The sequence below is a fragment of the Halomonas sp. TP35 genome (assembly GCF_052375975.1).
Taxonomy (GTDB): Bacteria; Pseudomonadota; Gammaproteobacteria; order Pseudomonadales; family Halomonadaceae; genus Vreelandella; species Vreelandella citrativorans.
This window is the reverse complement of record NZ_JBQSUZ010000002.1, coordinates 1-56879: the sequence shown is the minus strand read 5'-3', so window position 1 is coordinate 56879 and position 56879 is coordinate 1. Positions and strand designations below refer to the sequence as shown.

Annotated in this window: 55 protein-coding genes (1 of these 55 running past the window's edge); 33 read left to right on the top strand and 22 right to left on the bottom strand. The window is 51.6% G+C overall.

Translation table 11 applies throughout. The features are described 5' to 3' along the window. The 4 genes from gorA to ACT3RU_RS02960 form a co-directional block, all read left to right on the top strand. Positions 1–237 carry the 3' end of a glutathione-disulfide reductase gene (gene gorA, locus ACT3RU_RS02975; RefSeq protein ID WP_192526969.1) on the top strand. Its footprint begins 1146 nt before the window's first position, so 237 of the gene's 1383 nt are visible here — the last part of the coding sequence; its start codon lies off the left edge, out of view; the stop codon is at positions 235–237. A 247-nt stretch (positions 238–484) separates the two neighbouring features. After that, positions 485–1063, top strand: coding sequence for a diaminobutyrate acetyltransferase (ectA, locus tag ACT3RU_RS02970; RefSeq protein WP_192526970.1), 579 nt, complete (start codon positions 485–487; stop codon positions 1061–1063). Between the two features lie 75 nt (positions 1064–1138). Then, positions 1139–2407 carry a diaminobutyrate--2-oxoglutarate transaminase gene (gene ectB, locus ACT3RU_RS02965; protein WP_192526971.1) on the top strand — a complete coding sequence of 423 codons (1269 nt, stop codon included), beginning with the start codon at positions 1139–1141 and terminating at the stop codon, positions 2405–2407. 84 nt (positions 2408–2491) lie between these two features. Continuing rightward, on the top strand, positions 2492–2887 hold the full coding sequence (locus tag ACT3RU_RS02960) for an ectoine synthase (RefSeq protein ID WP_087105445.1): 396 nt from the start codon (positions 2492–2494) through the stop codon (positions 2885–2887). Between the two features lie 100 nt (positions 2888–2987). Here ACT3RU_RS02960 and ACT3RU_RS02955 read toward each other — a convergent pair whose 3' ends face one another. Next, complete coding sequence (locus ACT3RU_RS02955; RefSeq protein WP_192526972.1) at positions 2988–5018, bottom strand: oxidoreductase; 2031 nt, start codon at positions 5016–5018, stop codon at positions 2988–2990. A gap of 143 nt (positions 5019–5161) precedes the next feature. Here ACT3RU_RS02955 and ACT3RU_RS02950 point away from each other — a divergent pair, with 143 nt between their 5' ends. From ACT3RU_RS02950 to yidD, 7 genes are all read left to right on the top strand, one after another. Further along, positions 5162–5863, top strand: a complete 702-nt coding sequence (locus ACT3RU_RS02950; protein ID WP_087105443.1) for a TetR/AcrR family transcriptional regulator — start codon at positions 5162–5164, stop codon at positions 5861–5863. Between the two features lie 335 nt (positions 5864–6198). After that, positions 6199–7035, top strand: a complete 837-nt coding sequence (locus tag ACT3RU_RS02945; RefSeq protein ID WP_192526973.1) for an ATP-dependent zinc protease family protein — start codon at positions 6199–6201, stop codon at positions 7033–7035. Positions 7036–7071: 36 nt separating this feature from the next. Further along, the gene (locus tag ACT3RU_RS02940; RefSeq protein WP_192526974.1) at positions 7072–8595 is read left to right on the top strand and encodes an inactive transglutaminase family protein; all 1524 of its coding nucleotides are present in this window, start codon (positions 7072–7074) and stop codon (positions 8593–8595) included. Continuing rightward, entirely contained in the window at positions 8592–9590 is a 999-nt protein-coding gene (locus ACT3RU_RS02935) for an alpha-L-glutamate ligase-like protein (protein WP_192526975.1), read from the top strand. Before ACT3RU_RS02940 ends, ACT3RU_RS02935 begins: the two co-directional genes overlap by 4 nt. A gap of 31 nt (positions 9591–9621) precedes the next feature. Next, a complete protein-coding gene (locus ACT3RU_RS02930) occupies positions 9622–10068 on the top strand; it encodes a Fur family transcriptional regulator (RefSeq protein WP_087105439.1) in 447 nt (148 codons plus the stop codon). A gap of 5 nt (positions 10069–10073) precedes the next feature. Further along, positions 10074–10541: a phosphoribosyl-AMP cyclohydrolase gene (hisI, locus tag ACT3RU_RS02925; protein WP_192526976.1), complete on the top strand. Its 468-nt coding sequence runs from the start codon at positions 10074–10076 to the stop codon at positions 10539–10541. 56 nt (positions 10542–10597) lie between these two features. Beyond that, positions 10598–10873, top strand: a complete 276-nt coding sequence (gene yidD / locus ACT3RU_RS02920; protein ID WP_412767826.1) for a membrane protein insertion efficiency factor YidD — start codon at positions 10598–10600, stop codon at positions 10871–10873. A 7-nt stretch (positions 10874–10880) separates the two neighbouring features. Here the strand turns inward: yidD and ACT3RU_RS02915 are convergent, their stop codons facing one another. Continuing rightward, the gene (locus ACT3RU_RS02915) at positions 10881–11297 is read right to left on the bottom strand and encodes a SufE family protein (protein ID WP_087105436.1); all 417 of its coding nucleotides are present in this window, start codon (positions 11295–11297) and stop codon (positions 10881–10883) included. Positions 11298–11387: 90 nt separating this feature from the next. Beyond that, positions 11388–12488 (bottom strand): tyrosine-type recombinase/integrase, encoded by a 1101-nt coding sequence (locus ACT3RU_RS02910; protein ID WP_225733751.1) that lies wholly within the window; start codon positions 12486–12488, stop codon positions 11388–11390. A gap of 285 nt (positions 12489–12773) precedes the next feature. Between ACT3RU_RS02910 and ACT3RU_RS02905 the strand changes: the two genes are divergently transcribed. The 3 genes from ACT3RU_RS02905 (at position 12774) to msrQ (ending at position 15573) form a co-directional block, all read left to right on the top strand. Then, positions 12774–13805 (top strand): DNA-binding protein, encoded by a 1032-nt coding sequence (locus ACT3RU_RS02905; protein ID WP_192526979.1) that lies wholly within the window; start codon positions 12774–12776, stop codon positions 13803–13805. Between the two features lie 122 nt (positions 13806–13927). Further along, positions 13928–14953: a protein-methionine-sulfoxide reductase catalytic subunit MsrP gene (gene msrP / locus ACT3RU_RS02900; RefSeq protein ID WP_192526980.1), complete on the top strand. Its 1026-nt coding sequence runs from the start codon at positions 13928–13930 to the stop codon at positions 14951–14953. Next, positions 14953–15573: a protein-methionine-sulfoxide reductase heme-binding subunit MsrQ gene (msrQ, locus tag ACT3RU_RS02895; RefSeq protein ID WP_192526981.1), complete on the top strand. Its 621-nt coding sequence runs from the start codon at positions 14953–14955 to the stop codon at positions 15571–15573. Before msrP ends, msrQ begins: the two co-directional genes overlap by 1 nt. Before the next feature lie 104 nt (positions 15574–15677). Here msrQ and nfuA read toward each other — a convergent pair whose 3' ends face one another. Next, positions 15678–16283 carry a Fe-S biogenesis protein NfuA gene (nfuA, locus tag ACT3RU_RS02890; RefSeq protein ID WP_192526982.1) on the bottom strand — a complete coding sequence of 202 codons (606 nt, stop codon included), beginning with the start codon at positions 16281–16283 and terminating at the stop codon, positions 15678–15680. Between the two features lie 294 nt (positions 16284–16577). Here nfuA and metH point away from each other — a divergent pair, with 294 nt between their 5' ends. The 4 genes from metH (at position 16578) to ACT3RU_RS02870 (ending at position 23914) form a co-directional block, all read left to right on the top strand. Further along, a complete protein-coding gene (metH, locus tag ACT3RU_RS02885; protein ID WP_192526983.1) occupies positions 16578–20273 on the top strand; it encodes a methionine synthase in 3696 nt (1231 codons plus the stop codon). Position 20274: 1 nt separating this feature from the next. Continuing rightward, complete coding sequence (locus ACT3RU_RS02880) at positions 20275–21612, top strand: MATE family efflux transporter (RefSeq protein ID WP_225733737.1); 1338 nt, start codon at positions 20275–20277, stop codon at positions 21610–21612. A gap of 114 nt (positions 21613–21726) precedes the next feature. After that, positions 21727–23382: a nitrite/sulfite reductase gene (locus ACT3RU_RS02875; RefSeq protein WP_192526984.1), complete on the top strand. Its 1656-nt coding sequence runs from the start codon at positions 21727–21729 to the stop codon at positions 23380–23382. After that, positions 23372–23914 carry a DUF934 domain-containing protein gene (locus tag ACT3RU_RS02870; RefSeq protein WP_192526985.1) on the top strand — a complete coding sequence of 181 codons (543 nt, stop codon included), beginning with the start codon at positions 23372–23374 and terminating at the stop codon, positions 23912–23914. Before ACT3RU_RS02875 ends, ACT3RU_RS02870 begins: the two co-directional genes overlap by 11 nt. An 87-nt stretch (positions 23915–24001) precedes the next feature. On the opposite strand, the gene ACT3RU_RS02865 is transcribed toward ACT3RU_RS02870, so the two are convergent. The 3 genes from ACT3RU_RS02865 to smrA form a co-directional block, all read right to left on the bottom strand. After that, complete coding sequence (locus tag ACT3RU_RS02865; protein ID WP_192526986.1) at positions 24002–25318, bottom strand: type II toxin-antitoxin system HipA family toxin; 1317 nt, start codon at positions 25316–25318, stop codon at positions 24002–24004. Then, on the bottom strand, positions 25312–25686 hold the full coding sequence (locus ACT3RU_RS02860; RefSeq protein ID WP_192526987.1) for a helix-turn-helix transcriptional regulator: 375 nt from the start codon (positions 25684–25686) through the stop codon (positions 25312–25314). The genes ACT3RU_RS02865 and ACT3RU_RS02860 overlap by 7 nt, the downstream gene beginning before the upstream one ends. Positions 25687–25882: 196 nt before the next feature. Continuing rightward, positions 25883–26473: a DNA endonuclease SmrA gene (gene smrA, locus ACT3RU_RS02855; protein WP_192526988.1), complete on the bottom strand. Its 591-nt coding sequence runs from the start codon at positions 26471–26473 to the stop codon at positions 25883–25885. 133 nt (positions 26474–26606) lie between these two features. On the opposite strand from smrA, the gene ACT3RU_RS02850 reads away from it, so the two are divergent. Genes ACT3RU_RS02850 through pdxH form a run of 4 tightly spaced genes read left to right on the top strand, consistent with a single transcriptional unit; the run spans position 26607 to position 28854 of the window. Next, complete coding sequence (locus tag ACT3RU_RS02850; RefSeq protein WP_192526989.1) at positions 26607–27080, top strand: gamma-glutamylcyclotransferase family protein; 474 nt, start codon at positions 26607–26609, stop codon at positions 27078–27080. 50 nt (positions 27081–27130) lie between these two features. Continuing rightward, positions 27131–27754 (top strand): NAD(P)H:quinone oxidoreductase, encoded by a 624-nt coding sequence (gene wrbA / locus ACT3RU_RS02845; RefSeq protein WP_192526990.1) that lies wholly within the window; start codon positions 27131–27133, stop codon positions 27752–27754. Continuing rightward, positions 27751–28149 (top strand): DUF2069 domain-containing protein, encoded by a 399-nt coding sequence (locus ACT3RU_RS02840; protein ID WP_192526991.1) that lies wholly within the window; start codon positions 27751–27753, stop codon positions 28147–28149. The genes wrbA and ACT3RU_RS02840 overlap by 4 nt, the downstream gene beginning before the upstream one ends. Positions 28150–28209: 60 nt before the next feature. Then, positions 28210–28854, top strand: a complete 645-nt coding sequence (pdxH, locus tag ACT3RU_RS02835) for a pyridoxamine 5'-phosphate oxidase (RefSeq protein ID WP_192526992.1) — start codon at positions 28210–28212, stop codon at positions 28852–28854. A 96-nt stretch (positions 28855–28950) separates the two neighbouring features. On the opposite strand, the gene ACT3RU_RS02830 is transcribed toward pdxH, so the two are convergent. Beyond that, entirely contained in the window at positions 28951–31698 is a 2748-nt protein-coding gene (locus ACT3RU_RS02830; RefSeq protein WP_192526993.1) for a bifunctional acetate--CoA ligase family protein/GNAT family N-acetyltransferase, read from the bottom strand. Between the two features lie 105 nt (positions 31699–31803). Here ACT3RU_RS02830 and ACT3RU_RS02825 point away from each other — a divergent pair, with 105 nt between their 5' ends. Further along, entirely contained in the window at positions 31804–32745 is a 942-nt protein-coding gene (locus ACT3RU_RS02825) for a histone deacetylase family protein (RefSeq protein ID WP_192526994.1), read from the top strand. A gap of 81 nt (positions 32746–32826) precedes the next feature. Continuing rightward, positions 32827–33459, top strand: a complete 633-nt coding sequence (locus ACT3RU_RS02820) for a helix-turn-helix domain-containing protein (RefSeq protein WP_172116650.1) — start codon at positions 32827–32829, stop codon at positions 33457–33459. 28 nt (positions 33460–33487) lie between these two features. Here the strand turns inward: ACT3RU_RS02820 and ACT3RU_RS02815 are convergent, their stop codons facing one another. The 7 genes from ACT3RU_RS02815 to ACT3RU_RS02785 form a co-directional block, all read right to left on the bottom strand. Continuing rightward, positions 33488–33838, bottom strand: a complete 351-nt coding sequence (locus ACT3RU_RS02815; RefSeq protein WP_192526995.1) for a TusE/DsrC/DsvC family sulfur relay protein — start codon at positions 33836–33838, stop codon at positions 33488–33490. Between the two features lies 1 nt (position 33839). Further along, positions 33840–34127: a sulfurtransferase complex subunit TusB gene (tusB, locus tag ACT3RU_RS02810; RefSeq protein WP_192526996.1), complete on the bottom strand. Its 288-nt coding sequence runs from the start codon at positions 34125–34127 to the stop codon at positions 33840–33842. A gap of 13 nt (positions 34128–34140) precedes the next feature. Further along, positions 34141–34506 carry a sulfurtransferase complex subunit TusC gene (tusC, locus tag ACT3RU_RS02805; protein WP_087105416.1) on the bottom strand — a complete coding sequence of 122 codons (366 nt, stop codon included), beginning with the start codon at positions 34504–34506 and terminating at the stop codon, positions 34141–34143. A gap of 11 nt (positions 34507–34517) precedes the next feature. Next, on the bottom strand, positions 34518–34907 hold the full coding sequence (tusD, locus tag ACT3RU_RS02800) for a sulfurtransferase complex subunit TusD (RefSeq protein WP_192526997.1): 390 nt from the start codon (positions 34905–34907) through the stop codon (positions 34518–34520). An 83-nt stretch (positions 34908–34990) separates the two neighbouring features. After that, entirely contained in the window at positions 34991–35671 is a 681-nt protein-coding gene (locus tag ACT3RU_RS02795) for a Bax inhibitor-1/YccA family protein (RefSeq protein ID WP_172116655.1), read from the bottom strand. Positions 35672–35898: 227 nt separating this feature from the next. Beyond that, positions 35899–36054 (bottom strand): hypothetical protein, encoded by a 156-nt coding sequence (locus tag ACT3RU_RS02790; RefSeq protein ID WP_192526998.1) that lies wholly within the window; start codon positions 36052–36054, stop codon positions 35899–35901. A gap of 125 nt (positions 36055–36179) precedes the next feature. Further along, positions 36180–37184, bottom strand: coding sequence for an aldo/keto reductase (locus ACT3RU_RS02785; RefSeq protein WP_192526999.1), 1005 nt, complete (start codon positions 37182–37184; stop codon positions 36180–36182). A gap of 738 nt (positions 37185–37922) precedes the next feature. On the opposite strand from ACT3RU_RS02785, the gene ACT3RU_RS02780 reads away from it, so the two are divergent. Then, positions 37923–38117, top strand: a complete 195-nt coding sequence (locus ACT3RU_RS02780; RefSeq protein WP_192527000.1) for a hypothetical protein — start codon at positions 37923–37925, stop codon at positions 38115–38117. A 90-nt stretch (positions 38118–38207) separates the two neighbouring features. Here ACT3RU_RS02780 and ACT3RU_RS02775 read toward each other — a convergent pair whose 3' ends face one another. The 6 genes from ACT3RU_RS02775 to ACT3RU_RS02750 form a co-directional block, all read right to left on the bottom strand. Further along, positions 38208–38432, bottom strand: coding sequence for a hypothetical protein (locus ACT3RU_RS02775; protein WP_192527001.1), 225 nt, complete (start codon positions 38430–38432; stop codon positions 38208–38210). 92 nt (positions 38433–38524) lie between these two features. Then, on the bottom strand, positions 38525–39337 hold the full coding sequence (locus ACT3RU_RS02770) for a peptidylprolyl isomerase (protein ID WP_192527002.1): 813 nt from the start codon (positions 39335–39337) through the stop codon (positions 38525–38527). A 25-nt stretch (positions 39338–39362) separates the two neighbouring features. Then, positions 39363–40052 (bottom strand): respiratory nitrate reductase subunit gamma, encoded by a 690-nt coding sequence (gene narI / locus ACT3RU_RS02765; protein ID WP_087105405.1) that lies wholly within the window; start codon positions 40050–40052, stop codon positions 39363–39365. A gap of 13 nt (positions 40053–40065) precedes the next feature. Then, positions 40066–40848, bottom strand: a complete 783-nt coding sequence (gene narJ, locus ACT3RU_RS02760; RefSeq protein ID WP_192527003.1) for a nitrate reductase molybdenum cofactor assembly chaperone — start codon at positions 40846–40848, stop codon at positions 40066–40068. Then, a complete protein-coding gene (gene narH / locus ACT3RU_RS02755) occupies positions 40841–42403 on the bottom strand; it encodes a nitrate reductase subunit beta (protein ID WP_087105403.1) in 1563 nt (520 codons plus the stop codon). The genes narJ and narH overlap by 8 nt, the downstream gene beginning before the upstream one ends. Continuing rightward, complete coding sequence (locus ACT3RU_RS02750) at positions 42400–46170, bottom strand: nitrate reductase subunit alpha (protein ID WP_192527004.1); 3771 nt, start codon at positions 46168–46170, stop codon at positions 42400–42402. Before ACT3RU_RS02750 ends, narH begins: the two co-directional genes overlap by 4 nt. 269 nt (positions 46171–46439) lie before the next feature. Between ACT3RU_RS02750 and ACT3RU_RS02745 the strand changes: the two genes are divergently transcribed. Further along, positions 46440–46826, top strand: coding sequence for a SirB2 family protein (locus tag ACT3RU_RS02745; RefSeq protein WP_192527005.1), 387 nt, complete (start codon positions 46440–46442; stop codon positions 46824–46826). A gap of 37 nt (positions 46827–46863) precedes the next feature. Here ACT3RU_RS02745 and ACT3RU_RS02740 read toward each other — a convergent pair whose 3' ends face one another. Continuing rightward, a complete protein-coding gene (locus ACT3RU_RS02740; RefSeq protein ID WP_192527006.1) occupies positions 46864–47286 on the bottom strand; it encodes a MarR family transcriptional regulator in 423 nt (140 codons plus the stop codon). Between the two features lie 81 nt (positions 47287–47367). Here ACT3RU_RS02740 and ACT3RU_RS02735 point away from each other — a divergent pair, with 81 nt between their 5' ends. From ACT3RU_RS02735 to ACT3RU_RS02705, 7 genes are all read left to right on the top strand, one after another. Continuing rightward, positions 47368–47979, top strand: coding sequence for a Yip1 family protein (locus ACT3RU_RS02735; RefSeq protein ID WP_483392496.1), 612 nt, complete (start codon positions 47368–47370; stop codon positions 47977–47979). A 329-nt stretch (positions 47980–48308) separates the two neighbouring features. After that, positions 48309–50156: a histidine kinase gene (locus ACT3RU_RS02730; RefSeq protein WP_192527007.1), complete on the top strand. Its 1848-nt coding sequence runs from the start codon at positions 48309–48311 to the stop codon at positions 50154–50156. Positions 50157–50158: 2 nt separating this feature from the next. After that, positions 50159–50824: a two-component system response regulator NarL gene (narL, locus tag ACT3RU_RS02725; RefSeq protein WP_192527008.1), complete on the top strand. Its 666-nt coding sequence runs from the start codon at positions 50159–50161 to the stop codon at positions 50822–50824. Between the two features lie 242 nt (positions 50825–51066). Next, complete coding sequence (locus ACT3RU_RS02720; protein WP_192527103.1) at positions 51067–52662, top strand: MFS transporter; 1596 nt, start codon at positions 51067–51069, stop codon at positions 52660–52662. Between the two features lie 78 nt (positions 52663–52740). Beyond that, positions 52741–53988, top strand: coding sequence for an MFS transporter (locus ACT3RU_RS02715; RefSeq protein WP_192527009.1), 1248 nt, complete (start codon positions 52741–52743; stop codon positions 53986–53988). Between the two features lie 209 nt (positions 53989–54197). After that, a complete protein-coding gene (locus tag ACT3RU_RS02710; RefSeq protein ID WP_192527010.1) occupies positions 54198–54980 on the top strand; it encodes a 3-hydroxybutyrate dehydrogenase in 783 nt (260 codons plus the stop codon). A 418-nt stretch (positions 54981–55398) separates the two neighbouring features. Continuing rightward, the gene (locus ACT3RU_RS02705) at positions 55399–55587 is read left to right on the top strand and encodes a hypothetical protein (RefSeq protein WP_192527011.1); all 189 of its coding nucleotides are present in this window, start codon (positions 55399–55401) and stop codon (positions 55585–55587) included. The last annotated feature ends 1292 nt before the right edge of the window (positions 55588–56879 follow it).

Sequence of the window (56879 nt, the reverse complement as noted above, 5' to 3'; positions counted from 1 at the left end):
ATGAAGCACACCTTGTCGGGAAGCCAGGAGCGCACGTTGATGAAGCTTATTGTTGATGATGCAACGGATATTGTCGTCGGAGCGCACATGGTAGGCGAAGAGGCCGGGGAAATTATTCAAGGCATTGCCATCGCCGTTAGAGCTGGTCTTACCAAACAGGATTTTGATCTCACCGTTGGTATTCATCCAACCGGTGCTGAAGAGTTTGTCACCATGCGGACCGTTACTCGGCATTAACCTGCCAGCAGCTTCCTAACGTGCAGTACATCAAGCGAGCCAGTGGCTCGCTTTTTTAATATCAACGTTTTTTAAAAGTTGGACTAAACTCATATTTTTATTTAGCCAGTGGCGGTGTCAGTATTAAAAAACCAAGCTTAGTATAACCATAGGTTATGGAAAACGTGGTGGTGGATAATATGGCTTTTGAATTGCTAATAATCAGCTGTTATAATGATGATCAAATTCGCTACAGCGAAGCATAACCATGAATACGCCAATACAACCTTTTACCCCTTCATCTGAGCTCGCACGACCCACGGTTGCCGACGCGGTCGTTGGGTTTTCAGAAGCGCCTCTCTATATCCGAAAGCCAAATGCAGAGGACGGCTGGGGGATATACGAGCTGATAAAAGCGTGTCCTCCACTGGACGTTAACTCTGCTTACGCTTACTTGCTGTTAGCCACCCAATTTCGTGATACCTGCGCTGTTGCCACCAACGAAGAGAGCGAAATAGTTGGATTTGTATCTGGCTATGTAAAAGATAATGCCCCCGATACCTATTTCTTATGGCAAGTAGCCGTAGGTGAAAAAGCACGCGGCACAGGGCTTGCCCGCCGCCTTGTTGAAGCCATCCTTTCTCGTCCTGAACTCGCCGATGTTCACCACCTGGAAACCACTATTACACCTGACAACCTGGCTTCCTGGGGACTGTTTCGGCGTTTAGCCACTCGCTGGCATGCGCCGTTAAATAGCCGTGAATATTTCTCTACCGAACAGCTTGGTGGGGAGCATGACCCAGAGAACCTGGTTCGCATCGGCCCATTCCAAACTGATCACATCTGATTTTTCTTTTTCTATTCGTATTGCCACGATGTTCTCGACATCTCTCGGCTTAACGATGACACAAGGAGGTCGCCAATGAAGACCCAATCGCTTGAACGTATGGAATCTAATGTTCGTACCTATTCACGTTCATTTCCCGTTGTGTTTACTAAAGCGCAAAATGCTCGTTTAACCGACGAAACCGGTCGCGAATATATCGACTTTTTGGCGGGCGCCGGAACGCTCAATTACGGCCATAACAACCCGCATCTCAAGCAAGCCATGATTGACTACCTGTCTAGCGATGGTATTGTCCACGGTCTGGATATGTGGACGGCAGCTAAACGGGAATATCTCGAAACACTCGAAGAACTCATCTTTAAACCGCGTGGGCTGGATTATAAAGTTCATCTGCCTGGCCCGACCGGGACGAATGCAGTTGAAGCGGCTATTCGTTTGGCACGCGTAGCCAAAGGTCGCCACAATATTGTGACGTTCACTAACGGTTTCCACGGTGTGACCATGGGGGCGTTGGCCACCACCGGTAACCGTAAATTCCGTGAAGCAACCGGCGGCATTCCGACGCAAGGGGCAAGCTTTTTACCCTATGATGGCTATATGGGAGAGCATGCCGATACGCTTGATTACTTTGAAAAATTACTGGGCGACCAGTCAGGCGGCTTGGATATTCCCGCAGGGGTTATTGTTGAAACCGTGCAAGGCGAGGGCGGTATCAACGTAGCAGGCTTGGACTGGTTAAAACGGCTTGAAAGCATTTGCCGTGAACACGATATTTTACTCATCGTGGACGATATCCAGGCAGGCTGTGGCCGTACCGGTAAGTTTTTCAGTTTTGAGCATGCCGGCATCAAGCCGGATATCGTCACTAACTCGAAGTCACTGTCTGGCTTTGGTTTGCCCTTCGCTCATGTATTGATTCGTCCAGAGCTGGACATGTGGAAGCCTGGCCAATATAACGGCACCTTCCGTGGCTTTAACCTTGCCATGGTAACGGCGACTGCCGCGCTTAAAAAATACTGGGCAAACGATACGTTTGAGCGCGACGTACAACGCAAAGCCCGTATTGTTGAAGAGCGTTTCCAGAAGCTGGCGGCGCTGTTGACTGAAAATGGTATACCGGCTACCGAGCGCGGCCGCGGCCTGATGCGTGGTATTGACGTTGTTTCGGGTGACATCGCCGACAAGATTACCAGCGAAGCGTTTGCAAACGGCTTGATTATTGAGACAAGCGGCCAAGGCGGTGAAGTTGTTAAATGTCTCTGTCCATTAACGATTAGCGACGAAGATCTGCTTGAAGCGCTGGATATTTTGGAAGCGGCCGTCAACACGGTTATCAACGGATAACCTGACGTTACTTTGGGTAGTTAATGTACCTTAACGATAAACTCAACGGCTGGTATCGCCAGCCGTTCAGGCATGGAGCATATTATGATCGTCCGCAATCTTGAAGAAGCGCGTAAAACAGACCGACTGGTAACTGCTGAAAATGGTAACTGGGACAGTACCCGTTTGGTGCTTGCCGAGGATAATGCTGGTTTCTCTTTTCACATCACACGTATCTTCCCGGGTACAGAGACTCACATTCAGTATAAGCATCATTACGAAGCCGTTTTTTGCTATGAAGGCGAAGGTGAAGTCGAAACCCTAGCGGATGGCAAAATCTGGCCAATCAAAGCAGGCGATATCTATCTACTGGACAAGCATGACGAGCACCTGCTGCGCGGCAAAGAAAAAGGCATGACCGTGGCCTGTGTCTTTACACCGGCACTCAGTGGTAAGGAAGTGCATCGTGAAGATGGTTCTTATGCGCCGGCTGATGAGTAAGCCTTAGTTCTCCCGCGCTTATAAAAGCAGCCTTGCTAACGCAGGCTGCTTTTTAGTGCCTGTAGGATTAGACGACCAGGCAAAGCGCTAAGCCAGAATCCTACAGGTCTTTAACGATGCGCAGGGCATCATAAATCGCTGCGTGGGTATTTCGATGCGAAATGGCATCCCCAATCCTGAACAGCTGAAACGTTCCTTCGGTAGCGATAGGCTGCGGTGTGCCTACAATCAGGCTGTCATAGTTGACGGCCCCTTGGTTGCTCGACAGCGGCTTCAGCTCTTCGTAAAGATCGGCCATGGGTAACGTGCCGAAGTTGACGACTACCTGGTCTACGCGTCGCTGTTTGATGACATTGGTGTAATCACTGCTGACCGAGGCAACCAGTTCACTGCCGTCGCGCTTAATACCAGTCAGGCGGAAGGTTGGGGTGAACGTGGTATCCAGCATTTGTAGTGTACGCATATAAGGCACCAGGTTCATGGCCATGACCTCCGGCGCCAAGGCGCGGTCGGCTGTCATGTATTCGACCTTGCCGCCTGCTTTGGCAATAATCTCAGCCGCTTGCAGGGCGGTATGGTCGCCTGCATCATCATACACCAGTACGTTTCTGCCTGGCGTTACATGGCCAGAAAGCAAGTCCCAGCCGGTGACGGCCAGCTCGTTGCCCTCCTGAAGCGCCTCTTCATTAGGCTGCCCGCCCGTTGCCACAATGACCACATCCGGCGATTCGGTGAGCACTTCATCCTGTTCGGCAAAGACATTGAAGTGAAACGTGACACCCATGGCCTGACAGCGCTCAAAGCGCCAATCGATGATGCCCATCATTTCTCGACGGCGCTCGCTCTGTGCCGTTAAACGAATTTGCCCCCCGGGGGCATCTGCCGCTTCAAACACGACGACTTTGTGTCCGCGTTCGGCAGCCACGCGGGCGGCTTCCAGCCCGCCAGGGCCTGTGCCAACGACCACCACCTTACGTTTGGTATCGGCGGGAGGAATGGTATGGGGCATGGTGGTTTCACGTCCAGTCGCGGCGTTGTGAATACAGTACGCAGCGCCGCCCTGGTAAATGCGGTCCAGACAGTAATTGGCGCCCACGCAGGGGCGGATCTCTTCTTCACGGCCTTCGATGACCTTTTTCATTATGTGTGGATCGGCCATATGAGCACGAGTCATGCCGATCATATCGACCTTACCGGAGGCAATCGCATGACGGGCCGTCGCAACATCCTGAATTTTGGCTCCATGGAAGGTCGGGAAGTCGACCTCACGCTTAATGTCGCCCGCAAAATCCAGGTGTGGCGCGCTAGGCATGCCTTGGATAGGAATCACGTCCGTCAGACCGGGGTCGGTATCAATATGCCCTTTAACGACATTAAGGAAGTCCACCAAGCCGCTGTCTTTCAATCGGTGGGAAATGGCCATGCCATCACGGGCATCGAAGCCGCCGGGTAAGCACTCGTCACCGGTATAGCGCACGCCAAGTAAGAACTTCTCACCAACACGCTCACGGATGCTTTGGAGCACTTCAAAGGTAAACCGTAGCCGGTTATCCAGGCTGCCGCCATAAGGTGCATCAAGCACGTTGGTTAACGGTGACCAGAACTGATCCATCAGGTGGCCGTACGCCTGAATCTCCATGCCGTCCAGGCCTGCTGCGTACATGCGTTCGGCGGCGTCGGTGTAATCCTTGATTAATCGCTCAATATCCCAAAGTTCGGCTTTTTTAGGATAGGCGCGGTGGGACGCTTCCCGATGATTGGAGGCTGAAATCGTCGGTAGCCAGTCGCCTTTGTCCCACCTTGTTCGGCGGCCCAAGTGCGTTAGCTGAATCATTACCGCCGTGCCGTGTTCGTGGCACGCCTCGGTGAGGTCGCGCATCCACGGCACCACTTCATCTTTATACGCCAGAATATTGTTAAACACCGGCGGGCTGTCTCGGGAAACCGCCGCCGACCCAGCAGTCATGGTCAGGGCAATACCTGCCTTGGCACGTTCAACATGATAAGCCCGGTATAACTCTTTAGGCATGCCATCTTCGGGGTAGGCGGGTTCGTGAGAAGTCAGCATTACCCGATTTTTCAGCGTCAAATGTTTTAGTTGTAACGGCTGTAGCAAAGGGTCATTTTTCACGGTCGTCTTCTCTTGTTGTTTTGATGATTAACACAAGCTAGTCTTCTCTGTTCATAGTTGTCAATATAATTGACAGCTGTGTACATAAAGGTGACAGGCTTCCTGTATGATCGACTGCATCGCCATGGCAAAGAGAGCAATACGTGAAAAACGGACGCACCACGATTAACCAAACTGCTTGGATTGATGCTGCTTACGAGCTGCTGATTACCTCGGGAGTCAGTGCCGTCAAGATCGTACCGCTAGCAAAGAAGCTAAAAACATCACGAACCAGTTTTTACTGGCTATTTAAAGACCGCGAAGAGGTGCTTGCCGCGCTGCTGGAGCGGTGGGAGCGTCAAAACACCCAGGCTGTCATTGAGCAATCGGAGAAATATGCATCTTCCATCGTGGAAGCCACGCTCAATATCTTTGATTGTTGGTTTGACTCAGCGGTATTTGATTCTGAGTTCGAGTACGCCATTAGAAGTTGGAGCCTGCAAGATCAAGTGGTTGCTGAGCGCGTTAGCCAAGCCGATAGCCTGCGGCTACAAGCGCTGCAAGACATGTTTATTCGCTATGGCTATGACGTGCTGGAAGCTGATACCCGTGCACGCACGGTGTATTTGATTCAGATCGGCTATATCTCGATGCATACCCAAGAGACTCAGGATACTCGCATCGGCCGAGTGGCTCAGTACATCAATATTTTTACTGGGCAGATGTGTACCCATGCTGATCTTGAGCGGTTTGCTGCGCGGCATCAAGCGCGGTTTACGCCCGAAGAGATGGCGGCTCAACAGGAGATAACAGATGAAACCGACATTAACGCTCGGCATTATCGGGGGGAATGGCTGGCTGGGTAGTGCGCTGGGTCATTCAGTGTTGGCCAGTGGGAATCTGGGTTTGTCTTCAGCATAAATATCATCTCCGCGGTCGGAATCGGTCCAGGAGGAAGCAATCGGCATCTGATTATGTAAGAATGTGCACGTTAAAACGATTGGTACCCAAGAATCAGTATGTTAGGAGGAGGTAGTCCATCTTAATTGTTCTATGTGGAAATTAAGCACCTTGGTGTTCGCATAATATATATTATGTTAAATGGTAGGTTGGGTAGCTTCTAAAAAGTTAATACGGCGTTGGACAACCGGTCTAGCTTCTCCTTATTATTCCTTTTTAATTTTCAAGGATGTCTCTCGTTATGCGCCCAGGTGTTTTGTGGCTGATGGCTGGTTTATCACTTCTATTTTCTGGCTGCGCCCTTCAGCAACCAGATTCTAATGAGCCACCGTTGTTGAACGAGGTGTCATTCAATACTCGAATGCTCGAGCTACAGGATGCATTAGGGCAACAATGCAGTGCCAATGCTCAGCATCAGGCGCAACAACTCAGCCAACAGCAGGTGCTTACCGCTGATGTTCGTGAAGTGGGTAGCCTGCTACGCCTTTTACGCGGTGATATAAAGGAGCTTGAAGCTCGGGGTGACGAGCCCATCATTATCCGCGAAGAGTGTGAAGTGGATACCACGCTAGATATGAAAACCATGCTGGGACGTAGCGAATGGGTTGGCCTGCCGAGTGTAGGTACCTACTTAAAAGCACGCGTGGACTCCGGTGCAGAGACGTCGTCATTATCGGCCTCCGACATTACGCGCTTTGAGCGCGATGGCGAAGATTGGGTGCGCTTCAAGCTGGCACTGACTGAGGATGATAGTGTCGTGGAGTCATTGCGTAACGAGTGGATAGAGGCACCTGTTCAACGGCGTGTACGCATTGTTCAAGCGTCTGGTGAAGAGTCTCGCCCCGTTGTCTCTCTATTAATGACGCTCGGTCCTATTCGTGAAAACGTCGAATTTACGCTGAATGATCGTACCCACCTCGATTTCCCCGTATTGCTAGGCCGCCGTTTCTTAATGGATATTGCTATTGTTGATGTGGCGCAAACCTACTTACATGAGCGTCCAGAATTTCCCGGCGGTGACCCTGCTGAACAAGCCGCTGAAGATGAAGCGGTCGACCAAGACGATATCGAAGAGTAAAAGCTCCCCTGCCGCTTTTCGCTGAAAGGAATTTTAATGTCACGCCTTCCGTTTTATATCATTGTAGGTCTACTTCTTGTGGCAGGTATTGCCACCAGTGTGCATAGACATCTTCATTTTGAAATTCCTTGGGTACCAGGCGAGCAGCGTCAGGTATGGGAAATTGAGGCCGTTATCAATTTCAATGCCCAGAATGGCCCCGTAAAAGTGGATTTAGCGCTGCCCACCCAGCAGGCAGGCTTTCGTGTACTGACCGAAAATACCGCTTCTTCTGGCTATGGTTTAGCCTACCAGACGGATGATTTCGGGCGCCAAGCCGAGTGGACCATTCGGAATGCTGCTGGCAGCCAGCAGCTCTATTATTCGGTACAAATGCTGGTATCACCTGGTTCCCGCCCGCCGGTACAAGCACCGCCAGGGCTGGCGTCGAGCACGCCCTGGGAAAGTCCTTATGATTCAGCAGCTACCCAGCTAATTGATAGAGCGTGGGCCAGAAGTGCAAATAATGCGACCTTTGCGCGTGAGCTAATTCTTGATGTAAATGGTGAGCGTCAGGGTGAAAATGCCCGCTTACTGCTCACCCAGGAAACGCCGTCAGCACTCATCGTGCGCTTGCTAAATCAAGCGGGTGTACAAGCACGAGAAGTAAGCGGACTGCTACTGGAAGATGGGCGCCGGCGTCAACTATTAAGCAGTTGGATTCAGGTATTTGATGAGCCTGCAGAAAGCTGGAATATATTCGACCCTGCAACGGGCGAGGAAGGCCAGCCCGAGAACCTGCTGCTCTGGGAAACAAGTGGCCGGGCGGTGCTTGAAGTTCAAGGCGGTACAAACTCGCGGGTTAGCTTCTCTATGCTAACGCACCATCAGCCAGCGTCTGCTGCTGTGCGCAACCACTTTTCTGATGATACGCTGCTGAACTTCTCAATCCATAGCTTACCGCTTGAAGAACAAGCTCTTTTCCAAACGATTCTGCTGATTCCTATTGGCGCTTTGGTCGTTGTGTTTTTGCGTGTATTGGTCGGGGTGAAAACATCAGGCACGTTTATGCCTGTTCTGATCGCCCTCGCCTTTATACAAACCACCCTGCTGACGGGTTTGATTGGCTTCCTGCTGATCGTGGCTGTTGGCTTGGTTATTCGTAACTATCTGTCTTATTTGAATTTATTGTTGGTGGCGAGAGTATCGGCGGTCATCATAACGGTCATCGCGATTATCTCGATCTTTACCGTATTGGCTTACCGTATGGGTCTAAGCGCGGGGCTCACCGTCACCTTCTTCCCCATGATTATCCTGGCCTGGACGATTGAGCGGATGTCGATCCTCTGGGAAGAAGAAGGTCCAAAACAGGTCATTATTCAGGGAGGCGGCAGCTTGTTGACAGCCGTGCTCGCATATCTTGCCATGAACAACCCCTGGGTGCGCCACATTACCTTCAACTTCCTGGGTGTTCAGCTGATTTTGATGGCGCTCATTCTGATTTTGGGCAACTACACCGGGTACCGTTTGCTTGAGTTACGCCGCTTCAAGCCGATTACTGATGACGAGAAGCCGTCATGAGTTGGCTTAACAACTGGACATGGCCAAGCCGCCTACGCGACAAAGGCATTATCGGTATGAATCGGCGCAATATCCGCTATATCGGCCGCTACAATTCACGTCGTCTTTACCCGTTGGTGGATGATAAGCTCAAGACTAAACTTTTGGCGCAAGAGTATGGCATTACCACGCCAGAGCTTATTGGTACGGTAACCACGCAGTTTGGCGTTCAGCATATTGGCAATATGCTGGCAGGTCATAATGGTTTTGTTATCAAACCTGCCAAAGGCAGTGGCGGTAAGGGTATCCTGGTTATCGAAAAGGTAGTTGATAATCAGTTTGTTAAACCCAGCGGAGCACATTTAACGCTTGAGGCTGTAGAGCGTCATGTCTCTAATATTCTTTCAGGGCTTTACTCCTTGGGCGGCTCTCCGGATGTAGCCATCATTGAAACGCTGATTAATTTTGAAGAAAGTCTGATGGCGTATACCTACGAAGGCGTGCCGGATATTCGGGTCATCGTTTTTAAGGGTTACCCAGTCATGGCGATGATGCGCTTATCAACGGCGGCCTCCGACGGCAAAGCCAACCTGCACCAGGGAGCGGTCGGCGTTGGTTTGAATATTGCCACCGGAGAAGCCCTTCGCGGCGTGCAATTTGACCGCCCTTGCTTTAACCACCCGGATACCGGGCATGATCTGGCAAGCCTGGTGGTCCCTCAGTGGGATACCCTGCTAAACTTGGCGGCGGGTTGCTATGAAATGACCGGATTAGGCTATTTGGGAACCGATATGGTGCTGGACAGGCAGCATGGGCCCATGTTGCTTGAGCTGAATGCACGGCCGGGCCTTGCGATTCAAATGACCAACGGAGAGGGTTTGCGTCGCCGGCTTGATCTCATCGAGCGTCAGCAAGAAGGGGTGTCAGTTGCCGAGCGTGTAGCCTTTGCTCAGCACCACTTTGCTCGCAAGAGTGAGCTAACAGAAAGCCCTGACACAACTATCGCAAGCGCGTAGACTAAGCTGATGACGTTTAATGAGTGCACCAATGACTGAAGCGAATACGCTACTTCAACAAGCGGAATCACAGTGTCACAGCCGCGGCGTTCGATTTACCCCCATTCGACGCCGTGTGCTTGAGTTGATTGCTCATAATGGCGGCGGTTTAAAAGCCTATGACCTGTTGGATAAGCTTTCAACAGAGCATGCGGCTGCCCGCCCTCCTACGGTTTATCGAGCGCTGGAATTCTTGATTGACCAAGGATTGGTGCATCGTATCGAGTCGCTAAACGCCTATGTGGCATGCGCCTGCCCTGAACATATTCATGGGTTCCAACTGCTGATTTGCCGTCACTGTGGTTACGTCGAAGAACTGCATTTGGATGAAGTCAGCGATCAGTTATCAGCCTTTGCCAGCCGGCAAGGATTTAGTGTTGAACGACAGACGATTGAGTTGCAAGGCCTTTGCCAAAACTGTCGAGCCAAGAGTGAATAATAGTTATGTCTCGTTTTGATCAACTACCGGCTGATACGTTATTTAAGGCACTTGAGGCGGCAACGCCACAAGATACATTACCCGCCACCACGACATTATTGGATGCTGTTAGATTTAACGCGGAAGGTTTATTGCCTGCTATCGCTCAACAGTATGACACCAAAGAAGTGTTAATGATGGCCTGGATGACTCGTGAAGCGCTGGAGGAAACGCTGAGCACGCATCGCGTTTGCTACTATTCGCGTTCACGCAAAAAGCTCTGGCGTAAAGGCGAGTCATCCGGGCAGCAGCAGCATCTTAAGTCGGCGGCTCTGGATTGTGATGGCGATACATTGCTGCTACAGGTAGACCAGACAGGTCCTGCTTGCCATACCGGTCGCCGAAGCTGCTTTTATCTGTCGCTAACCAGCGACGATGCCACCATCAATAGTGAACCGCTTATTCACCCTAATGAGCTTTACGGTAACCGCTAGTCATGCGCTGGGTGCATTACTTATTACACGTTCTACGCAAACTGGCGGTTTTATTGATGGTTGGCGCAATACGTGCCTACCAATACCTTATTAGCCCCCTGCTCGGGCCTCGCTGCCGATTTTGGCCAAGCTGCTCCTCCTACACTATTGAGGCCCTTCAGGTGCACGGCCCTGTCAAAGGTGGCTGGATGGCTATCAAGCGAATCCTAAAATGCCATCCTGGAAACCCTGGTGGAATGGATCCTGTTCCCGGTGGGCGTAGTGAGCAACTTTGTAAAGAGGACGACGAGTCGCCGCCCTCTCCTTCATGCTGTCATCAACATCAACGATAATGCCTGATTAGGCTTGCTGCGCCACTTGGTAAATACGCTCAAGCATGGCGTGGAGGCCATTGCTGCGCGTGGGGGAAAGATGTTTATCCAGCCCAAGATCCGCTAAAAAGTGCGGTTCGGTAGTGCGGATTTCAGCCGCTGTGCGCTCGCTATAGATGCGTAATAGAACCGCAATCAGTCCAGAAACAATTGCCGCATCAGAGGTAGCACTAAAAATCAGCGTCTCGCCCTGCTGTTCATGGCGCATCCACACATTGGATTGGCAGCCCTGAATTTTATACTCCGCAGTTTTACACGCCTCTGGAAAATCAGGAAGCTGCTTGCCCATATCGATAATGTATTGATATCGGTCCATCCAGTTATCAAACATTTCAAACTCTTCGATTAGCTCTTGCTGGGCCTGCTCGGCGCCGGAAGTGCTCATACTCGTTCCTTTTCACATTCGATTTAAAAGCGTCATACCATTATACGGGTTCAAGGTGGCTTGCGTGGATAGCTTTATGCCTGAAGTGCCTTATGGCGTAAGCCGGTGACGCTGCTGTTCACTGTGCCACTCGTTATCTTCGGTGTGCAGGTAGCGCGACGTGGTGTCCAGCCGTGCATGGCGGGCGCTTTCTGCCAAGTGACGCAAGCTAATGCCCGCCTGAGCCTGGTGGGTAATCGAGGTGTGCCGCAGCCAGTGCGGTGTTGCCTTGCGCAGCGCAGCCACATAGGCGGGCGCCCCCTCGTCAGCTTCAAGCACATCGGCTGCTTCTGTAAAGGTTTCACGGATCAGCCGGTAAAGTTGATTATCACCAATACCACGCTTTCCATCCAGCGCTCGGATAGCAGGCGTCTCGTCAAATTGCATGGGCAATCCATCAAGCCCAAGCGCTTGTCGCCAATCAGCCAAACATGCCTGCATATCATCAGGCACTGGGACGCGAGCAAGCTTGCTGCCTTTGCCCACCACGGCCCACCACCAGCGCCCTTCTGATTGGGAAAAATCACCCATGCGGGTGCCCGCCATTTCGCTAATACGCGGTGCTAATAAGTAGGCGAAGCCAAAGATAAACCGGCGTCGGGCCTGTTCATACTCGGCACGACTTCCCTTGCAGTCACCCATTGGCTTATTAAGCCAACACCAAAACCACTCCCATAGCTCACGTTCCAGATAGCGCTCAATACGCGGTGACTGATTGTTTAAGCGGCGAGATTTATCGCGCATCAACCGAAACGGGTTATGGCTGACCCACCCTGCTTCTACCAGCCAGCTAAACAGACCCTGCAAAATAATCAAACTTTGTCGGCGGCTGGCGGGTGATAACGCCCCACGAAATGGCCGCCACCCCGGATGGTAACGAGGTTTTGAAGGCCCAACCCAATGCTGGGCGGGCTGCGGGTCTGCCAGGAATGCCTCAAATTGGCGCAGCGTTTCCCGGTCCATCGCTTTCAGCGTTAAGTGCTGGCGGTCGAGCCAGAGCAACAATCGCTCGGTTTCACGCCGGTAGCTTTTCCAGGTTTGTGGGTTGTCCTGATACTCGGCAAGCCATGCTGCAACGGCCTGAGCGTCTGTATGCGCATTGATGCGTGATGACTGAAACGGCTGCTCCACTACAGCGCTTGACGCCTGCATGCCGCCCTTCTGCCCGGCAATTACATCCATTTGATCATAAACATACTGATACCTACCTCGATAACGCTACCTGGCTCTATTTTAGCCTGTATCACTATGCCGCTGTTTGATAAGGGATAAGTATGGTGCCAAGTCTGTATAAATTCAAGATAATAATAGTAATCTTGAATTTATACGTCTAATGATAAATATAATTACGTAATACATATAACGTAATTATTGTATTTATAAGTCATTACGCGGAAAATAGGACGATTCAATAGGCAAACATCAGGAAGAGACAGCATGGCGCGCAGTGGCATTCAGTACAGTGACGTACAGCACGCAATCGATACGCTTCTTACCCGTGGCGATACGCCCAGCGTGCAAAGAATCCGCGAAGTGTTGGGTACCGGCAGTTTTACGACGATCAGCGAACACTTCCGCCATTGGCGCACCGAGCGCGAACAAAATCGCGACGTTCCTCCACCAAAAGGCGTCCCTGAAGTGGTTGTTAATGTCGCCAGTGAGCTATGGCGTGAAGCGCAAGAAGTCGCCAATCAGGCGCTGCTGCACTACCGCGAAGAGGCGAATCGACAAGTTGAAGAAGCTCAGCAGTTGGCTGAGAATGCTGAACAGTTAGCAGCGAACGCCGAACAGCGCGAAAGCGCCCTAGCGGAACACTTCCGCCATACCGAGCAGCGTCTTGAAGCACTTAACCGTGAGCTGGCCGCAAGCCAAGCCAAAGAGCAGCATTGGCAGCAGGCTGCTACAGAGGCGCATGAGGAAAACCAGCAGTTAAAAAAAGCGAATGAAGCCTTACAGCAGCATAATGTGGCCCTTGGCCAGCAACATACCACTGCGTTAAAAGAGCAGCAGAGCGTATGGGAAAAACGCTTGGCCCAAGAAGAGCTGCGTAATGAAAATGCCGAGGGAAGATTGATGGCAATGCTGGACGAGGCTCGCCAGGAGCGTGCTCAGGAAGAAAAAGCCTCGCATAAGCGGCTCCAGCAGAAACAGCAACGCATCGAGGCATTAACGGAGGAGCTAAAGCAGAATCGCGGCGATCTACTAAAGCAGCAGACTCAGGCAAACCAATACGCCCAGCAGGCAAAAGAACAGGAGCAGCACATCGCCACCCAGAAAGAGCGCATTACATCGCTCACTCAGCAATTGACGGATGCTCAGGAAAACAACAAACAGCAGCGAGAGCAGATGAAACGTGAGCGCGAATGGCAGGCCACAATGGGTCAACAAATGACGGCGTTACAGCAGCAACTTTCTGAACTACCTGCTTCGATAAACGTCAGAGAAAGGCAGCTCAACGAGAATGACTGAATGACGCTGACACCCCTGCCGACGTCATTAGGGATGAAGTAAGCCATTACGGATAAAACACGCACCCATAGCGTTTGTTATCGCTAACCAGCCGATGGTTGTTGACCGTCAGGAGCATCACCATGCTGATTAAAATTGCTAAACCTAGTGACTTGCATGAATCAGAGATTACTCCTGAGTCAATTTACTTATCACGCCGACGCTTTATGAGCGGGCTCGTGGGCCTCGGAGCTGGGCTGGCATTAGCAGGCCACGCCTCAGCCAGTGAGCAAATGCCTGACTACAACGATGTTCCCGAAGGCGATGCGCCTGAATGGTTTAAGGCCAAACGCGATGCGGCCGAGTGGCGGGCAGTTGTGCCTGCCGACCCGAGCCAGGACAAAATGGCCCCTTATGCGGATGCCAGCAGCTACAACAATTTTTTTGAATTTGGTACCGGCAAAAGCGATCCCTCACGCAGAGCGGGTTCGCTGGTGACTAAGCCTTGGAGCGTAGTGATTGATGGTGAGGTCAATAATGGTGGGCGCTTCGCCCTTGAAGATCTCGTCAACCCTTCCCAGTTTGAAGAACGCATTTACCGGCTACGTTGTGTTGAAGCCTGGTCGATGGTTATTCCTTGGCTAGGCATTTCGCTTGCCGATGTTATTCAACGCGCAGAGCCTACGTCAAAAGCCAATTACGTGCGCTTTGAAACGCTAGTAGATCCTGAGCAAATGCCTGGGCAAGGCTCCGCTTTTGCCCTAATCGACTGGCCCTATGTAGAAGGGTTACGCCTTGATGAGGCAATGCATCCGCTAAGCTTTCTAGCGATGGGCATGTATGGACGAGAGCTGCCTAATCAAAACGGCGCACCGCTTCGCCTAGTGGTGCCATGGAAGTATGGCTTTAAAAGCATTAAATCGATTGTGCGCATTTCACTGGTTGAAGAGGAGCCGCTCAATTCTTGGCAGCAAATCGCCGCCAATGAATATGGCTTTTACGCCAACGTGAACCCTGAAGTCGATCATCCTCGTTGGAGCCAGGCCACCGAACGCCGTTTACCGAACAGCCTCTTCAATACCAATATCATCGACACGCGTATGTTCAATGGTTATGCCGATGAAGTCGCTGGCTTATATGCAGGCATGGATCTTCGGACCCACTACTGATGCCGACTTATTTTATTACGCTATGGCGCATAGGTGTTTTCATTGGTGCCTTAGTGCCCCTGGGCTGGTGGAGTTTGCACGTAGCCACCAATATGGCGGGCCCAGAGCCCGGGCGCTATTTGCTGTTAAATATTGGCCAAGGCGCACTATGGCTATTGTTGCTTACCTTAAGCCTTACGCCCCTTACCCGGCTGACACGCTGGAAAGGCTTTAGCGTCATTCGTCGCCAGTTAGGCCTCTGGACGCTTGCCTATGCATTTTTACATTTCGTTTGCTACGTGTTGTTTATTCTGGGACTTAATTGGGCCCAGTTAGGCAGTGAGATCGTTAAACGACCGTATATTATTGTGGGAATGCTGGCTTTATCAGGTTTAGCCGCTCTTGGCGCCACGTCTAATCGTTGGGCTATGCGAAAATTGGGCAAGCGCTGGAAAACACTCCATAAGCTCATCTACGTTATTTTAGCGCTGGTGCTGCTGCATTTCTTATGGATAGTCCGCGCGGATATGCAGGAGTGGTTTTTATACGCGATGGCGGGTGCGTTGTTAATGTGTCTGCGGATTCCGGCTATATCGCGCATATTGCCTAAGGTACGCCAACGACTAAAACACTCCGTGTAACTAAAAAGGCCACCGTTTGGGTGGCCTTTCCGTTGGCTGAAGTACTACTGAATAAAACAAAAAACCCAGCCGGAAGGCTGGGTTTTGAGGTTATGGCGCGTCGCCTAGCGGTAATAAGCGTTGGTTGTATCGGTGTGGTCGGTGACATCACGAATACCGGCAAGCTCTGGAATACGCTCCAGCAGAGTTTTCTCAACGCCATCTTTGAGGGTTAAGTCTACCGCTGCGCAACCTTGGCAGCCGCCGCCAAAGGCGAGAACGGCCATTTTCTGTTCCGTTAACTCAACCAACTTGATCTCGCCGCCGTGAGAAGCAAGGCCTGGGTTGATTTCGCTGTACAGTACATAGTTGATACGGTCTTCCAAGGGGCTGTCGGCATTCACCTTGGGCATCTTGGCATTAGGTGCCTTGATGGTCAGCTGCCCACCCATTCGGTCGGCGTTAAAATCAACAACGGCTTCTTCTAAAAACGCCAAGCTGTTTTTATCAAGAAACACGTTGATTTTTTCAAGCTCTAGCTTAACATCGGTGAGTTCTTCTTCACCGGGACGGCAGTATGCTAGGCAGGTTTCTGCATAAGGCGTACCGGGCTGGGTAATAAAGATACGCACGGAGATACCCTCAACGTTTTGCTTTTCAAGCAATTCCGCAAGGTACTCTTGGGCGCTGTCGGTAATGTCGATACCGGGTGCTTCGATAATCGTGGTCATGAGGCTATTTCCCTCCCGTGAACGGTGGCAATACCACTTCACATGTCATTTTCACGCTATGGTAAGCAAAACGGCGCGTCGACACAATCCCGACTGTTTTAGTAGGCTATTTAAATGGCTAACGGGCTAATGAATCTTTAACAGCTGTATTGTATAGCTGCCCTGCTTGGCGGCCTTTGGTATCATATTGCCCGTTTGGTTATTGATATGTTGTAAAACGTCGCTCATCCCCCTTTTCGAAAACGTATTTTAATAAAACATTTTCGATTAAGACGCTGGAGAATTTTCCCTGTTATGGCCGCTAGTGATTTGAACGCCTCGCTCACCCAACGCCTTGCCCAACGCATTCTTATTCTGGATGGCGGTATGGGGACCATGCTGCAAAATGCCCAGCTGAGCGAGGAAGACTTTCGCAGTGAACGCTTCAGCGATTGGCCGTCGGATTTAAAAGGCAATAATGACCTGCTGGCGCTTACCTGCCCCGATGTGGTTTCGCGTATTCACCGCGCTTACCTGGAAGCGGGCGCGGACATTATTGAAACCAATACTTTTAACAGCACGCGTCTTTCTCAAGCCGACTACGGCATGGAAGAGATTGTTGTCGAACTTAATCGTGAATCTGCGCGCCTGGCCCGGGAAGTGTGCGATGCGGTCGCGGCAGAAACCGGCGTGCCGCGCTATGTCGCGGGCGTCTTGGGCCCTACTTCACGCACCGCCTCACTGTCGCCGGATGTGAATGACCCGTCCAAGCGCAACGTGACCTTCGATGTGCTGCGTGAAAACTATTACGAAGCTGCTCAGGCGCTGATTGAGGGCGGTGCTGACCTGATCATGATCGAAACCATCTTCGATACACTCAACGCCAAAGCGGCGATCTACGCGCTTGAAGTGCTGTTTGAAGATCTGGGCAAGCGGCTGCCGGTCATGATTTCAGGCACGATCACCGATGCCTCGGGCCGGACACTTTCCGGGCAAACCACTGAAGCATTCTGGAACTCGGTTCGCCATGCCCAGCCACTGTCAGTGGGCCTTAACTGTGCGCTAGGGGCTGAAGAGCTACGCCCTTACCTTGAAGAGCTGTCCACCAAAGCCGATACGTTTGTTTCTGCACACCCTAACGCCGGCCTGCCTAACGAGTTTGGTGAGTATGACCAAACGCCGGAAGAGATGGCGGCGATCGTTAGCGAGTTTGCCGAGAGCGGCCTGGTCAATATCATTGGTGGCTGCTGCGGCTCGACCCCTGAGCATATTCGTGCAATTGCAGATGCAGTGCGCCCCATGGCACCGCGTCAAATTCCTGAGCGTAGCTCCGCTTGCCGCTTGTCCGGGCTTGAGCCTTTCAACATTGATGCTGACTCGCTATTCGTCAACGTGGGTGAGCGTACCAACGTCACCGGCTCAGCGCGTTTTAAACGGCTTATTGTCGAAGAAGATTTCACCACTGCCCTGGAAGTAGCACTTGAGCAGGTTGAAAACGGCGCGCAAGTCATCGATATCAATATGGATGAGGGCATGCTGGAGTCTCAGGAAGCGATGGTGCGCTTTCTGAATCTGATTGCTGGCGAGCCGGATATTGCCCGCGTACCGATCATGATCGACTCGTCCAAATGGGACATCATCGAAGCAGGCCTAAAATGCGTTCAGGGCAAGGCCATTGTTAACTCAATCTCTTTAAAAGAAGGCGAAGCGGCGTTTCGTGAGCAGGCCACCAAATGCCGTCGTTTTGGCGCGGCTATCGTGGTTATGGCCTTCGACGAGGATGGTCAGGCCGATACGTTCGCACGCAAGACGGAAATCTGTGAGCGTGCCTATCGCCTGCTGGTCGATGACATCGGCTTTCCGGCCGAAGATATCATTTTCGACCCCAACATCTTCGCCATTGCCACCGGCATTGAAGAGCACAACAACTACGCCGTCGACTTTATCGAGGCGTCTCAGTGGATTCGTGAAAACCTGCCGCATGCCATGATTTCAGGCGGCGTTTCCAACGTCTCCTTCTCGTTCAGGGGCAATAACCCGGTACGTGAAGCGATCCACTCCGTGTTCCTGTATCACGCCATCCGTGCAGGTTTGAGCATGGGGATCGTTAACGCTGGGCAGCTTGCGGTATACGACGACTTACCCGCCGAGCTTCGCGATGCCGTGGAAGACGTTGTGCTGAATAAGCGCAGCGACGGTACCGAGCGCTTGCTGGACCTTGCAGACAAGTACAAGGATGACGGTAGCGGCCCGGCCAAGAAAGAGGACCTTGAGTGGCGCGGCTGGCCGGTTAACAAGCGCATTGAATATGCGCTTGTTAAAGGCATCACGGCCTATATCGAAGGCGACACCGAAGAAGCCCGCGTTCAGGCCGAGCGCCCTATCGAGGTCATTGAAGGGCCGCTAATGGATGGCATGAACGTGGTCGGCGACCTGTTTGGTGCCGGTAAAATGTTCCTGCCCCAAGTAGTGAAGTCCGCGCGGGTCATGAAGCAGGCGGTTGCCTATTTGATTCCGTATATCGAAGCGGGAAAAAGCGAAGGCACTCAGGCCAAGGGCAAAATTGTCATGGCCACGGTTAAAGGCGACGTTCACGATATTGGCAAAAATATCGTCGGCGTGGTGCTACAGTGTAATAACTACGAAGTTATTGATCTTGGCGTGATGGTGCCCGCTGAAAAAATCCTTCAAGCCGCTATTGATCACAACGCCGATATTATTGGCCTGTCGGGGCTGATTACGCCGTCGCTTGATGAAATGGTGCACGTAGCCAAAGAGATGCAACGCCGGGGTATGAACCTACCGTTGCTGATCGGTGGTGCAACGACGTCAAAGGCGCATACCGCGGTTAAAATTGAACCACAGTATGGGCATCCGGTCATTTACGTGACCGACGCTTCACGCGCGGTAGGTGTGGTTGGCCGACTACTCGCCCCGAACCTCAAAACAGCGTATGTCGCGGAAATTCGTGAAGAGTACGTCAAGGTACGTGAGCGTAACGCCAAGCGCCGTCCTAAAGCGGCGGACCTGGATTACACTCAGGCGCGCAAACGTCGTTTCCGCACCGACTGGAACACCCAGACGCCGGTTGAACCCAAATTCCTGGGCCTCAAGACGTTCGATAACTACGACCTTGAAGAACTGATCGAGCGTATCGATTGGACCCCCTTCTTCATGAGCTGGCAGTTAGCGGGTAAATACCCCAAAATTCTTAACGATGAAGTCGTTGGCGAAGCGGCGCGCAACCTGTTTGCCGATGCGCAAGCCATGCTGCGTAAGCTTGTCGATGAAAAGCGCATTCAGGCCCGGGGCGTTATCGGCCTATGGCCGGCCAACAGCGTGGATGATGACGTCGTTGAAGTATATGCCGATGAATCGCGCAGCGAGGTCATCGAGTGCCTTCACCATATTCGTCAGCAAACCACTAAGGGGCGAGACGGTATCTGCTACAGCCTGGCGGACTTTATTGCGCCTAAAGAGAGCGGCAAGGCCGATTGGATCGGCGGGTTTGCGGTAACCACAGGGCATGGCGTGGACGAGCTTACCAAGGCCTATGAAGCCGCAGGCGATGACTACAACGCCATTTTGGTTCAGGCACTTACCGACCGTTTGGCGGAAGCTTTTGCAGAGCGCATTCATGAGCGGGTACGTAAAGAGTTCTGGGGATACGTACCTGAAGAAACACTGGATAACGACGCGCTGATTGCAGAAAAATATCAAGGCATTCGCCCCGCCCCCGGCTATCCTGCCTGCCCGGACCACACTGAGAAAGGCACCTTGTTCAAGCTGCTAAACGCCACAGAAAATACCGGCCTTGCGTTGACGGAAAGCTACGCCATGTGGCCAGCCGCTGCCGTTGCGGGCTGGTATTTTGCTCATCCGCAGTCAAAGTACTTCTCGACGGGCAAGATCACCCGTGACCAAGTGGAAGCAATCGCTGAGCGTAAGCAAATGACAATTGAGGAGATGGAGCGCTGGCTGTCGCCAGTCCTCTCCTACGACCCCAGCTGATATGGCAGTAGCTGCACATCGTCACGGCAAGGTAATGCGCTTGGCGTTTCCTGTTATGTTGGGCATGCTTTCTCAAAGCATGCTCAACATTATTGATGCCGCCCTGGTAGGGCATCTCGGTCAGGTCGCACTGGCGGGTGTCGGCGTGGGCGGTTATGCCATGTTTATGGTAACTGCGCTGGTATTTGGCCTCTCCTCAAGCGTTCAATCGCAAACGTCCCAGCGCCTTGGAGCGGGCTGTGAGTATTCGGCTCAGCCTTTACAGGCAGGAGTTGCGGTTGGCCTGGTGGTTGGGCTGCCGCTATCGCTGCTGGCCTGGTGGCAAGCGCCTGCCCTGCTGTATTTGATAACGCAGGTGCCTGAGGTGCATCACGTTGCGGTTGATTACTTTCGCTGGCGGGTTATCGCCCTGACAGCCATTGCGTTAACCCTATGTTTTCGCGGTTATTGGAATGGCCGCCAACAGACACACCTTTATCTGCGCATCATTATTGTCGTTCAGCTGTTTAACGTAGCGGCCAGTAGTGGTCTGATCTATGGGCTATTTGGGCTGCCCCGCATGGGGGCAAGTGGTGCAGGCGTAGGTACCACCCTTTCGATGATTTTAGGGCTTTTTATCTGGCTTTGGGTGACCGTAAGCCAGCGAGAAAAAAACGGCTTTATGTTCAGTTTGCCTACCCTTGAGACATTGCGTATGACGCTGGCGCTTGCCCTGCCGCATTCGCTACAGCAGGTGTGTTTTGCGGCGGGCTACGTCGTGCTTTTCTGGCTATTAAGTCGGTTGGGCACAGCAAGCGTTGCGGTTGGCCATGTACTGGTTAATCTATCACTACTGTTAATACTGCCTGGCGTGGGCGTCGGCGTTGCGGCCATGAGCCTGGTCGGCGAAGCGCTGGGGCAAGATGATCAGCGTGCCGCCCATCGATGGGGACTGGATGCACTTCGCGTTGCGGGCTTGCTACTCACGCTTTTGGCACTACCGATGCTGGCATTTCCAGCGCAGTTGCTCAGCATCTTCTTTTCCAGCCATGAGCTTATTACGTTGGGTACTCTGCCGCTACAAATTACCGGCGCGATGATTGTGCTGGATGCAGCGGCCTTGGTGCTGGCTCAAGCATTGATGGGCGCTGGCGCGCAGCGTACGGTGATGCTACTGACCTTAAGCATGCAGTGGCTTTTGTTTCTGCCCCTTGCCTGGTGGGTTGGAGTTGGTTTACAACAAGGCCTGCTTGGGGTTTGGCTGGTACAGCTTTTTTATCGACTAGCGAATTCAGCGGGTTTTTTGTGGATTTGGCAGCGTAAGCGCTGGCTAGCTCCCAATGTTTTAAATATCGTTTAGCGATAAAAAGATAATTATATATTCTTTTGTAGAATATGAGATACGCGTTAAGGTAACACTACATTAATGTCCGCTTTGACGTGACCATTTCGCTTTTTAGCAGGATCGTGCCACATGTACCGTTATGATATTCATGACCAGACCCTGGTTGATGAGCGTGTCGTCCAGTTTCGTGACCAGATGGATCGCTACCTGGCAGGACGCTTGGGAGAAGAAGAGTTTCGTCCGCTGCGGCTGCAAAATGGCCTATATATCCAGCGGCATGCACCGATGCTCCGGATCGCCATTCCCTATGGCATGCTCGCAAGTTACCAGTTACGCTCGCTTGCCGATATTACCCGTCGCTATGACCGGGGTTATGGGCACTTTACGACCCGGCAGAATCTTCAGTTGAACTGGCCTGCGCAGGAAGATGTGCCAGATATTCTGGCCGAGCTTGCTAAAGTGCAAATGCACGCCATCCAAACCAGCGGTAACTGTATCCGCAACACGACCAGTGACCAGTTCGCCGGTATTGCTAACGACGAAGTGGAAGACCCGCGCCCTTGGTGTGAGCTAATCCGCCAGTGGTCGACGCTACACCCTGAATTCGCCTATCTACCGCGCAAGTTCAAAATTGCGGTAACCGGTGCGGCCAAGGATCGTGCGGCTATCCAGGTTCACGATATCGGCCTACGCCTGTGGCGCAACGAAAAAGGCGAACTGCGCATCAAGGTGCTCGCCGGTGGTGGTCTCGGTCGTACGCCGATGATTGCTGAGGTAGTGCGTGAAGACCTACCCTGGCAGCATCTGCTGACTTACCTTGAAGCCTGCGTACGCGTTTATAACCAGTTTGGTCGTCGGGACAACAAGTTCAAGGCACGTATCAAGATTCTGGTCAAAGCGCTGGGCATTGAAGAGTATCGCCGCCGCGTTGAAGAAGAGTGGGCACATTTAAAAGATGGCCCGCAGACGCTTAATCAGGCAGCGGTTGATGTCGCTAAAGGCCACTTCCCCGAGCCGGAGCGTCGCCCGGTAGCAGAAAGTGCTGCGGTTGATTTTGAACGCTTGCGCAGTGAAAACCGCAGCTTCGCACGCTTTGTGACCAATAACGTTACCGACCACAAAGTGCCTGGCTATAAGGCGGTGACACTGTCGCTCAAGCGTCGTGAACACGCACCAGGCGATGTCACTGCCGATCAGATGGATACCGTGGCAGATTTAGCTGATCGCTATAGCTTTAGCGAAATTCGCGTGACCCACGAACAGAATCTGGTGCTTTCCGATGTTCCTGTCGATGAAATCGAAACGCTGTGGAACGAGCTTGAAGCGCTGGGCATGGCCAACCCTACCGTGGGTACGCTGAACGATATTATCTGCTGCCCTGGCGGTGACTATTGCAGTTTGGCCAATGCCGTTTCCATTCCTATCGCCCAGGCGCTGCAGGAACGTTTCGAAGATCTGGATTTCCTGTATGACCTGGGGCCGCTGGATCTTAATATTTCGGGCTGCATGAACGCATGTGGTCACCATCATGTGGGCCATATCGGCATCCTCGGTGTCGACAAGAAAGGTGAAGAGTTTTACCAAATATCGATTGGTGGCAATGCCACCGACGATGCATCACTCGGCAAAATCCTGGGCCCCTCTTTCTTCCGCCAGGACGTTCCGGACGTGGTTGACAAGGTGTTACAGGTTTATGTTGCCGAGCGTCATGAAGATGAGCATTTCCTGGACACCTATCGCCGGATTGGCCTGAAACCTTTTAAAGAGCGTGTGTATGCCAAATAATGTGGATACCCCGACTGAAGAAACGCTGAACCCGGTGCACGTTGATCACCTTCTGCTTAACGGAGAACTGGCCGCTGAAAACGCTTGGTGTGTTTCTTACGACGACACCCATCTTCCTGAACAGCGTCCGGCATTTGTGCCGTTAACGTTATGGCAGGCGAACAAGCAGGATGCAGAACTTGCTCCGTTACTGTTGAGTGACACCGAGCTTAACGCTGAGCTGGCAGCAGAACTGCATCCGCTGCCTGCCGTGGCGATCGACTTCCCAAGCTTTACCGATGGCCGCGGCTACTCAACCGCTCGCCTGCTGCGCGAACGCTTTGGGTACGCTGGTGAAATACGCGCCGTCGGTGATGTGCTGGTTGATCAGCTCGACTACATGCGCCGCTGTGGCTTTAATGCCATGGCGCTGCGCGATGATCAGCACCCTGACGATGCGCTACGCCTACTCAATTCATTTAGCGTTCGTTATCAGCCCGATGTAGAAGAGCGCCACGCGCTCTTTGAACGCCGCTTGGCAACCAGCCAGTAAGCCGCTGAAAAAAACTGGCCAGGGAGGAATGTCCTGGCCGGTTTTTATTGTGAAAGGGGCTTTTAAAACGTTTAAACGCGGCGTCGCCTACAGCTTCAGACGAAGATGGGAAGCTACTTCATCTATCAGTGAAGCGGGCACTCCATGCTCGTTCGCTAATACATTCCACTGTGCAACATGCTCAACGGTTTCGTCGATCATGGCGTTGATTTTTGACCGGGTAAAACGTGGGCTAAGCTTTTCAAGTGAGTAAAAATCGTCTCGCGTAAAGTGATCGCGCTTACCGTTTAAGCTCATCCAGTGATTGTTAATCCACCGACTGCCCGGTTTATAGCTATACGCAAGGTCATAAGCTGGCGCGAGTGCCCATCGCTCTTTTTTCAGGATAAAAGCAAAGTTTTTGGCATGATCATCATGGTTTCGCGCCACGATGTTAAACACCATACGTCTAAAAAGCTGGTCGGCCTCTTCGGCAGAAAGGCGCAGCTGCCTTGCGATGCCAAATAGCTCTGCGTAAGAGAAAGAACCAGGCTTGTTGTAATCCACGTGGGCGATGCCATTTAGCGTCTGCACATGCCGCTTTTGATTCTCGATACGGTCAAAGCGCTGGGTTATAAAGTGCCGGCGTTTACCTTCTTGCAGCAATTGGCTAGGCATCATCTCGATACCGCAGGATTTTGCCAGCCGATAATACACATACTCCATGGCACCATAACCCAGCGGGTCACCAAAAACCTCACGGTTTTGGTTATGCTCACTTACGCCATCAAATTTCATTAAGTAGTGCGTAAACCCTTTAGGCACATCCGCCTGGCCTGAACGCACCTCGGAGAAATCCTGGTTAAATGCCAGCACGGCTTTGGGCCGAGCGCCGCCAGCACTCATTCCCACCGAAAGCAGTGCCATCATCGCTTCGCGATCATCCTGGCCCTCTTTCGCAAGTTCAACGGAAAAATTCGCACGATTATCCAGAATTTCCTGAGCAATGCCTACCAGTGAGGCTATTTCTACTTGGCTTGAGGCGTTCAGGCTTTTTAGCCGCGTAGCGGGCGTATATTCAAGGGCGCCCATGCCCCGCTTGCCGGTATACTGAAGTCGCTGAAGCGGCGTAATATCGCTGGCCTGCCCCCCTTTGCTGGCAATCCAGGCGTTTAATACCGCGTTGCCAAAATCATCGGGTAACGAGTCGGCAATTAATCCAGGCAGCCCTTTAAAGGTTTTAAAATCAAGCTCAGGGAACGCATATATTCTGTTGGCTAATGGCATCTTCAGAGGAGAAAGTTCAATCCCCTTTTTCACAAACGACGTATCGTACTCAAACGCGCCTTGTCCGGTACGCGTATCGAAACTAACAGCGCCTACGTAGTGCTCCATGCAGTGAACATCGACAGCTTCCATTACCATTCAAGCGTCCCCTCTTCATCCGCGCTACTCTGCTCGGAAGTGCTCTGTCCTGAAGTGCTCTGCCCTGAAGTGCTCTGCCCCGAAGCACGCTGGCGTTGCCTCCCCTGGAGCTTGGAGAGCTGTAAGGGCGAAATCATCGGGGGTGGCAAGAAGTAATCCAGCTGTGAGGTCACATTCAGGGCTATCATAATAGCGACGAGCGCCTCCAGCTGAACTCTGCCTTTTTCCGCATTCAGCACCACCTTTCTGGACAGCCCCGCACGCTTGGCCACTTCCAATTGCGTCATATCCTGGTTAAGGCGTGCCTGCTTCAAGCGCTGCCCCAGCTCTTCCGCAAGAGCTGCAGGCGACATATCGTCAATGCTCATAAAGTCCTCTAAAAAGCACTTAAAAGCGTAAAAAGCTCTTTGTGTCCTTATAATAGCACATTAACACAAGCAGCTTGCTAAGTCCTTTTATGTGGACTTTAAAGGGTATAAAGAAGCATTAAGTGCCCTTTTGAGCACTTAATGAGATAATGGATGAAGGTAGTAAGAAAATAGAAGAGAGATAACTAAATCCTGATTAACCGCGCCGTTTTTGCTGGCGCTCACGGTTATTGGCTTTCGCCCGTTGGCTTTTGCGCAGCATCACCCACGTAGCGCCAAGCCCGCCTTCGGAAGGCTGGGCAGAGACATACGCCTGGACCTCTTCAAACTGGCCAAGCCACTTGGCCAGGTAAGAGCGCAGCACGTTGGCTGGGCTGTCCAGTTCGCGCCCTCTTCCATGCACAATCATGACCGAACGCAGGTCATGCGCATAGGCTTCCTGAATAAACGGAAACAGCATGCGGCGACATTCAGCCAACGGCCGACGCAATAAATGAAGTTGTGCCTGTACGCTATATCCTCCATGCCTTAATTTATCGACAACGCCCTGCTGAATGCCTTCTTGACGGTATTCGATAGGATCAAAAGGGGGCAGTAAATCAACAAAGTCATCGGATAGAAAATTACGTTCACTAAGCTCTTCTTGAGCGCTTTCTCTGCGTGCAAGCTGTGCTGCAGAAGGCTTCCTCCGGTGATTACCTGCGTCGGCCTGATTACTACGTGCCAACGGCGTTACATCACCCACAGAGGCTCGGAAATCCATATCATCACGAAGTGGCTGGTTCATTGCAGGCTCCTCCGATAAGGTCTACCCCTATCCTAGCAAACCATATCGTATTGCTTAAGCAGATTGCTCAACACTTGCTTAAGGTAAAACGGCACGCCAGGCTATCCCACTCACGTTTTTAAAAGGGCAACGGATGGGCTGGGTTAAAAAAACAATCGCTCTGGCAGGTTTATTACTGCTGTCAGCGGCCACATGGCTGTGGCTAACCCTGTTAAGTCCTTGGCTCTATTCCCCGCCTGATGAGGTGCCAACAGTAGAGCAACGCACACATCAGCTGTTTGTCTATGGAACGCTACGTTATCCACTGATTCGCTGGTTAGTCACTGGCAGTTTAGGCAATCCAGAACCGGCGGTTCTTCAAGGGTATCAGCGTCACGATCTGGACGTAGCTCCCCAGCCTGGTAGCCACGTCGAAGGCCTAAAATTAACCGTGACGCCGGAAGCGTTAAGGCGGCTTGATCGCTATGAACGCTTGGGCGTTCGGTATGAGCGCGTTAAAAAACGGTTAGCCGATGGAAGCGACGTCTGGGTTTACGTCAGATTACCCGAAACCAGCTACCATCTTTTAAAGCCATCTCCTGCCAAGTACATAGCTCTGATACCATAAGGCATCAGGCAGGGCTTTTATCGGCGTTCTTCCAGGACCAAGGAAAATTTATGAGTAACACCACCCCTTACGTATTGGTTCTTTATTACTCTCGCTCAGGGGCGACGGCCGACATGGCCCGTCAATTGGCTGCAGGTATTGAAAGCATTGTAGGTATTGAAGCGCGTTTACGCACGGTGCCTCCAGTTTCAACAACTTGCGAGGCCGTCGCGCCGGAAATCCCTGATGAGGGAGCGGTGTATGTTGAACTTGATGATCTGCGTAACTGCAGCGCGCTTGCCTTGGGCAGCCCCACGCGCTTTGGCAATATGGCCGCTCCCTTAAAGTACTTCCTGGATAGCACAAGCAGCTTATGGATGAACGGTGCTTTGGTCGATAAACCAGCTTGTGCATTTACATCGACCTCCAGTCTACACGGCGGCCAGGAAAGTACGCTGCTGACCATGTTAGTGCCCTTGTTGCACCACGGAATGGTCTATGCAGGTATTCCCTATAGTGAAACGGCCCTTTTAAGCACCCAAGGCGGAGGCACGCCTTACGGTGCCAGCCATTTGGCAGGCCCACGTAGCGACCGTTCGGTAGATGAACATGAACGAGCACTATGCGTGGCACAAGGCAAACGACTGGCTAAACTAGCAGTAGCGCTTAATGCCATGCGCCAGGGGACATCATGAAGCAGTGGCTAACTAGCCTGGAACAGCGCCACGGCATAAATACGTTAACACTGCGTGCTAGGCAGTGTGTATTGGTCAGTTTTACACTGCTCTTGCTGCTGGTTATTTATCGTGGCTTTACATTGCAAAACGATACGTTTGATTGGCGGCCTGTGGTGGCCTTTATTTTACCGCTGGTGCTTTTTTTACCTTCCATTCTTGGCCAGCGTGCACGTGGCCATGCTTGGCTCGCCTTTGTCAGCCTTCTCTACGTTACACAAGGTGTCATGTTAGCCGCTGTACCCGGGCAAACGGTGCATGGCATTGTGGAAGCGCTCATATCACTGGCGCTTTTTGTAGGTTGCATGGGGTACGCACGTTTTCGTAGCCAACAACAGCGCCAAACAGGTAAGTGAACAGTTTTGGGCGTTATCTAAAGAGTGACGAACGTTATTAAAACTTAGGGAGTTCCGCTAATGACTCGCAACATAGCCGACATTCGGCGTGATTACGAAGGTGGCAGGCTTGATGAAACCCATGTCACTCAAGGGCCTTTCGTGCTGTTTGATGAGTGGTTTAGCCTGGCAATGGAGAAGGAGAACAAAGACGCCAATGCCATGACGCTTGCAACAGTGGATAGCCAAGGGCGGCCGCATGCACGCGTTGTATTGCTGAAAGGATTTGATGAGCAAGGTATGGTGTTTTACACCAATTATCATAGCCATAAAGGTAGCGAGCTGAGTAATGTGCCGTTTGCGGCAATGACGTTTTGGTGGCCATCACTCGCTCGCCAAGTGCGTATTGAAGGTTCCGTCGAACAGGTTGCGCCGGATGAATCGGATGAGTACTTTGCCAGCCGCCCTCGCGGTAGCCAGTTAGGCGCCTGGATTGCAACGCAAAGCGTTGTCATTCCTGATCGTAACTGGATTGAGGAGCGTCAGAAACGCTTTGAACAGGCCTATGAGGGACAAGAAATCCCGCGGCCCATTCATTGGGGCGGCTACCGCCTGCAACCTGACATGATTGAATTTTGGCAGGGCCAGCCCAGCCGACTACATGACCGTATACGTTTCGAGCGTCGCGATGGTGGAGAGTGGAGCCAGTTCCGCTTGGCCCCATAACCCCTATAAAGATCGCTCATTATTGTTCAGCGCAGGTCTGTTTCGGTGATACGTTAATTAGACAGGCTTGCTGTCTTGGTGATGCACTTGGTCGGGTTAATCGGGCAGGCTTTCCAGGCGAAGGCGTTGCCACTCGCTTTCGGGTTCATTTAAGCGCAGGACAGCATCAATCACCTGTTCTTCCATGTTATAGCGGCACGTGAACCCCAAGTGTTTCATTAACGCCCGCATTGGGTGGTTATCGACCATGATTTTGCCCACCATTTCGAGTGTGCCGATATGCGTGCAGTAATTGACCATCTTCTTCATCAGCAGGCTGCCAATCCCAAGCCCTTGTAAATCATCGCGGATGATCACCGAAAATTCGGTGCGTATATTGTCAGGGTCGTTCCACACACGTACGACGCCTAACATCTCCTTACTCCCATCTGCGTGCTGGTGCTCAGCGATAAATGCCATTTGTCGATCATAATTAATATGTGACAAAACCGATAAATCGCGCTGAGTGAGGTTGGACTTATTGTGGAAGTATCGGAAACGAATACTCTCTTCCGATAGCTGACGATGAAAGGCGGTAATTAAAGGCGCATCTTCGGCCCTGATGGGGCGTACCTCTACCTGCCAGCCATTTTTAAGTGTTACCCATTCTCGCAATTCTTCCGGGTATGGCATGATGGCAAAGCGCGCAGGCGTGCCTAAATCCATCGCAAAATCCACCGCCAGCATGCCATCACGATTAAGCAGCAGCGGGTTTATCTCCAGCCCTCGCAGGTCCCCCAAATCAGATGCCATTTGCGAAAGCTTGACTAACAGCTGGCATAGCCGCTGAATGTCGCGCTCAGGTTCAGCGGAGTGTTCACGAATTAAAGAGGCCGCGTGCGTCCTGCCAACGACGTCGGCTGCCAGGCTCATGTTCAACGGCGGCAGAGCGACTTGGCGGTCTGCCAAAATATTGACTTTATAGCCGCCAATACCAAACACAATCAGCGGGCCGAAAACCGGGTCGCGGGTAATACCGGCACAAATCTGCATGGAGTGCTTACCCCGCTGCATAGGCTGTAAGCAGAACTCGCGAATAGTGTATTGGGGAAACTTCTCACGTACTTTATCACCCAGCTGATGTACCCCTTGCGCCACTTCAGCAGGCGTTTCCAGGTCTTGTAGCAGCCCGGCAGACATTTTATGGGGGTGTTTACGGTATCGGTAAGGCCGGCAATTACCTTCATGAACCACTTTCAGAGCCATCGGCCCCTGGATTTTTTGGGCTGCGGATTCGGCCTCTTCAGGGTTGCTCAGATACACACTTGGCGCCGTAGGAATACCATACGCTTTAAGTACCTGGGCTGTTTCTGAATGGCTGAGTGTCTTTCTCCCCTGCTCTTTTGCCTGGGTGATCAGCGACCGACACTGGGCACGTATTTCCGGGCTAGTTGAAAATGGCAGGCTCGGTGGAATTTCATGCAGCAAGGCTTGAACACGCTGGTAAATTACCATGTGCATGAAGGCCTTAACGGCTTTTTCCGGGGAAATATAGGTCGGTATACCCGCGATGTTGCAGAGATGGCGTGCATTCAGGGCTTCCTTCAGGCCCATCCAACTGGTCAGCAAGTTACGCCGAAATTTTTTGCGATTATCAATTAGTGCTTGAGCCGTCATCGCTGAAGGTGCCAACCGTGTTGGGGCATGGACCACCAGCACCGCATCGACATTGGCATCGGCGGCCACAATTTCCAGCGCCTCAACAAAGCGCGCGGGGGTTGCGTTGCCACCCAAGTCAACCGGGTTTTCGCCGGGCTTACTTATATCGACTTGGCTTTTATGTAGCGCCGCTTGGGTTTCCTCGCTAAACACGGCAAGCTTACCGCCTGCGCTAACCAACTTATCAATCGCCAGCATGGCTGGACCCAAGCCATTAGAAACAATGGCTAACCGATCACCGCGTAATGGCTTCATGCGCGAGAGCGTTTCCAGAGCATCCAATAGCTCATCGGAATCATCGACCCTTACCACTCCAGCGCGCGCAAACGCCGCATCGAAAACGACATCACGATTAGCAATACCCGGCGTAGGTGCCATCCCCGAAATATCGGATTGCGGCGTACGGCCGCTTTTAATGGCAAGTACCAAGCGGTTACGCGAAGCATCGCGCACAGAGGTCATAAAATGTTGTGCGTCATTCACCCTTTCCAGGTGTAATAAGATGGCCTGAGCGGGTGAAAACTGATTTACGTAGTCGATTAAATCCGGCAACAAAACATCGACGCTATCCCCCACCGTAATCAAGTGAGAGAACCCCACATCGCGTCCAGCGGCCCAATCAATCATGGCGTTGGCAAGCATGCCCGATTGCCCCAGGTAGGCGACACGGCCCGCTTTGACAGGCTGGCTGGCGTACGAGGCATTCAAACGCTTGCTTGGGACGATGACCCCCATGCACTCTGGGCCCAACACTCGAATACCTGAGGCGATGGCGGCTTTTAACATCCGTTCACGAATAGAACCGGTATTGTCGCTATCGCGGTCCAGGTAGGCGCCTCCGGAAAGCACCAACGCAGCTTTCACACCAAACTCGCCCAAGCGTTTAATTAATTTGGGAACGCCTTTAATCGGTGAGCAGACAACTGCCAAGTCCGGCACTTCGGGTAAATCCGCTACACTGCTGAAACAGGGCACGCCGAATACTTGATCATAGCCTTTTGGATTGACCGCCCACAGAGTGCCTTTAAAGCCGCCCTCTTGGAGATTATTCAGCACTAACCCACCCAGCGAGGCCGGTTTTTCAGAAGCGCCAAACACGGCTAGCGTGCGAGGTTCAAAAAAATGATGCAAAAAGCGCGTACTCAAAATTGAGCCTCCCCTGAAGTAGATAACGACGGTGTACGACTTATTGACACTGTCGCGCAAGCCCCAGAGGCGATTAAGGTGGCCTCAATACAATGGAGCGCTTGAATGATCACCTCTTACCTTACCCATCCAGACTGCTCATTGCATCATATGGGACCAGAACACCCTGAAAGTCCACAGCGTCTGGAAGCAATTCGCGCTCGCCTCTCACTTGCCGGTTTATTACAGCAGACCATGCAGTCTGATGCCAAAGAAGCCAGTTCTGAGGCGTTGGCAAAAGTACACCCTCCCCGACACCTTAATGCTTTAGAGAAATGTGTGCCTACTGAAGGCATTGTCGCCCTGGACAGCGAAACACTCATGAATCCGGATAGCTTAAAAGCTGCCCGGGTAGCCGCTGGTGCCACTATAAAAGCAGTCGATCAGGTGTTTAAGGGCCACGCTGATAATGTTTTTTGTGCCGTTAGGCCTCCCGGCCATCATGCCGAAGCAAGCGAGGCGATGGGCTTTTGCTTTTATAACAATATCGCCGTAGGTGCCGCCCATGCACGTGACGTATATGGTGCCAAGCGTATCGCTATCCTCGACTTTGATGTCCATCAGTGTAATGGAACTATCGATATCTTTAAGGACAGATCAGATGTCCTGATCTGTACAAGCTTTCAGTACCCGTTTTACCCGTGGCGTTATCTGCGTAGTGAGTGGCACAACGTTGTTAATACGCCGCTAGAATCAGGCACTGACAGCGCTGAATTTCGACGCCTCATTGAGCATCAGTGGCTCCCCGCCCTTCATGCGTTTAAACCGGACCTGGTGATGATATCGGCAGGATTTGATGCTCATCGCGACGATACGATGGCCGATATCTGCCTGGATGATGAAGACTTTTATTGGATAACGCACCTGGCAATGGAGATTGCGGCGCTTTATGCTGATAACCGCGTTGTCTCTGTACTGGAAGGTGGCTACGAACCTAAATCATTAGGAAGAGGTGTGGAGGCGCATATTAGAGCCTTGCTGGGGCTACCTTTTTCAGAAGAAGGTTAAATATTCTGTACTCGCGAATACCATGGCAGACGCTAACGCTATGTTACTATGGTCCCTATTGCTGTCTCTTATGTGACCATTATGACCGCCACTTCTGAAGAACATGCCGCACTGCGTATTGCCTCCGGCAGCAAACCGTTTGTAGAACCGCTTCTCTTGGGCGCGCGGCTCAAGCAAATTCGCTTGGCTAACCAGTGGACGCTGGAAGATGTCAGCCAGCGTACTGGGCTAGCACGCTCTACTCTTTCAAAGATTGAAAATGATCAAGTCTCGCCTACGTTTAGCGTCGTTCAAAAACTCACCACTGGGCTTAATATCGACCTGCCTCAGCTCTTTACGCCGCCCAAACGTGAACGCTATACCATGGGACGGCGAGACTTAACGCGTAAAGACAAAGGCCAGCTACATCCAACGCCTACTTACGAGCATGAGTTACTGGGGCACCAACTGGCTCAAAAGCGCATGATTCCCTTTAAGACCATTGTGCGCGCACGCAACTTTGACGAATATCACCAATGGGTGCGTCATGATGGCGAAGAGTTTTTGATGGTTCTTCATGGCGATATCATGCTGTACAGCGAGTTTTATGCCCCGCTGCTGCTTGTTGAAGGCGACAGCATCTATTTTGATAGTGATATGGGGCATGCACTGGTATCTACCAGTGCCGATGATGCGGTTGTTCTATCCGTTTGTACCCGAGGAGATTTGGCTTAATATCAAGCCTATCTTCAACTTACCGCTTCTACAGGCAGTTGGTTGGTTTAGGCAGCCCGGCAAGTCGCGCTATACGTTTCGCAGGGCTGCCGGGGAAAAGCGACATTAAATACATCGACTTGCCCTTCTCTTCTCCCAGCGCATTCTTCGTGGCTTTTACCAAGGGACGCATAGCCGGCGCCATTTCATAGCGTTTGTAAAAATCACGCATTACATCAATTAATTCCCAATGCGCTTCGGTTAATACGAGCCCTTCGTCGCTGGCCAGCATTTCAGCTACGGCCTTTGACCATACCGACTGCTCTACCAGATAGCCCTCAGGGTCTAATTCAATTGTATTATCCGGATTAAGATAACGGTATATTTTTGAATCCGACATATTAATACCACGTGACGATTTGAGAGTGGTGCTCAGTTAACGTAACGAACCCGTTCATATCAACCGTAGGTAAGCCATTAGCGGTAACGGCAGCATTTAGGCCCCACGCCGCGACATCTTCAGCTAACAGATAGATGCGTGACTGATACGCCTGCCAACCTTCCCAGTGCGTTTTCAGTGCCGCTTGTACACCTTCTTCCGTCAGTACTACGATATCCTCTTCACCAACGGCTTGCTGCATCTGATGCGCCGCATCACTATTTAGCGCCTTGGTTAAAATATGCAACATACTGAGTATCCCACTAAAAATTAAGTATTTGCGCGTACTGCTGAAGAAACCCAGGCATTGCTTTAGCTTTCAAAAACTGCACATCGTTTCGCAGCATTGATGTGGGCACTCCAATAGCGGCCAGGGACTCTTCCGTGGTCCAAAGATGCTCGATATCGTACATCTCCAGCATATCTATTGTGGGGAGGCTGGCTTTCTGCCCTGGCGCCCCGCTGCCTTGCTCTTTTAATAACGCCATAGCGCCCTGCCCAAGGAACAGCAGGTCTACAGGCTGTCCAAATGCGGCCGCTACCAGCGCTGTATCCACCCCTTCTCGAAGCAGGTTGGAGCCGTAAGGAGCATGACGAATGATAACCAGCAAGCTGTTTGACTCAGCCATTAGCTCTCCTGTTAGGCAAACGTAATAAAACGATCACAGCGCTGCTGCAAGGTTAACAGCTGCCCTAGCCCGGTTAACTCAAAGGGCGCATCTATATTAAACGATGCTTTACCATGACGCAGCGCTTCCGCCTCACTTGCCAAGCCACGCCTTAGTGCCGCCGCTATGCATACGTCTAGGGGAATGTTATGCGCGCGGTGTAATTCGATCCAGGCATCGTGCAGGTTAAGTTCATCCTGGGGCGGAGCCATGAGTGAAGACGCGTTGTGCACCCCTTCATGATAAAAAAATACGCCCGACAAGTGGTGCCCCTGTGCCAGCAGCGTACGAGCAAACCTTAAAGCAGAGTGTGGTGCGGGGCTGGTATACGGCGCACCCATCACCAATAAACCATACTCCATTATCGTCTCTCGAATCGGATAGCCAAAAAAAGACAGACCCTACGAGTAGGGTCTGTCCGGTTACCAACTGACAACGCTATTGGTTAGTCGTTGCTCATAATACCTAAAATTGAAAGCAGGCTGATAAACAGATTGTAGATAGAAACATACAGCGTAACGGTTGCCAGAATATAGTTCGTTTCACCAGCGCGATGAATGATCTCACTGGTTTGATACAGGATGGCCGCTGAGGCGAACAGAACAAAGCCTGCTGATACCATCAGTGACAGGGCAGGAATGTTGAAGATCAAGCCAGCAACCATCGCAAGCACTAGCACAATAGCGCCAGCCAGCAGGAAGTTGCTTAAGAAGCTGAAATCCTTCTTGGTCGTTAACGCAACCGCTGAAAGACCAAAGAAGGTAAGGCCTGTCATTGCCAGCGCATTCATAATCAGCGCGCCACCGTTAGGGAGCGTTAAATAGGCTGAAATGATGGGTCCCAGTGTGAACCCCATAAAACCGGTAAAAGCGAAGGTGGCCAGCAAACCAGCCGCAGAATTTGCCGTTTTATGTACCAGGAACATCAAGCCGTAGGCCCCAATAAAGAACACAAAGATGTTCATTTGTTGGATACCCATAGCCACTGATGCGCCAGCGGCCACTGCTGAGAAAAGCAGTGTCATTGCCAATAATGCGTAGGTATTGCGCAGTACCTTATTGGTGCTGACGCTGTTGGCAACACCACTGGATCGTGTTTGTGCCGTGTTCAGATCGTTATAAGCCATCTATATATGCTCCCCAAATAATAGTGCTAACAATAGACCAGCATGCCGCTACCAAGTTCCAGACGCAAGTCCTTATCGCTTCGCTCACGTAAAGTACTCAACCTTTTTCTAACGAAAGAATAGTCGACTATGCTTAATATAGTGGCGCATCGCAGAAAAAAGCACGACTGGCGAATATCCTCATCACCAGTCGTGCTTTTTAACACTTGATTACTAACACTCTATTTCTAGCTCTCTATTTCTTCATCTTTTTTCGGCGGAGTAACCACGCTGCTGGCGGTGTGGCGAACATCCTGCGAGGCATATAGCCGGGCATCAACCACATGCAGTACCGCAAGCTGTACGAAAAGCATTGCAAAACAGATAATTAAAGCTTTGATCATGGTGGCTTCCTGAACCAGGCTGGCGATAGCCAGCCTTTTGCTGAATGCTAGCTTAAAGTAGGCTGAAAATAATAGTGGTATTAGACAAAAAAACATGTCATGACAAATCGCGCCCCATCCCTTTTCTATTGATTAAATTCTTCCGTATCAATGTCCGCTTGCTGCGCTGAACTATACCGTTCACCGGCTATCTGCTCAGGCGTCATCATTGAGTTGAGGTCACTGAGATAGTTTTTATCGAGCACCAAACTATCGGCTGCCAAGTTTTCACGCATATGAGCGATTGAGCAAGTCCCAGGAATGGGCACTATATGGCTACCTTGCGCATTTACCCAGGCCAGTGCCAATTGGGCGGTAGTCACGTCAAGCGACTGGGCTAGCGCCTGAAAGCGTGAAAGCACCGCTAGATTTTTAGGCAGATTGTCAGCGTTAAAACGTGGCATGTTAGCCCGCATATCACCCTCACCAAACACTGTATCGACCTGAATCGCACCTGCCAAAAACCCACGACCCAAGGGGCTAAATGCAACCATCGCCACATCTAGTGTTTGGCAGGCTTTAATGAGCGCAATTTCGGGGTTGCGCGTCCAGAGGGAATACTCTGACTGCACTGCTGCTATGGAATACTCCTTATGCGCTTTGGAAAGCGTTTTCGCTGAAACCTCCGACAGCCCCACACCGCCTATCTTGCCTTCATCGACCAACTTACCAAGTGCGCCGACACTCTCCTCGACGGGTACGTCAGGATCAAGCCGGTGCAGGTAATAGATATCGATATGATCGGTCTTTAAACGTGTCAGGCTTGCCTCACACTGTTGACGTAGTATGTCTGGTCGACCATTGATAACCCGCTTTCCCGTCTCAACGTCAATCGCCATACCGCATTTACTGGCCAACAACAGCGCTTGGCGCTTGTTTTTTAAGGCATTGCCCAGCAAGCGCTCATTCGCCGTGGCCCCATACAGTGTCGCGGTGTCAAAGTGTCGATATCCCATTTCAAACGCTTCATGCAATGCTCGCAGGGCGTCTTTTTCAGACACCTGCTGACCATAACCATGAGACAAGTTCATACAACCAAGGCCAACAGCAGGAGAAGACACTTCTTTAAGACGCTGGAAAAACATCGACATAGGCATTCCCTGAAAGAAAATTTCTGCAGTACCGTTATGCCGTATAATGATTAACAACTCAACGCACTACACCGTTAAGCCTGCTGTTTATGTCTGGTATCAGAAATGAAGGCACTCAATGAACGAAAGCCCCACGGCAAACCATGGAGCTTCGGTATCAAAGCATCAATTTCAGGCGGCAGGTTTTCAAACCCTATTAACCGGTATGATGGCTGAACATCCACCAGCCTGACAGGCTGGTGGACGATAATAATGTAGCAAGCAGAAAGAGGCGGCTATTTTTTACCAGTTAACGATCTAAGTAGCGTCTCAACCTGGTGGTCGCCCTCGCCTTCATCATCCAGATGTCACACCGGGCTTAATATTAAAATCCGCAGCACGGATTTTCTCGCCAGTATTGCCACACTAAAATTGGCCTGTAAGCAACATAGTATAATTGATAGTGAAAAACGCACTTATTTATCAACCTTTAGCAACTCCATTAGTTAGCCAACTAGCCAAACAATGAGACTACTTGCTAATCTACTTCGGGTTAAGCAGTAGAAACTTAATCATAAATAGTTATAAGTATAATCGTATTTATCATGCTTATTGAGGATACCGCATGCGATAATATAAATTAATAATAAGAAATGTTCTTTTGATTTAAAAATAGTATGAAACATCAGATGAAAAAAGGCCTATAGTCTTTTATCACCTGTATTCGGGATTGATACATAACTCAAGGAGGAGAAAGTGATGATCGCTATTCATCAGGGTACCAAAATTGCGTTTTCAGCCATTTATCGGCGTTTGGTTATCAACCAGCTTATCAACCGTGTCGACAGTCTTGAATCTGAAAAATATGGGCTTATCACCGAAAACAAGATATTGGCTACTGAAAACGCCAAGCTACGCAGGGCATTAGCAGAGCAACATAACGATGTAGCGTGATATTTAGTTCTGCGACCCTTGGCTAGCCGTAACGCCGTCTAGGCCAAGGGTGACGGAGTCTATGAGAGTTTTCAGCCACAAGCGGTTCAATCAAACTTTCTTTTTATCTCCGGTAAGTTCATCGGTGACTTTTCGCAACCCCCTTTCAATCGGATGCTCATCATCATTATCACCTGTCACGCTAAACTCTGAGTTCGCCCCCCTTCTGTATATTTCTGCACCACAAGTGCCACACGTTGGGAGGGCATTTTCCGTATCGTTTGCGTCGGCGATATATTCCTTACCACATTTCTGACACTTATCGACGTGTTCCATGGCCATCCTCCTTTTTCCTATATCACTTCAACCTTCGAAGAAAGAAATGGTTCCATAAAGTCCGGACAAGCCGATAACCACGCAGAGTGGCCCTATTGCATCAGACTACCGCCCGCGTCGTCGTCAAGCGCGATTCCTTGGACGCCTATCTCCGTCTCTAATGACAACAGGTAGTGGCGCAATGCGCGTCGCGTTGCCTGTTCTTCCAAGTGATGGCGAACACGTTCGGTAACGGCTTCGTAAGGCAGCAACTGCCCTTCCTCACGGGCATCAACTACCACCAAGTGCCAACCATAGCGGGAGGCAATGGGCCGCTCATGAAGGCCGTTGGGTAAGTGATGCAGCACTCGGTCAAGTTCAGCAACCGTTTGCCCTTGGGCCAACCAGCCGAGTTCCCCACCTTGGGTGTTGGAGGGACACGCTGAGTGGCGCTGAGCAAACTCCGTAAAGCGCGCAGGATCGTCCTTCAATGTTTCCAGCAGTGTTACGCCTTGCTGATAGTGTGCATCCCGAGCCACCGCATCTTCTGGTGCTGCGGCAAGCAGAATGTGGCGCACCTTTAAGCGTGTGGGTTCACTAAAACGCTCTGGGTGGTGCGCATAAAAGCGCTGGCAATCCTCAGTGCTGGGCTCCGGCACGTTCAGCGCCTGCTCAAGAAGCTGAGCAATCACCTTGTCATCTGCTATTTCATCGTCAGCCACTAACCCTTGCGCCTGGGCCTGCTGACACAGCAGTTCGCGGACAACTAACGCCCGCGCAGCTTTAAGCTGGGCACTCCCCGCACTGTCTGAGGGGTGATACTGCATTTCATGAGCAATGTCGCTTTCTTCAATAGCGCGGCTGCCCACCTGTATCAAGGGTAGCGTGGCTTCACTTGGCAGCGCTTCGATATCAATCATTTGCATAACAACTCTCCTGATAAATTAGCGCTTAGCCGCGTTTACGCACTAATTGATAGCGCCGGGTCAGATAACCGAAAGGCGCGCTCCATACATGCACTAGCCGAGTGAAAGGGAACAACAGGATAATGGTTAGCCCCAAAAAGATATGCAGCTTGAATATCCAGGAAACATCCTGCAGATAGTTCGCTGCGCCGCCGTTAAAGAACACAATGGCCTGTGCCCAGCTTGCCAATGTCAGCATCATTTCACCATCCATATGGCCCAGCGTGAAGAAAATGGTAGTCAGCCCAAGGCATGCCTGAATAAGCAAAATAGCCAGAATCAGCGTATCCATTTTACTCGATGAGGCACGCACACGTGGATTGAACATCCGCCGATAAAGCAGCATCGCCCCGCCGATCACACACAACACGCCGGCAATACCACCAATCACCACGGCAAGCAGTTGCTTGGTGCTAGGGAGAAGAAAGTGCTCATACATCCAGTGTGGGGTAAGCAGACCAACCAAGTGGCCAAAAAAGATGGTAATGATACCGATATGGAAGAGATTGCTGGCCAGGCGCATGTTTTTGGTCGACAGCATCTGGCTGGAGCCGGTCTTCCAGGTGTACTGCCCGTAGTCAAAACGCACCAAGCTCCCAAACAGAAACACGGTACCGGCGAGATAGGGATAGTAGCCGTAGATAAAATACTCGAGGTAAGTCGTAATGGCGGACATTGAGATTCTCCTGTTAACGACCCATTGCCGGAGGCTGGGCTCCGGGAGAGAGAATGCGAACGGCATCGTGTTGAACGCCCTGCTTGCGTTCAGCCAAGCGACGCCCTTCGGCAGATTGCAACGCACAGTCCTCGTCGGATGCCGCAGAAAAACGTACGGCTTCCTCTTCCCAGACGGCATCCAGCGCTTCGGGGGTATTGTCAGGCTTTTCCGCCTTCACAACGGAGCGATGCGCGTTTATGTCCGCTTCGGCGCCGATGAGCGCCAGCAGCGCATGGGTCACCAGGGCATAGTCGCTATCACGCTCTTCCAGGCGAGCGGCAAGTAGCGCCAGAATATGGCGGATATTGCCAATCCAGCGGGCCATTTCCGCATCGCTTCGCGTTGAGAGATACTCCAGGAACAGCGGTAAATAGTCAGGAAGCTCCCGGGCGTCTAGCTCAAACCCCGCCTTTCGGTACTCATCCATGAGATCCACCATGGCCTGGCCACGCTCTCGTGATTCTCCGTGTACGTGTTCAAACAGCAGCATCGATGTAGCCCGGCCCTGTTCGAAAAGCGCGACATACTCGGCTTGAAGGCTTAAAAGCTCACTATCGGCAATTTGCTGACACCAACTCATCAAACGTTGGCGTAACGAAGCGGGCCAGCGATCCTCCGCGGCCACGATCTCGACAAGTTCCCCTACGGCCTGCTGCAATTCAGCTGTTGGGTAGTCAAGCAACCGCGACAGTACGCGCAGGCTGCGCATGGTCTGTTGCTCTGGGGTCAAGAGCGGTTCTGCGAGGTTACTCATGACGAGTCTCCTCGGGTTGCGCCTGCGGATCAAAAACATTGACCGGTTTCACCATCGTGCTCTCAATAGGCCGACCGTTGAACAGGTTCGCCGTGCTCTCGCCGTTGCAGCCATCACCAAAGGTGAATCCACACCCACCCCGTTCCGGGAAGGCATCGCGCGCCATCTCCCGGTGGCTGGTTGGAATCACGAACCGATCTTCATAGTTGGCGATTGCCAGATAGCGGTACATATCTTCTACCTGGGCGACGCTTAAACCCACATCCTCCAGCACGCTGATATCCGCTTCTCCTTCAACATGCTTACCGCGCATATAAAGGCGCATCGCCATCAAACGCTTAAGCGCGAGCACAACGGGGGCTTCTTCCCCGGCGGTCAGCATATTGGCCAAGTACTTCACCGGGATGCGCAGCGACTCAATTTTTGGCATCACGCCATTGAACTCGACCTTACCCGCTTCGGCTGCAGACTGAATGGGCGACAGCGGCGGTACGTACCAGACCATGGGCAGCGTGCGGTATTCAGGGTGCAGCGGAAGCGCCAGCTCCCAATCAATGGCCAGTTTGTAGACAGGCGATGCCTGAGCGGCCTGAATGACGTTGTCGGGAATACCGTCTTTCTTGGCTTGGGCAATGACCTCAGGGTCATGAGGGTCCAGGAAGATATCGCGCTGGCGGTGGTAAAGGTCCTGCTCGTCGGCGGAGCTTGCGACTTCCTCAATGCGGTCGGCGTCATAAAGCAGGACACCTAAATAGCGAATACGCCCCACGCAAGTTTCTGAGCAGATGGTTGGCTGGCCCGACTCAATACGCGGATAGCAGAAAATGCACTTCTCGGATTTGCCGCTTTTCCAGTTGTAGTAGATCTTCTTGTAGGGGCAACCGGAAATACACATCCGCCAGCCGCGGCACTTATCCTGGTCAATCAGTACGATGCCGTCTTCTTCACGTTTATAAATGGCGCCACTGGGGCAGCTTGCCACGCAGGTAGGGTTAAGGCAGTGCTCACACAGGCGTGGCAGATACATCATGAAGGTGTTTTCGAACTGGCCGTAGATATCTGCCTGCACCTGTTCAAAGTTGATGTCCTTGCGACGCTTGGCAAACTCGGTGCCCAGAATTTCCTCCCAGTTAGGGCCCCATTCAATTTTCTTCATACGCTCGCCAGAGATCAGTGAACGCGGGCGGGCTACCGGCTGGTGCTGGCCAGGTTTAGCAGTGTGCAGGTGCTGGTAGTCAAAGGTGTAAGGTTCGTAGTAGTCATCAATAGCGGGTAAGTCGGGGTTGGCGAAGATATTGGCCAATACGCGCCATTTACCGCCAATGCGCGGTTCGATCTTGCCATCACGGCTGCGCATCCAGCCGCCCTTCCACTTGGCCTGGTTTTCCCACTCCTTGGGATAGCCGATACCCGGCTTGGTCTCAACGTTGTTGAACCATGCATACTCGACACCTTCGCGGCTAGTCCAGACGTTTTTGCACGTTACCGAGCAGGTGTGACAACCAATGCACTTATCAAGGTTGAGGACCATGCCTACCTGAGAGCGAATTTTCATTTCACCGCCTCCTGAACGTCATCCTGGCCTTCACCATCCAGCCATTCGATATGCTTCATCTTGCGTACCAGCACGAACTCATCGCGGTTCGAGCCTACGGTGCCGTAGTAGTTGAAGCTGTAAGCGAGCTGGGCGTAGCCGCCGATCATATGGGTGGGTTTTGGGCAAACACGGGTCACGGAGTTATGAATACCGCCACGCGTGCCGGTAATTTCCGAACCGGGGACGTTCACCTGTCGCTCTTGGGCGTGGTACATCATCACCATGCCATCCTTGACACGCTGGCTGACCACTGCACGGGCAGCAATCGAGCCGTTGGCGTTATAAACCTCTATCCAGTCGTTGTCCTGAATATCGATATCGGCGGCGTCACCTTCGGAAAGCCACACCACGGGGCCACCGCGGTTCAGCGTCAACATCAGCAGGTTGTCGGAGTAGGTGGAGTGAATCCCCCACTTTTGGTGCGGTGTCAGGAAATTCAGTGCCTTGCTTTTGAAGCCGTTATCCTCGGGCAGCTTGAAATTTTCCGCGGCGCGGGTATTGATCGGTGGGCGATATACCAACAGGCTTTCGCCGAAGTCACGCATCCAGGCATGATCCTGATAGAACTGCTGACGACCGCTGACCGTGCGCCACGGAATCAGCTCATGAACGTTGGTATACCCGGCGGTATAGGAGACGTGCTCATCCTCCAGGCCCGACCACGTGGGGCTGGAAATGATCTTGCGCGGTTGCGCCACGATATCGCTAAAGCGGATTTTTTCATCCTCTTTAGGTCGTGCCAGATGCGAGTGGTCGCGCCCGGTAATTTTGGAGAGCGCCTCCCACGCCTTGAGTGCTACCTGACCATTGGTTTCTGGCGCCAGCGTCAGTACGGTTTCAGCAGCATCAATAGCGCTTTCGATGTTCGGGCGCCCTTTTGCCGGGCCTTCTCGCTTAACGTGATTCAGCTTGCCGAGCAGTTCTATTTCGCTATCCGTGTTCCAACTAATGCCTTTGCCACCATTGCCGAGTTTTTCAAGCGCCGGGCCAAGTGAGGTAAAACGCTCGTACGTGGCAGGGTAATCGCGCTGTACTTCCATCAATGCAGGCATGGTCTTGCCGGGGATGGGCGCGCACTCGCCCTTTTTCCAATCCTTTACATCTATCTGCGCGAGCTCGCCGGGAGAGTCGTGCTGCATGGGTAGCGTGACTAAATCCGTCTCTTCACCCAAGTGGCCCACACACGCTTTGGAGAATGCCTTGGCGATGCCTTTATAAATATCCCAATCGCTGCGCGACTCCCAGGCAGGATCGGTGGCAGCCGTTAGCGGATGGATAAACGGGTGCATGTCAGAGGTATTAAGGTCGTTCTTTTCATACCAGGTCGCCGTGGGTAACACGATGTCCGAGTAGAGGCAGGTCGTCGACATACGAAAATCGAGCGTGACTAATAGATCAAGCTTGCCTTCAGGCGCCTCGTCGTGCCATTTAACCTCTTCAGGCTTCTGTCCGCCAAAATCGCCTAGGTCTTTCCCCTGAATGCCGTGCCGAGTCCCCAGCAGGTACTTGAGCATGTACTCGTGCCCTTTACCGGAGCTACCCAGCAGGTTGGAGCGCCAGATAAACATGTTACGCGGGAAGTTCTGGGGGTTATCCGGGTCTTCGGCAGCAAAGGAAAGCTCACCGGCTTTTAATTGCTGAACGACATAATCCTTGGTGGCCATACCGGCGTCTTTGGCCTTGCCCGCTAAATGCAGCGGATTCGTGGTTAGCTGAGGAGCAGAAGGCAGCCAGCCCATACGCTCGGCGCGTACGTTGTAGTCGATCAGGCTGCCGGTGTGACGACGTGGGTCAGCCAGTGGCGAAAGAATCTCTTTTATCTCAAGCTTCTCATAGCGCCACTGCGAAGAGTGGTTATAGAAGAACGACGTAGAGTTCATATGGCGCGGTGGACGCGTCCAATCAAGCCCAAATGCCAAGGGCAGCCAGCCCGTTTGGGGGCGCAATTTTTCCTGACCCACATAGTGTGCCCAGCCGCCGCCACTCTGACCGATACACCCGCACATGATCAGCATATTGATCAAGCCGCGGTAGTTCATGTCCATGTGGTACCAGTGGTTCATACCGGCACCAACGATAATCATGGAGCGCCCACGTGTCTTGTGGGCATTATCGGCAAATTCTCGAGCGATGCGGGTACACTGCTCTGCCGAGACGCCGGTAATTTTTTCCTGCCAAGCGGGGGTGTAGGGTTTTATCTGAGCATAGTCGGTAGCCCCATCGTCCTCGCCCGCTTGGCCGAACCCTCGGTCGATACCGTAGTTGGCACACATCAGGTCAAAGACAGTCACTACCAGCACGCTGCTGCCATCGGCTTTTTGCAGCCGTTTGGCGGGCAGGCTGTGGAACAAGCGGTCGCCACTTTCGCCTGTTACATGCGCAAAGTGCTTATGCTCGATACCGCCAAAATAGGGAAAGGCCACGCGCGCGACTTCGTCGTGGCGCTCGGCAAGGCTCAAGAGAGGTGAAATCTCAACGCCGTCGGCATCCAAAGGTTCCAGGTTCCATTTACCCTGGTGAGCTTCTTCTTCTCCCCAACGGAAACCAATAGAGCCCAGCGGCACCACCAACTGATCACGTGCGTCATCCCAAACCAGTGTTTTCCACTCAGGATTATTGTCCTGCCCCAGGTGATCAGCAATGTCACTGGCACGCAGTTGGCGCCCGGGCACAAGAGAGCCATCATCGCGTGGCTCCAGCTCGACCAGGCAGGGCATATCGGTATACCGGCGCACGTAATCAGTAAAGTAGGCGCTGGGATTTTCAAGATGAAACTCTTTGAGAATGACGTGGCCCATGGCCATAGCGAGTGCTGCGTCGGTGCCCTGCTTGGCAGAGAGCCACTCGTCTGTGAGTTTGGAAACCTCAGCGTAATCAGGGGTAATGGAAACGGTTTTGGTGCCCTTATAGCGAACCTCGGTGAAGAAGTGGGCATCTGGTGTGCGGGTCTGAGGCACATTCGACCCCCAGGCAATGATATAGCCTGAGTTGTACCAGTCGGCAGATTCGGGGACATCGGTTTGTTCGCCCCAGGTCATCGGCGAGGCGGGTGGCAAATCGCAGTACCAGTCGTAAAAGCTCATGCATACGCCACCGATTAACGACAGGTAGCGGCTACCGGCGGCGTAACTGACCATCGACATGGCAGGGATAGGCGAAAAGCCAATGATACGATCAGGCCCGTACTGTTTGGCGGTATAAACGTTGGAAGCCGCGATTAACTCGTTAAGCTCATCCCAGTTGCCACGAACAAAGCCGCCCATGCCGCGGGCGCGTTTGTACTCTTTGGTTTTGGCCGGGTCTTCAACAATTGAAGCCCAGGCCTCTACCGGGTCGCCTTTTTCACTTAACGCCGCACGCCAAAGCGCCAACAGCGGTTTACGGATAAGGGGATACTTGAGGCGGTTAGCACTGTAAAGATACCACGAGTAGCTCGCCCCTCGAGGGCAGCCGCGAGGCTCATGATTAGGCAGGTCGGGGCGTGTACGCGGGTAATCAGTCTGCTGAGTTTCCCATGTCACCAGGCCGTTTTTGACGTAAATTTTCCAGCTACACGAACCGGTACAGTTAACCCCGTGGGTAGAGCGGACGACCTTGTCGTGTTGCCATCGGCGGCGGTAACTGTCTTCCCACTGGCGGTCTTCCTGGCGAACTTCGCCGTGGTCATTGGCAAAAGGCTCGCGCGTTTTGCGGAAAAAATTTAGCCGGTCAATGAAATGACTCATGGTCGATCTCCCTGGCGCCAAAAAGAAAGCAATGCCTAAACAGGCGTCTTGGAAATCGATTCTGAGCGATTAAAACGGCAATATCTGCCTGGTTACCTCCATATAACCCCACCCTACCTCTTAAGGGATACGCGGCTAAAGACCACAGGTGACGACGTTTCATTCATGGCAGTAAATCAGACAAGATAGCGATGAAACTCCGTATAACCCCTCAGCGAAAAGAGGTATTTTTTGTTCACAAGAAGCTATTTTAATCCAGAGATAAACGTATGATTGAGCACTATTTTGCGGTTAAGCATCTTCATATGGCGGCCGCCTATGCGAGCCTCGCCTTCTTTATAGTACGTGCTTATTGGTCAGTCACTGAGCGACCGATTCTTAAGGCGCGCTGGGTCAAGATACTCCCTCATATCATCGATACGGCGCTTCTGACCTTCGGCGTGCTATTGGCCATCATGCTGAACTTCTGGCCACTTCCGCCATGGCTCAGCGCCAAAACCACCGCGCTGATTGTTTATATTCTGCTCGGCACAATGGCGATTAAACGCGGTAAAACGCCAGCCATTCGGGCCGGTGCCGCCGTGGCAGCGGTGCTTGTATTTATCTATATACTGGGCGTTGCGATGCATCGGACTCCGCTTTCATGGCTAAGCTGATGACGCTACCTATAAAAAGTGACGCCATTAACGCGCATTACTCACCAGGCGGGAATAACATACCGGCATGAAGTTGGTAGAGGTCTGGCTGATGCGCTTCCGCAATTCGGGTGACGCGTTCGATTCCCTCCTCCAACAAGTGCACCTCTATTTGGCGGCGGTCTTCACGTCCTTGACGGCGCTCAACGAGTGATAGCTGCTCACAGCGATCGATCAATGCCACAGTGCCGTGATGCTTGGCTTGCAGCCGCTCGGCAAGCTCACCTACCGTTGCCCAATCACGCTCAGCAAAGCCGCGTAAGTGCAGCAACAGCTGGTATTGCAACGCGGTGAGCCCATGCTTGCGGCAGATATCTTCGCTGCGACGTAAAAAACAGCGTAACTGATAGCGAAACTGGGATAGCCGCTCGAAATCTTCCTTATCAAGCTCGCCTTTTTGCACTGCTGTTTTTTCTGCCATGGATGCTCCTTAACGTGCTCGTGACGACTTTTCCCCGCTTGACAATACCGAAGACGTCCTCTAAAAATAAAATATCATCATATGATATATAGCCGTTTAATTTTAAGACACCAAGAGGTAGTTGAGATGAATGTACTGACATTTTTCAAAATGCCCTTTAGTCATCGCGCTGGCTGGCAAGCGCTTAAAGCGAACTCGCCCTCCATTCCGACGTTAGCGTGGTGTGTGGTTCTTCCCATGTCGTTATTGCCCCCTTTAATGCTCTATTATGCAGGAACGCATTATGGCGATACCTTTATGACCGGTTTTGCTGAAAGGGAGTGGCGGTTTATTACGACGATTCTTTTTTTGGCCGAGCTACTGACTTTTTTTATAATGGGCTGGGTTATTCACGCAGTCGTCAATGGTGTCGAGCAACTTTCAATTAGCTATAAAAATGCCTATTTGCTTGCCACACTCGCTCCTCTTCCCTTATGGATTTCATCCCTTGCGCTATGGGTGCCCTCGTTATTTTTCAATATGATCGTCGGATTGGCGGCTCTAGGCGTTTCATGCAGTCTGATTTATCACGGTTTGCAAGCGCTCTGCACTCGTAACGAGTTGGATGTTGCCACTATATCAGCCACTTATACTATTATGTCAGCCGGCATTCTTGGATGGGGTGTTTTGCTCGCGGTTGTTTGGGCTTACTAAACACCGTTGAACGCCATAGTTCTAGCGCATTTTCAATGTGCGAAGACGTGTCGCTTGTGAGCACTAAAAATAACGCTCATCAGAAATACTCGAATTCTAAAAAAACACACAGCCTCACATTTGTTTAAGTTTTACGTGATAGGCCTCTTAACCAACCATTATATTGACGAGAGACAAAGAAGATTACATGATTCACCAAGATACGGTGTATCTGCTTCTCATATCTTTCGATAAGTAATATAGTCATTTATCGTTAGCCATGCCGTCGGATTCAGCAGCTTTTACTTGTCTTTTTAAGGCCCCTTCTTTTTTAAATCCATGGGAGTCGCATGAATCTCTTACGCCACTCTCTTGTAGCTCGTATTACTGCTTACCTCCTGGCCATCACGGGGATGACCGTTCTCAGCATCGGCTTCACCATGATGGTTGCCCAAAATAGCCAAGGCGATGCAGCGGCGATTAATGTCGCGGGCTCATTACGCTTGAACAGCGCTCAGCTTTCTGAAGCCTTAGGCCCATTGACCCAAGCGCAAAACGGGTCTCAACAAAACGTTAACCGACTGACTGATCAACTTACCGCGAAACTGGAAGGCCCAGCACTCGCCGTTGGGTATCACTACACCCATGATGAGGTGCTTCAAGAGCAGCTTACTGGGCTAAAAGCGCTGTGGCATAACACCTTAATCCCCCTGCTTGATGATGCTATTCACGGTAGTAGCAACGATATAGCACAAGCCAGAGTAGCGCTGAATAATCTTATTCATCATATTGACCAGTATGTCTCGACACTTGAAAGCAGCACTAAATCCAAGATGCATTTACTGGGTTCTCTGCAGCTGCTTTTTTTCCTTTTGATTGGTGTGCTGCTTTTCATTGCGCTCTACGATATTCGGCATAATCTGGTGACGCCGCTTCGCCAGCTTAGAGTCCTGAGCCGCGAAGCGGGCCATGGCAACTTCCAGTATCGCTCTAATTTTTCTAGCCACGATGAGCTAGGCCAGCTTGGGCGCGCTTTTGATCAGATGGCAGCGAGGCTGGATACGCGTTACCAAGCGTTGGAAGCGCGTGTATCTCGCAAGCAGGCAGAGCTTAAACGCCACAATCGCGCTCTCCAGATCATTCACAATGGGAGCCGTACGCTTTATGGGGGCGGCAATGACCTTTGCGCCAGCACGGCACCTATCTTACGCGAGCTTGAAGACTTACTGGATATCGGCCCTATCGTGCTTTCGCTGCGCAGCGAGTATGACGATACTGATATGGCAATTTTGGCAACCCACTCATCCGAGCGGCCTCTCTATTGTCGCGACTTAAACTGCCTTGCCTGCCTGGAGCCGCAACGGGCCAATGCGATTGCTCGAAATACTGAAGCGATCGTGCTGCCCGTTGCGGTTGGCGAGGAGATTCTTGGCTCTCTTACCGTGGGCTACTCTGCACCCATCAACGCATCGAAGCAGCAGCTACTCAATACGCTTACCGACAACCTGGCTACGGCTATCTTTTTGCAGAAGCGTATTGAAGAAGAGCAACAACTTTCTCTTGTCAAAGAGCGCACGATTATTGCCCGTGAGCTTCACGATTCCCTCGCGCAGTCGCTGTCTTATTTAAAAATGCAGGTAACACGCCTGGAACGTATGCAGGAGAAACAGTTTTCCGCTGAGCAACAAAGTGGTGTAACCAGCGATTTACGTGAAGGGCTGAATAGTGCCTATCGCCAGCTCCGTGAGCTATTAAGTACGTTCCGGCTTAGCTTGGATAAGCCAGGTCTTCAGCCCGCACTTCAGCAAACCATCAAAGAGTTTAGCCAGCGGCTTGGATTCCCGGTCGAGCTAACCTACCGCCTGCCACCCCAATTACTTAGCGCAAGTGAAGAAATACACCTGCTGCAAATCACGCGTGAAGCACTCGCCAATACACATAAACATGCCAAAGCTCACTGGGCACACGTTAGCCTGGTATTTGACCAGGCAACACTGCGCTTGGCGATTGAAGATGACGGTATAGGCCTACAGGATGATCAGTCCCCCCCCATGCACTACGGGCTAGTGATCATGCGTGACCGAGCCAATAACATTAATGCCGACCTTCACTTCAATAATCGACCGGAAGGAGGCACAGGCGTTTATCTGTACTTTACCCCGTTGACCGAACGTCTTATCAAGGAAGGAAGTACTTGAATATGGCTAGCGAAATTTACAACGAGCCCGCCACACTTATCGTAATTGATGATCATCCATTGCTACGACGAGGCGTACGTCAATTACTGGAAATGGAAGATGATCTGGCATTGGTATTTGAAACAGGAAGCCCCCGTGAAGGCATCCATCAAGCCATTACGCTTGACCCAGACATGGTACTGCTGGATCTCAATATGCCCGAAATGGATGGCCTGGAAACACTTAAACATTTGCGCGAAGAAGGTTATGCAGGCCGCGTCATTATGTATACCGTGTCAGATCAGGAAGCCGACGTGGTCGATGCGCTACGTGGCGGGGCCGATGGCTACTTGTTAAAGGACATGGAGCCAGAGGATATGATTCATCAACTGCGCCAGGCTGCCAAAGGCCGCATGGCCATTAGCGAAACTTTAACAGCGCTACTTGCCCAAGCATTGCGCAACCAGCGTTCACTCCCTACGAAACCGTCTATTAATGCGCTTACTCAGCGCGAAAAAGAGATTCTTGCCGAATTAGCCGCGGGCATGTCGAACAAGCTCATTGCTCGCAAGCTTGATATTACCGAAGGCACCGTCAAGGTACATGTTAAGCACCTGCTCAAGAAGCTAAGCCTGCGCTCGCGCGTTGAAGCTGCTGTTTGGGCCGTACAAGAAGGCCTCAATAAGTAGCTGAAAGCCTGCCATGAGTGGATACCCCTTAAAATCCAACTTCCACTTATTGCCATTTATTACACCACCAGGCGTATCATTAAAACTTTTAAAAACAATACATTAGATACTTAATATACATACCTCGTAAGAGGTACTTGAGAGTTCCCATCCATTGACCTGCCTCATTCCCCCTCTGCTTGCTAGCGCGTATCTTTCGTATAAGCAGTGCTATGCGGCACTTTTCTACAAGGGGGTACATGATGGCCAGAAAAAATGCTGACATTGAACGCTGGGATGTCGAAGACTCCGGCTTCTGGGAAAACGAAGGAAAGCACATTGCAAACCGCAATTTATGGATTTCTATTCCGAGCCTTCTGGTAGGCTTTGCGGTATGGATGATGTGGGGCATGATCGCCACCCAGATGCAAAACCTGGGCTTTCCTTTCACTACTGACCAGCTCTTTACCCTTACCGCTACTGCGGGGCTGGCGGGCGCAACATTACGTATCCCTGCGGCATTTATGCTTAGTTTAGCGGGGGGACGTAATACGGTTTTTCTCACCACAGCATTGCTGATCATACCCGCAGCAGGCACTGGATTCGCGCTTATGAATCCGAACACGCCTTTCTGGATTTTTCAGGCACTGGCCCTGTTATCAGGTATTGGCGGAGGAAACTTTGCCTGTTCCATGAGTAATATTTCGAGCTTCTATCCCAAAAAACAGCAAGGCTACGCACTGGGAATGAACGCAGGGCTTGGCAATTTTGGTGTCACCACCATGCAAATCCTTGTTCCCCTGGTGATGACTGTCGGCCTTTTTGGTGTTCTTGCGGGCGGCCCCATGGAGCTTCAAAACACAAGCGGAACCTTGATTGGCCGCATTGAGGCGGGCACCCTTACCTGGATACAGAATGCGGCGTTTATCTGGGTGCTCTTTCTCATCCCTTTGGCCTTTGCTGGCTGGTTTGGCATGAACAACTTGCGCCCTATTAGCCCCGACCCAGGCACACCGCTACAGGCATTTGGCAAAATACTGGGGCTTTATGGTGTCGGTATTATTGCGACGTTCCTTGGCCTTGTGGCGCTGTCTTGGCTAAATATGTGGCTGGCTCTGCCCTGCACCGTCATTGTCACTCTGATCATGCTGCGCCTTATACCTGGCGAACAAATCAAACCTAATATCCAAAAACAGTTTACGATTTTCCGTGATAAACACACATGGGCAATGACGCTACTTTACATCGTCACCTTTGGCTCATTTATTGGCTTTTCAGCGGCTCTTCCCCTTTCAATCACGATTATATTCGGCAATATGGCCGAAATAGCCGCCGATGGAAGCATTAATCGAATCGCCAATCCGGATGCGCCCAGCGCGCTTACGTGGTCATGGATAGGTCCTTTTATAGGTGCGCTGGTACGCCCTATCGGTGGCTGGGTTGCCGATAAATTCGGTGGCTCACTGGTCACACAAATCATCACGGTGGTAATGGTCTTTGCATCAGTTGGGGCGGGTTACGTCATGATGCTGGCGTACAACGCCACCGATCCTAACCAATACTTCTGGTTATTCATGCTGCTGTTTATGGTGCTTTTCACCGCCAGCGGCATCGGCAACGGCTCTACATTTCGCAGTATTGGCTTTATTTTTGATGCGCAGAAAAAGGGGCCGGTACTGGGTTGGACAGCGGCTATTGCTGGTTACGGCTCGTTTATTGCCCCCGTTGTGCTGGGGGATCAAATTCGTGCAGGCTCGCCTGAAGTAGCCATGTATGGTTTTGCCGTTTTTTACCTGGTTTGCCTGCTGATCAACTGGTGGTTCTACCTGCGCAAAAATGCCTATGTGCGTAATCCATAGCGATTTGATGCCTTATTAAATTGGGAACCTGGATATCAATGCTATCCATCCTATTGACGCGAAAACTCAGGGGGCGCCATGGCTACCCATCGTTTTAAGCAGAATGCGGTACTCATTGCCAACACCTTTGCGTTCACCATGTGCTTTATGGTCTGGACCATGTTTGGTGAAATTGGCGTTCCTATTGCCGAGGAATTAGCACTTAACGGAACGCAGTTTGGCATTTTAACGGCCATTCCTATTCTTACCGGTGCTCTCGCCCGCTTGCCCCTGGGCTCAATGACAGACCGTTACGGCGGGCGCCCGGTTTTCTTTATTGTGCTGTTGGTTATTGTGCCCGCTATCTGGTTGGTACAGTTCGCCACCGCTTATTGGCAGTTATTAATACTAGGCGCTTTTATCGGCCTATCCGGGGGAGCTTTTTCGGTTGGTATCACTTATACGGCAAAGTGGTTTGAAAAAGATCGCCAAGGCTTGGCAATGGGGGTGTTTGGGGCGGGCAATGCGGGTGCCGCTGTTACCAAATACATCGCTCCTACCGTTATCGTTATGCTTGGCTGGCAAGCTGTACCCAATCTGTACGCTATTATCATGCTCGCAACTGCCGCTTTTTTTTGGTTCTTCTCGTTTACTGACCCGAGCCACCGCAATACACAACGTAGCTCCTTGCGTGAGCAACTCAACGTTATCAACGACCCAAAAGTCTGGAAGTATTGCCAATACTACTCGGTAGTGTTCGGCGGCTATGTCGGCGTCTCGCTATGGCTTACCCGTTACTACATGAATGAATATGGCTTTGGCATTCAGTTAGCTGCCGTGATTGCCACTATTTTCGTCTTGCCTTCCGGCATTATTCGCGCCTTCGGCGGTTGGTTATCGGATCGTTTCGGCGCCCACACCGTGACCTGGTCATGCTTATGGGCGAGTTTAATTGCGCTCTTTATCATGTCCTATCCAGAGACCTACTATAGCGTACAAGGCGCTGCCAATGGGGCTCGCGTGGAGTTTGGGTTTGGCATTCCCGTATGGCTTTTCACTACCGCGTTATTTGTAGTGGGCATTGCGTGGGGAATTGGTAAAGCTTCTGTCTTTAAGTATCTTGCCAATGACTACCAGGAAAACCTTGGTTTGGTGTCCGGCATTGTCGGCCTTGCAGGCGGCCTGGGAGGTTTTCTACTGCCTATCATGTTTGGCGCCCTCGTCGACCTGACAGGCATCGCCACCACCGTATGGATGCTGTGCTTCGCGGTAACGCTTATTTCGATTATCTGGATGTGGTGGACAGAAAGGCGTGTCAAAACGTTTACAAAAGAGACGGGGAATTAAGCAAATCATACTCCCCTCTTCTGAAAGCCGTTGCTTACAGTTTTATGGAGTGTTGTCTACCACAGTGATCAGCGAGATTATATGCTGCTTATCTGCCGGTTCTTGGCGTGGTTTCAGCCACTCACTGCATCGCCAACCTGGTCCTTGGCTTGGGTCAGTTTGTTTTTGATTATCTTGATGACACTTCCAACACTTAAAAGGAGCTTATCATGGCGCGTTTTGACAACAGAATTGGTCTTATTACTGGGTCTGCCAGCGGCATCGGCAAGGAAATTGCCATTCGTTTTGCTGCCGAGGGGGGTACTCCTATCATTGCTGATCTCAACCTGGATGCCGCCAAGGCCACTGCCGAAGAGATCAAGGCCTCGGGCGCCGATGCGTTTGCGGTGGCAATGAACGTCACCGATGAAGCGCAAGTCGAAAAGGCGGTGAATGAGGTCATTGCCAAGTACGGCAAGATTGACGTCCTGGTCAGTAACGCAGGCATCCAGACCGTACATCCGCTGGTCGACTTTCCATTTGAAGACTGGAAAAAGCTGCTGTCCATCCATCTTGACGGTGCATTCCTTACTACGCGAGCCTGCTTAAAGCACATGTATGCCGCCAATTATGGCCGTGTAATTTACATGGGCTCGGTCCACTCTAAAGAGGCCTCTAAGCTCAAGGCGCCCTATGTCACCGCCAAGCATGGCCTGATCGGCCTCAGCAAGGTGCTAGCCAAGGAAGGAGCCGAGTACAACGTGACGTCCAACGTGGTATGTCCGGGTTTTGTGCGCACACCATTGGTAGACAAACAGATCCCTGAGCAAGCAAAAGAGCTGGGTATCACTGAAGATGAAGTGATCAAGAACATCATGCTAAAAGACACGGTGGATGGGCAATTCACTACCACTGACGATGTGACCGATGCCGTGCTGTTCTTTGCGGGTGCAGAGAGCAATGTGATGACCGGGCAGTCGTTGGTAGTAAGCCACGGCTGGTTTATGCAGTAACTGCTAGTCTGCTGAAATCGACCTTGTGGTTTGACAGCGTGAAGGCAATATCTTCTTGGCTGTCAGGCCACCAGGTATTTAGTTGGGGTAAGCAATATTCGAAAAATGCCAAGCAACGAAAACACGCCATCGCATGGGTTTGTCGCAGGGTGAGTTTGCCAAGCTATTGGGCGTGAGCCCCGGCCCGTCGCGGCTGGGAACAAGGCCGCCGAGTCCCTACAGGTACTGCGTGTACACTACTGCGAGCAGTTGAGAAGCAGCCTGTAGTGTTGGCAGATCTTTCCTGGAAGACTACCAGTTGGGCCTGGATAGAAGATGATATGAATTGCCCAGTGCGCCATGTAGCATGCCTACTGGTACTTTGTTTTCTTCGACACAGGTAAATCCCATGCAAGACATAAAGCGCCTTGAAGTTGGCATGACTACACAAATTGGCACGCACCAGGTAGAGAGCCCTGAGGTAGGTAAAGAATATGTGCGGGGCCTGGATTCCAATAGCTGGCTATTATTTACAGAAGACCCTGCTGAAGACCGCCCTGTTGTTGTTCGCATTGATAGCATTAAGAACGAAGTGTGTCACTGCACTGTGACGAGAAAGCTAAGTTAAAACCGTTCGTCGCAGATAACCAAGCTACAACCCGCCTAGACAGCGCTTTTCACTGAGCATCGTCATCGCATCAGTAGTGCCGGGCGTCTCACGACATGCCGACGGTAAGGTTCCGATCTATAGGTAACGGGTTACCTGTTCATCTAATGAATAGTCTACGCTGTAACCCTGCATCCTCATTGGAGAAGGTTATGAAAGTACGATATGAGACACGCGACTCAGATGGATCAATAGCCGTTGATGCGCTACCCGGGCGCGGTGAAACAATTGAGGTTGATGGTAAGCCCTGCAAAGTAGCGTACGTGCTAGAAAAAAATGACGGTGATATAGAGGCTGTCTTAATGCTTGAGGAAAAGGGCCTCTCGACCACTAGTACAAACTGGGTCCGACGGCTACACGCTGGAGAGCGCCCTAACGTACCTATTGGAAACGCTCGCTGACACGCTCTCTGTGGCGCTATAGTTACCCTGCCGAAATTGTGTTAAGCGGTAGGTGTTCGTAAAATTACGCTCAACGCCGCGCTGATTGCTCTTGTGCGGGAGCTGCATCTGAAGATATGACATAAGTGCTATCTGTCCACGGCGCAACATCCAGATGCTAGCCAAGCTGTCAATACAGGCTATAAGAGGCCTCTCGGCTAGATTGTTAGCCTTCTGCCTGAGATCCGTAAAGTTAAAGCGGGCCGTCACCTCTGCATCATGCCCCAAGGGGGCTACTACACGGGCTTGATTGAATCGCGTCACCGAACCTCCACAGTGAAATCAAGAATCTGTAGATCAATTGATTTAACTGCATCATATACCTCCTAAAACATCGCGGCCCTCTCATCACCCATTTAGAACCCACTCAGAGTTCGCTCGCTTTCTGAAATTCACGTCACCATAGGTGAGGCCCTATGCCCTGTTCAAATATAAAACAGGACTCAGACAGCGCACGGGTTGGATCACTTTACGAAGCAGAAAGGCGCAAGGATTCATTTCATAGCCGCTAGCAGTACGGCATGCGCAAGGCAATGCACGAAGGCTTAATTGCACGGCTCACGAAAAATGATCTGCGCGCCAAGCATGCCACCGATGCTGATGAGCAAGGCTTCGATCGAGTACCCATTTACAGCACAGCACCCGAAGAACCACATAGATTTGTTTGCGAGCCAAAAAGGTACTTCGAGTAAGCACACCGCAACAGGCATCGCCCTATCCGAGGTGGTTCAGAATTCCCAGACACAATCTGGACACAGTGAAAGACCGGTACATTCTATAGAGGAGGTGTTGGGAAGAAAACGCAGAGCCTAG

Excerpts from the sequence above, each read along its gene's own strand:
- msrQ (WP_192526981.1), top strand. The coding sequence starts at position 14,953 with ATGCCGACTTATTTTATTACGCTATGGCGCATAGGTGTTTTCATTGGT.
- ACT3RU_RS02860 (WP_192526987.1), bottom strand. The coding sequence starts at position 25,686 with ATGAGCATTGACGATATGTCGCCTGCAGCTCTTGCGGAAGAGCTGGGG.
- ACT3RU_RS02750 (WP_192527004.1), bottom strand. The coding sequence starts at position 46,170 with ATGAGTCATTTCATTGACCGGCTAAATTTTTTCCGCAAAACGCGCGAG.
- ACT3RU_RS02910 (WP_225733751.1), bottom strand. The coding sequence starts at position 12,488 with ATGCAGGCGTCAAGCGCTGTAGTGGAGCAGCCGTTTCAGTCATCACGC.
- narL (WP_192527008.1), top strand. The coding sequence starts at position 50,159 with ATGGCTAGCGAAATTTACAACGAGCCCGCCACACTTATCGTAATTGAT.
- narH (WP_087105403.1), bottom strand. The coding sequence starts at position 42,403 with ATGAAAATTCGCTCTCAGGTAGGCATGGTCCTCAACCTTGATAAGTGC.
- tusC (WP_087105416.1), bottom strand. The coding sequence starts at position 34,506 with ATGGCTGAGTCAAACAGCTTGCTGGTTATCATTCGTCATGCTCCTTAC.
- ACT3RU_RS02780 (WP_192527000.1), top strand. The coding sequence starts at position 37,923 with ATGATCGCTATTCATCAGGGTACCAAAATTGCGTTTTCAGCCATTTAT.
- ACT3RU_RS02785 (WP_192526999.1), bottom strand. The coding sequence starts at position 37,184 with ATGTCGATGTTTTTCCAGCGTCTTAAAGAAGTGTCTTCTCCTGCTGTT.
- narI (WP_087105405.1), bottom strand. The coding sequence starts at position 40,052 with ATGTCCGCCATTACGACTTACCTCGAGTATTTTATCTACGGCTACTAT.
- ACT3RU_RS02775 (WP_192527001.1), bottom strand. The coding sequence starts at position 38,432 with ATGGAACACGTCGATAAGTGTCAGAAATGTGGTAAGGAATATATCGCC.
- smrA (WP_192526988.1), bottom strand. The coding sequence starts at position 26,473 with ATGAACCAGCCACTTCGTGATGATATGGATTTCCGAGCCTCTGTGGGT.
- ACT3RU_RS02720 (WP_192527103.1), top strand. The coding sequence starts at position 51,067 with ATGGCCAGAAAAAATGCTGACATTGAACGCTGGGATGTCGAAGACTCC.
- ACT3RU_RS02905 (WP_192526979.1), top strand. The coding sequence starts at position 12,774 with ATGGCGCGCAGTGGCATTCAGTACAGTGACGTACAGCACGCAATCGAT.
- yidD (WP_412767826.1), top strand. The coding sequence starts at position 10,598 with ATGGTTGGCGCAATACGTGCCTACCAATACCTTATTAGCCCCCTGCTC.
- tusD (WP_192526997.1), bottom strand. The coding sequence starts at position 34,907 with ATGGAGTATGGTTTATTGGTGATGGGTGCGCCGTATACCAGCCCCGCA.
- ACT3RU_RS02915 (WP_087105436.1), bottom strand. The coding sequence starts at position 11,297 with ATGAGCACTTCCGGCGCCGAGCAGGCCCAGCAAGAGCTAATCGAAGAG.
- ACT3RU_RS02820 (WP_172116650.1), top strand. The coding sequence starts at position 32,827 with ATGACCGCCACTTCTGAAGAACATGCCGCACTGCGTATTGCCTCCGGC.
- ACT3RU_RS02935 (WP_192526975.1), top strand. The coding sequence starts at position 8,592 with ATGAGTTGGCTTAACAACTGGACATGGCCAAGCCGCCTACGCGACAAA.
- ACT3RU_RS02710 (WP_192527010.1), top strand. The coding sequence starts at position 54,198 with ATGGCGCGTTTTGACAACAGAATTGGTCTTATTACTGGGTCTGCCAGC.
- ACT3RU_RS02825 (WP_192526994.1), top strand. The coding sequence starts at position 31,804 with ATGATCACCTCTTACCTTACCCATCCAGACTGCTCATTGCATCATATG.
- ACT3RU_RS02770 (WP_192527002.1), bottom strand. The coding sequence starts at position 39,337 with ATGCAAATGATTGATATCGAAGCGCTGCCAAGTGAAGCCACGCTACCC.
- ectA (WP_192526970.1), top strand. The coding sequence starts at position 485 with ATGAATACGCCAATACAACCTTTTACCCCTTCATCTGAGCTCGCACGA.
- ACT3RU_RS02850 (WP_192526989.1), top strand. The coding sequence starts at position 26,607 with ATGGGCTGGGTTAAAAAAACAATCGCTCTGGCAGGTTTATTACTGCTG.
- msrP (WP_192526980.1), top strand. The coding sequence starts at position 13,928 with ATGCTGATTAAAATTGCTAAACCTAGTGACTTGCATGAATCAGAGATT.
- ACT3RU_RS02840 (WP_192526991.1), top strand. The coding sequence starts at position 27,751 with ATGAAGCAGTGGCTAACTAGCCTGGAACAGCGCCACGGCATAAATACG.
- ectB (WP_192526971.1), top strand. The coding sequence starts at position 1,139 with ATGAAGACCCAATCGCTTGAACGTATGGAATCTAATGTTCGTACCTAT.
- nfuA (WP_192526982.1), bottom strand. The coding sequence starts at position 16,283 with ATGACCACGATTATCGAAGCACCCGGTATCGACATTACCGACAGCGCC.
- ACT3RU_RS02745 (WP_192527005.1), top strand. The coding sequence starts at position 46,440 with ATGATTGAGCACTATTTTGCGGTTAAGCATCTTCATATGGCGGCCGCC.
- ACT3RU_RS02960 (WP_087105445.1), top strand. The coding sequence starts at position 2,492 with ATGATCGTCCGCAATCTTGAAGAAGCGCGTAAAACAGACCGACTGGTA.
- ACT3RU_RS02870 (WP_192526985.1), top strand. The coding sequence starts at position 23,372 with ATGCCAAATAATGTGGATACCCCGACTGAAGAAACGCTGAACCCGGTG.
- narJ (WP_192527003.1), bottom strand. The coding sequence starts at position 40,848 with ATGAGTAACCTCGCAGAACCGCTCTTGACCCCAGAGCAACAGACCATG.
- ACT3RU_RS02945 (WP_192526973.1), top strand. The coding sequence starts at position 6,199 with ATGCGCCCAGGTGTTTTGTGGCTGATGGCTGGTTTATCACTTCTATTT.
- ACT3RU_RS02735 (WP_483392496.1), top strand. The coding sequence starts at position 47,368 with ATGATATATAGCCGTTTAATTTTAAGACACCAAGAGGTAGTTGAGATG.
- ACT3RU_RS02940 (WP_192526974.1), top strand. The coding sequence starts at position 7,072 with ATGTCACGCCTTCCGTTTTATATCATTGTAGGTCTACTTCTTGTGGCA.
- ACT3RU_RS02790 (WP_192526998.1), bottom strand. The coding sequence starts at position 36,054 with ATGATCAAAGCTTTAATTATCTGTTTTGCAATGCTTTTCGTACAGCTT.
- ACT3RU_RS02875 (WP_192526984.1), top strand. The coding sequence starts at position 21,727 with ATGTACCGTTATGATATTCATGACCAGACCCTGGTTGATGAGCGTGTC.
- tusB (WP_192526996.1), bottom strand. The coding sequence starts at position 34,127 with ATGTTGCATATTTTAACCAAGGCGCTAAATAGTGATGCGGCGCATCAG.
- ACT3RU_RS02715 (WP_192527009.1), top strand. The coding sequence starts at position 52,741 with ATGGCTACCCATCGTTTTAAGCAGAATGCGGTACTCATTGCCAACACC.
- metH (WP_192526983.1), top strand. The coding sequence starts at position 16,578 with ATGGCCGCTAGTGATTTGAACGCCTCGCTCACCCAACGCCTTGCCCAA.
- ACT3RU_RS02705 (WP_192527011.1), top strand. The coding sequence starts at position 55,399 with ATGACTACACAAATTGGCACGCACCAGGTAGAGAGCCCTGAGGTAGGT.
- ACT3RU_RS02730 (WP_192527007.1), top strand. The coding sequence starts at position 48,309 with ATGAATCTCTTACGCCACTCTCTTGTAGCTCGTATTACTGCTTACCTC.
- ACT3RU_RS02865 (WP_192526986.1), bottom strand. The coding sequence starts at position 25,318 with ATGGTAATGGAAGCTGTCGATGTTCACTGCATGGAGCACTACGTAGGC.
- ACT3RU_RS02795 (WP_172116655.1), bottom strand. The coding sequence starts at position 35,671 with ATGGCTTATAACGATCTGAACACGGCACAAACACGATCCAGTGGTGTT.
- ACT3RU_RS02815 (WP_192526995.1), bottom strand. The coding sequence starts at position 33,838 with ATGTCGGATTCAAAAATATACCGTTATCTTAATCCGGATAATACAATT.
- hisI (WP_192526976.1), top strand. The coding sequence starts at position 10,074 with ATGTCTCGTTTTGATCAACTACCGGCTGATACGTTATTTAAGGCACTT.
- ACT3RU_RS02880 (WP_225733737.1), top strand. The coding sequence starts at position 20,275 with ATGGCAGTAGCTGCACATCGTCACGGCAAGGTAATGCGCTTGGCGTTT.
- ACT3RU_RS02740 (WP_192527006.1), bottom strand. The coding sequence starts at position 47,286 with ATGGCAGAAAAAACAGCAGTGCAAAAAGGCGAGCTTGATAAGGAAGAT.
- ACT3RU_RS02930 (WP_087105439.1), top strand. The coding sequence starts at position 9,622 with ATGACTGAAGCGAATACGCTACTTCAACAAGCGGAATCACAGTGTCAC.
- wrbA (WP_192526990.1), top strand. The coding sequence starts at position 27,131 with ATGAGTAACACCACCCCTTACGTATTGGTTCTTTATTACTCTCGCTCA.
- pdxH (WP_192526992.1), top strand. The coding sequence starts at position 28,210 with ATGACTCGCAACATAGCCGACATTCGGCGTGATTACGAAGGTGGCAGG.